Origin of the sequence: Staphylococcus sp. HMSC068C09 (assembly GCF_001813735.1) — a bacterium.
Classification (GTDB): Bacteria; Bacillota; Bacilli; order Staphylococcales; family Staphylococcaceae; genus Staphylococcus; species Staphylococcus hominis.
Genome location: NZ_KV813778.1, coordinates 157,402 through 201,095, shown reverse-complemented (window position 1 = coordinate 201,095; position 43,694 = coordinate 157,402). Strand labels below are relative to the sequence as shown.

36 protein-coding genes and 2 pseudogenes are annotated in these 43,694 nt (G+C 32.4%); 17 read left to right on the top strand and 21 right to left on the bottom strand.

The annotated features are described in order from the left end of the window. A pseudogene (locus HMPREF2930_RS10420) lies at positions 1-257 on the top strand (hypothetical protein); the annotation flags it as partial. A 52-nt stretch (positions 258-309) separates the two neighbouring features. Here the strand turns inward: HMPREF2930_RS10420 and HMPREF2930_RS10415 are convergent. Next, a complete protein-coding gene (locus HMPREF2930_RS10415; RefSeq protein ID WP_017174982.1) occupies positions 310-1,122 on the bottom strand; it encodes a metallophosphoesterase in 813 nt (270 codons plus the stop codon). Positions 1,123-1,428: 306 nt separating this feature from the next. On the opposite strand from HMPREF2930_RS10415, the gene HMPREF2930_RS10410 reads away from it, so the two are divergent. Both HMPREF2930_RS10410 and HMPREF2930_RS10405 read left to right on the top strand, forming a co-directional pair. Beyond that, complete coding sequence (locus HMPREF2930_RS10410) at positions 1,429-2,829, top strand: amino acid permease (protein WP_017174983.1); 1,401 nt, start codon at positions 1,429-1,431, stop codon at positions 2,827-2,829. A 133-nt stretch (positions 2,830-2,962) separates the two neighbouring features. Then, positions 2,963-5,059 carry a cation:proton antiporter gene (locus HMPREF2930_RS10405; protein WP_017174984.1) on the top strand — a complete coding sequence of 699 codons (2,097 nt, stop codon included), beginning with the start codon at positions 2,963-2,965 and terminating at the stop codon, positions 5,057-5,059. A 53-nt stretch (positions 5,060-5,112) separates the two neighbouring features. Here the strand turns inward: HMPREF2930_RS10405 and HMPREF2930_RS10400 are convergent. Continuing rightward, a pseudogene (locus HMPREF2930_RS10400) lies at positions 5,113-6,938 on the bottom strand (APC family permease). Between the two features lie 272 nt (positions 6,939-7,210). Here HMPREF2930_RS10400 and HMPREF2930_RS10395 point away from each other — a divergent pair. Then, a complete protein-coding gene (locus HMPREF2930_RS10395; RefSeq protein WP_256278355.1) occupies positions 7,211-8,251 on the top strand; it encodes a serine hydrolase domain-containing protein in 1,041 nt (346 codons plus the stop codon). A 549-nt stretch (positions 8,252-8,800) separates the two neighbouring features. Beyond that, on the top strand, positions 8,801-9,643 hold the full coding sequence (yidC, locus tag HMPREF2930_RS10390; protein ID WP_017174987.1) for a membrane protein insertase YidC: 843 nt from the start codon (positions 8,801-8,803) through the stop codon (positions 9,641-9,643). A 56-nt stretch (positions 9,644-9,699) separates the two neighbouring features. Here yidC and HMPREF2930_RS10385 read toward each other — a convergent pair whose 3' ends face one another. The 3 genes from HMPREF2930_RS10385 to HMPREF2930_RS10375 form a co-directional block, all read right to left on the bottom strand. Next, positions 9,700-10,173, bottom strand: a complete 474-nt coding sequence (locus HMPREF2930_RS10385; protein ID WP_017174988.1) for a DUF1440 domain-containing protein — start codon at positions 10,171-10,173, stop codon at positions 9,700-9,702. Between the two features lie 100 nt (positions 10,174-10,273). Continuing rightward, the gene (locus HMPREF2930_RS10380) at positions 10,274-11,206 is read right to left on the bottom strand and encodes a 2-dehydropantoate 2-reductase (protein ID WP_017174989.1); all 933 of its coding nucleotides are present in this window, start codon (positions 11,204-11,206) and stop codon (positions 10,274-10,276) included. 256 nt (positions 11,207-11,462) lie between these two features. Then, positions 11,463-12,863, bottom strand: a complete 1,401-nt coding sequence (locus HMPREF2930_RS10375; RefSeq protein ID WP_017174990.1) for an MFS transporter — start codon at positions 12,861-12,863, stop codon at positions 11,463-11,465. A 264-nt stretch (positions 12,864-13,127) separates the two neighbouring features. On the opposite strand from HMPREF2930_RS10375, the gene HMPREF2930_RS10370 reads away from it, so the two are divergent. The 4 genes from HMPREF2930_RS10370 to lrgB all read left to right on the top strand — a co-directional run bounded on the left by HMPREF2930_RS10370 (position 13,128) and on the right by lrgB (position 17,045). Further along, positions 13,128-14,882, top strand: coding sequence for a sensor histidine kinase (locus HMPREF2930_RS10370; protein WP_017174991.1), 1,755 nt, complete (start codon positions 13,128-13,130; stop codon positions 14,880-14,882). Further along, complete coding sequence (locus HMPREF2930_RS10365) at positions 14,883-15,653, top strand: response regulator transcription factor LytR (RefSeq protein ID WP_017174992.1); 771 nt, start codon at positions 14,883-14,885, stop codon at positions 15,651-15,653. A gap of 235 nt (positions 15,654-15,888) precedes the next feature. Continuing rightward, the gene (gene lrgA, locus HMPREF2930_RS10360) at positions 15,889-16,344 is read left to right on the top strand and encodes an antiholin-like murein hydrolase modulator LrgA (RefSeq protein WP_017174993.1); all 456 of its coding nucleotides are present in this window, start codon (positions 15,889-15,891) and stop codon (positions 16,342-16,344) included. After that, positions 16,344-17,045, top strand: coding sequence for an antiholin-like protein LrgB (gene lrgB / locus HMPREF2930_RS10355; RefSeq protein WP_002448343.1), 702 nt, complete (start codon positions 16,344-16,346; stop codon positions 17,043-17,045). The genes lrgA and lrgB overlap by 1 nt, the downstream gene beginning before the upstream one ends. Positions 17,046-17,108: 63 nt before the next feature. Here the strand turns inward: lrgB and HMPREF2930_RS10350 are convergent, their stop codons facing one another. Genes HMPREF2930_RS10350 through HMPREF2930_RS10335 form a run of 4 tightly spaced genes read right to left on the bottom strand, consistent with a single transcriptional unit; the run spans position 17,109 to position 20,685 of the window. Then, positions 17,109-17,786, bottom strand: a complete 678-nt coding sequence (locus HMPREF2930_RS10350; RefSeq protein ID WP_017174994.1) for an ABC transporter permease — start codon at positions 17,784-17,786, stop codon at positions 17,109-17,111. 2 nt (positions 17,787-17,788) lie between these two features. Beyond that, positions 17,789-18,727: an osmoprotectant ABC transporter substrate-binding protein gene (locus HMPREF2930_RS10345; protein ID WP_017174995.1), complete on the bottom strand. Its 939-nt coding sequence runs from the start codon at positions 18,725-18,727 to the stop codon at positions 17,789-17,791. Between the two features lie 24 nt (positions 18,728-18,751). After that, positions 18,752-19,387 carry an ABC transporter permease gene (locus HMPREF2930_RS10340; protein ID WP_017174996.1) on the bottom strand — a complete coding sequence of 212 codons (636 nt, stop codon included), beginning with the start codon at positions 19,385-19,387 and terminating at the stop codon, positions 18,752-18,754. Beyond that, positions 19,387-20,685, bottom strand: coding sequence for a betaine/proline/choline family ABC transporter ATP-binding protein (locus tag HMPREF2930_RS10335; protein WP_017174997.1), 1,299 nt, complete (start codon positions 20,683-20,685; stop codon positions 19,387-19,389). The genes HMPREF2930_RS10340 and HMPREF2930_RS10335 overlap by 1 nt, the downstream gene beginning before the upstream one ends. Before the next feature lie 447 nt (positions 20,686-21,132). On the opposite strand from HMPREF2930_RS10335, the gene HMPREF2930_RS10330 reads away from it, so the two are divergent. The 3 genes from HMPREF2930_RS10330 (at position 21,133) to HMPREF2930_RS10320 (ending at position 25,581) form a co-directional block, all read left to right on the top strand. Then, positions 21,133-22,188 carry a 2,3-butanediol dehydrogenase gene (locus tag HMPREF2930_RS10330; RefSeq protein WP_029376761.1) on the top strand — a complete coding sequence of 352 codons (1,056 nt, stop codon included), beginning with the start codon at positions 21,133-21,135 and terminating at the stop codon, positions 22,186-22,188. 298 nt (positions 22,189-22,486) lie between these two features. After that, on the top strand, positions 22,487-24,130 hold the full coding sequence (locus tag HMPREF2930_RS10325) for an APC family permease (protein WP_017174999.1): 1,644 nt from the start codon (positions 22,487-22,489) through the stop codon (positions 24,128-24,130). Between the two features lie 101 nt (positions 24,131-24,231). Continuing rightward, positions 24,232-25,581: a carboxylesterase family protein gene (locus HMPREF2930_RS10320; protein ID WP_017175000.1), complete on the top strand. Its 1,350-nt coding sequence runs from the start codon at positions 24,232-24,234 to the stop codon at positions 25,579-25,581. 48 nt (positions 25,582-25,629) lie between these two features. Here HMPREF2930_RS10320 and HMPREF2930_RS10315 read toward each other — a convergent pair whose 3' ends face one another. The 5 genes from HMPREF2930_RS10315 to lnsB form a co-directional block, all read right to left on the bottom strand. Then, on the bottom strand, positions 25,630-26,805 hold the full coding sequence (locus tag HMPREF2930_RS10315) for an MFS transporter (RefSeq protein WP_017175001.1): 1,176 nt from the start codon (positions 26,803-26,805) through the stop codon (positions 25,630-25,632). A 131-nt stretch (positions 26,806-26,936) separates the two neighbouring features. After that, complete coding sequence (gene fetB / locus HMPREF2930_RS10310; RefSeq protein ID WP_017175002.1) at positions 26,937-27,713, bottom strand: ABC transporter permease; 777 nt, start codon at positions 27,711-27,713, stop codon at positions 26,937-26,939. Then, complete coding sequence (locus HMPREF2930_RS10305) at positions 27,706-28,368, bottom strand: ABC transporter ATP-binding protein (protein ID WP_017175003.1); 663 nt, start codon at positions 28,366-28,368, stop codon at positions 27,706-27,708. Before HMPREF2930_RS10305 ends, fetB begins: the two co-directional genes overlap by 8 nt. 129 nt (positions 28,369-28,497) lie before the next feature. After that, the gene (locus tag HMPREF2930_RS10300) at positions 28,498-29,307 is read right to left on the bottom strand and encodes a CPBP family intramembrane glutamic endopeptidase (RefSeq protein WP_017175004.1); all 810 of its coding nucleotides are present in this window, start codon (positions 29,305-29,307) and stop codon (positions 28,498-28,500) included. Positions 29,308-29,329: 22 nt separating this feature from the next. Then, complete coding sequence (lnsB, locus tag HMPREF2930_RS10295) at positions 29,330-30,112, bottom strand: CPBP family lipoprotein N-acylation protein LnsB (protein WP_037541486.1); 783 nt, start codon at positions 30,110-30,112, stop codon at positions 29,330-29,332. Between the two features lie 184 nt (positions 30,113-30,296). Between lnsB and HMPREF2930_RS10290 the strand changes: the two genes are divergently transcribed. Then, positions 30,297-31,877 carry an FMN-binding glutamate synthase family protein gene (locus tag HMPREF2930_RS10290; protein WP_017175006.1) on the top strand — a complete coding sequence of 527 codons (1,581 nt, stop codon included), beginning with the start codon at positions 30,297-30,299 and terminating at the stop codon, positions 31,875-31,877. A gap of 53 nt (positions 31,878-31,930) precedes the next feature. On the opposite strand, the gene HMPREF2930_RS10285 is transcribed toward HMPREF2930_RS10290, so the two are convergent. Then, complete coding sequence (locus tag HMPREF2930_RS10285) at positions 31,931-32,389, bottom strand: DUF1307 domain-containing protein (RefSeq protein ID WP_029376762.1); 459 nt, start codon at positions 32,387-32,389, stop codon at positions 31,931-31,933. Between the two features lie 164 nt (positions 32,390-32,553). On the opposite strand from HMPREF2930_RS10285, the gene HMPREF2930_RS10280 reads away from it, so the two are divergent. After that, positions 32,554-33,630 carry a M42 family metallopeptidase gene (locus tag HMPREF2930_RS10280; RefSeq protein WP_017175008.1) on the top strand — a complete coding sequence of 359 codons (1,077 nt, stop codon included), beginning with the start codon at positions 32,554-32,556 and terminating at the stop codon, positions 33,628-33,630. A 387-nt stretch (positions 33,631-34,017) separates the two neighbouring features. Here the strand turns inward: HMPREF2930_RS10280 and HMPREF2930_RS10275 are convergent, their stop codons facing one another. Next, positions 34,018-34,836, bottom strand: coding sequence for an SDR family oxidoreductase (locus tag HMPREF2930_RS10275; RefSeq protein WP_017175010.1), 819 nt, complete (start codon positions 34,834-34,836; stop codon positions 34,018-34,020). Positions 34,837-35,051: 215 nt separating this feature from the next. On the opposite strand from HMPREF2930_RS10275, the gene ppx reads away from it, so the two are divergent. Further along, the gene (ppx, locus tag HMPREF2930_RS10270; protein ID WP_017175011.1) at positions 35,052-36,593 is read left to right on the top strand and encodes an exopolyphosphatase; all 1,542 of its coding nucleotides are present in this window, start codon (positions 35,052-35,054) and stop codon (positions 36,591-36,593) included. A gap of 102 nt (positions 36,594-36,695) precedes the next feature. Further along, positions 36,696-38,861, top strand: coding sequence for an RNA degradosome polyphosphate kinase (locus tag HMPREF2930_RS10265; protein WP_017175012.1), 2,166 nt, complete (start codon positions 36,696-36,698; stop codon positions 38,859-38,861). Positions 38,862-38,917: 56 nt separating this feature from the next. Here HMPREF2930_RS10265 and HMPREF2930_RS10260 read toward each other — a convergent pair whose 3' ends face one another. Together HMPREF2930_RS10260 and HMPREF2930_RS10255 are read right to left on the bottom strand one after the other, a co-directional pair. Then, positions 38,918-40,150 carry an acetylornithine deacetylase gene (locus tag HMPREF2930_RS10260; protein WP_017175013.1) on the bottom strand — a complete coding sequence of 411 codons (1,233 nt, stop codon included), beginning with the start codon at positions 40,148-40,150 and terminating at the stop codon, positions 38,918-38,920. A gap of 124 nt (positions 40,151-40,274) precedes the next feature. Next, on the bottom strand, positions 40,275-40,970 hold the full coding sequence (locus tag HMPREF2930_RS10255) for an SDR family oxidoreductase (protein WP_017175014.1): 696 nt from the start codon (positions 40,968-40,970) through the stop codon (positions 40,275-40,277). A 156-nt stretch (positions 40,971-41,126) separates the two neighbouring features. On the opposite strand from HMPREF2930_RS10255, the gene HMPREF2930_RS10250 reads away from it, so the two are divergent. After that, positions 41,127-41,408 carry a DUF1413 domain-containing protein gene (locus tag HMPREF2930_RS10250; protein WP_017175015.1) on the top strand — a complete coding sequence of 94 codons (282 nt, stop codon included), beginning with the start codon at positions 41,127-41,129 and terminating at the stop codon, positions 41,406-41,408. A 155-nt stretch (positions 41,409-41,563) separates the two neighbouring features. Here HMPREF2930_RS10250 and HMPREF2930_RS10245 read toward each other — a convergent pair whose 3' ends face one another. The 3 genes from HMPREF2930_RS10245 to dcm all read right to left on the bottom strand — a co-directional run. Then, a complete protein-coding gene (locus tag HMPREF2930_RS10245) occupies positions 41,564-41,755 on the bottom strand; it encodes a hypothetical protein (RefSeq protein WP_002448449.1) in 192 nt (63 codons plus the stop codon). Positions 41,756-42,116: 361 nt separating this feature from the next. Beyond that, positions 42,117-42,593: a hypothetical protein gene (locus HMPREF2930_RS10240; RefSeq protein WP_017175016.1), complete on the bottom strand. Its 477-nt coding sequence runs from the start codon at positions 42,591-42,593 to the stop codon at positions 42,117-42,119. A gap of 179 nt (positions 42,594-42,772) precedes the next feature. Further along, the coding region (dcm, locus tag HMPREF2930_RS10235; protein ID WP_070597400.1) for a DNA (cytosine-5-)-methyltransferase at positions 42,773-43,694 on the bottom strand (922 nt) is incomplete at its 5' end.

The following is a 43,694-nucleotide window of genomic DNA, read 5'->3' as shown; positions in this document are numbered from 1 at the left end:
GTCAAAAACCTTCACGTAAAACGTTTAAATTTGATAACCACACGCGTCAGCTTGTGTCTAACATTCACGTTACATTACTTATTGGATATGACGACACACATTACTATTATATTGATCCTTTATGGAGTCACTTTTTAAGAAAAATAATTGTGCCTGCATTAGTACCTAATCGCTTCCAGATTATAAAAATTAAAAAAGAATTCATGGAGCGTAGCTTTAACGCCCCTGGTAAAAAATGTATCTATGTAAAACCATAAATTAAAAGAGCAAAAAGCGACTGCCTTCTGAACGTCGTTTCTTGCTCTTTTTTTATTCTATTACAAAGTCTATTAATGCATGATTCATTTCTGAATATATATCTGCTGTTCGCCATTCTCTTTTATAACCTAAACAAGGACATAAAAAGGTTATATTATTTTCTACTAAAGATTTACGAAAATGAACATGCCCCATAATACTGTATTTAATCGGAAACTGTTGATATAATCGGTCGAAATCTGATGTACCTATAAATGCATTGAAAAAATCAAAAATACGATGAGGGGTAGGTACTACAAATTTAGAATGTGTCACAATATGTGTCATTAAAATAATTTGTTTATCTTGAAGTTGCTCCAATGCTTGTTTAACATGCTTAGCCGCCTTTTTGGATAAAATCGTATCATCTTCATCCCAATCGATTTTCACTTTATCTTGCCAAGTGGCCCCATAATATTTCCCTTTTTTTAATCGAGTTTCTTCAAACTTTTTATCAGCGTAACTGTAATCATACCAAGCAGTATGGCCTACAATAGCCCAATTATCATTAATTACATATGGATGATCCAACAAACACTCTGGCTTTGTTCTATAAAAATCATAAATATCTTGAGATGTCGTTCCATCCTCTGCTTTCCAATAATCATGATTTCCTGGAACAAATAATATGGGAATATGTAAAGCAGTTTTTAAATCTTTAATAAATTGATAGCTATCTCTAAAATAATTCGAAATATCTCCTGCAATTAATAGTAAGTCAATCTCTCTATGTTGAACTACTTTAATCAATGTTTCTAGATATACATTTGATTTTAGTTTAGGATGTCTGTCTATATGTAGATCAGAAATCGCTCCGATTCTCATTCCTCTACTCCTCTAATACATTTTTAAATTTTATCTATTATGCCATAGATTATTATAAATATAAATTATTCTGTTTTTCATAGTTGTATACACACATTTGTTTTTTTGAAAATTAAGAGTATAATAAAATTAACTTTTAACAAAGTTACATATTTAACAAAATTTAAAAAAGTAAACTTTTAAAAATCTGAATATTCTAATTAATTACAAATTGATCTTCACTCTTTTCCACTTTGTTAAACAAGTTTTTAAAATTTAAAGAAAGCGCTTACGTAATTATCGTGTGGCTTTCTGAGGGGGAAGTCTATGGCAAGACAGTTAGAAAGAGAATTAAGTAATAGACACATTCAATTAATTGCAATTGGTGGTGCTATTGGCACAGGATTATTTTTAGGTTCTGGACAAACGATTTCGTTAACAGGGCCATCCCTACTAATCACCTATCTAATTATTGGTATAGTGTTATTTGCTTTCATGAGAGCACTTGGAGAATTATTACTTAGTAATACACGTTTCAATTCATTTGTAGATATTGCCAACGAATATTTGGGACCATTCGGTGGTTTTGTCATTGGTTGGACATATTGGTTATCTTGGATTGTTTCAAGTATGTCTGATTTAACGGCAATGGGACAATATTTTAGTTTTTGGTTTCCAAACGTTCCTCACTGGCTAACTGTATTATTTATCGTACTCTTACTTATTTCATTTAATATGCTTGGTGCAAAATTATTTGGAGAGTTAGAATTTTGGTTCTCTATTATAAAAATTATTACTATTATTGCTATGATTATCGTTGGCTTAGTTATGATTTTCTTTTCATTTAAAACATCATATGGACATGCGTCTTTTAGTAATCTTGTAAATCATGGTGGTATTTTTCCAAATGGACCAGCTGGATTTTTAATGTCATTCCAAATTGCTGTCTACTCATTTATCGGTATTGAACTAATAGGTGTTACAGCTGGAGAAACTAAGGATCCTCGCACAGTGATTCCAAAAGCAATTAATAATGTACCTGTTAGAATTTTATTATTCTATGTGGGAGGCTTACTTGTGATCATGTCAGTGATTCCTTGGAATAAGATTAACCCTGATGCAAGTCCATTTGTAATGTTATTTAGTATGATTGGCTTACCTTTTGCAGCAGGACTTGTTAACTTTGTCGTATTAACAGCAGCCGCTTCTGCAACGAACAGTGGTATTTATTCAAATAGTCGTATTTTATTTGGATTATCTAAACAAGGACTAGGACCCAAAATGTTAAGTAAGACAAATCATCATAGTGTGCCTTACTTATCAATGCTTGTATCTTCTGGAACATTACTTTTAGCCGCATTATTAAATTTTATCTTTCCAGATGCAATTCAATTATTTATTTATGTCACTACACTCTCAACTGTATTATTTATAGTTGTTTGGGCAATGATTATTATTTCTTACATTATATATGTACGAAAAAATCCTGAAGAACATAAACACAATAAATTTAAACTTCTAGGCGGTAAAGCACTGGCTTATGTTATTCTTGCATTTTTCTTGTTTGTATTTGTGTTATTGTTCTTTAGTGCTGATACGAGAGTAGCCATATTTATTTCACCAGTTTGGTTTATATTCTTATTCTTGTTCTATAAAAAGTATAAGAAAAATGCTGAATATTTAGCTGAAAAAACACGTCAGCAACCTCGAGAATCAATCAATCATTAGATATTTTATTAAGCGGAACTGAATTCAGTTTCGCTTTTCTATGTCTTAAGAATGACATATACTAAAATTTCTTATTATTTTTTAATCATGGTAAAATATTAAGTATTTAAAAAAGAAAGGAGTCACAATACATATGGAATTGTTAGAAGCTTTTTTATTATTTATACTTGCCGTTATCATTAGTTCTATTATTTATCATCGCTTCCCCAACATTCCAACAGCTTTCATTCAAATTGCCTTAGGTGTAGCGCTATTCATCTTACCCATTCCACTACATTTTAAATTTGAACCAGAAGTTTTTATGATGGCTGTCATTGCCCCACTCTTATTTGTGGAAGGGACACATGTTTCTAGAGAAAAGCTTTTAGAATACCGAAAACCTGTCGTGCTTATGGCCATGGGATTAGTATTTACAACTGTGATTGGGGTTGGCTTTTTCATTCATTGGATTTGGCCTAATTTACCGATGCCAGCTGCTTTTGCTATTGCAGCTATTTTATGTCCGACAGATGCAGTTGCTGTATCAGCCATTACTAAAGGTAAAGTATTACCCAAGGGGTCTATGGCAATTTTAGAAGGAGAGTCTCTATTAAATGATGCTGCAGGTATTATTTCTTTTAAAATTGCAGTCACTGCTCTGGTAACAGGTAGTTTTTCAGCTATGAATGCAATTGGTCAGTTTTTACTCTCAACATTTCTTGGTATTTTAGTAGGTGCAATAATTGGTGCTTTAGTCGTCAGTTTACGTGTTTACCTCACGTCTAATAAAGGTTTAAAAGATAGTAATACATTGACTTTCATCCAATTGCTTACTCCTTTTGTCATTTATTTTATTGCAGAAGAAGTCCATGCTTCTGGGATTATTGCAGTTGTGGTAGCTGGGTTAATTCATGGTTTAGAACGAGATCGTCTCATTCGTGCCCAAACTGAATTACAAATGAACTACAATCAAATTTGGAATACATTAAGTTATGCATTAAATGGCTTTGTCTTCGTCGTTTTAGGATATATTGTGCCAGAAGTTATTTTAGAAATTGTACGTAATGAACCACAAAATTTAGTTTTTCTAATTGTGGTGGCATTCCTCATAGCATTTGCCATCTATATCTTTAGATTTATTTGGGTCTATGTTTGGTTCAAAGATTTTTACTATCCAAAAAATGTTGAAGCATATCTCGATGAAGAAGAAGAAACACAACCACCAAAACGGAGTCGTTATGCATTTATTATGACCTTGTGTGGCATTCATGGAACGATTTCATTGTCAATGGCGTTAACATTACCATTCATTATTAACGGCAATCAAAACTTTGATCATAGAAATGATTTACTCTTTATTGCTTCAATGATGGTACTTATCAGTTTAATTTTTGCACAAATGATCCTTCCATTCATTACGCCATCCGAACAACAATCACACTTCAAAGGTATGAGTTATCAATCAGCTAAAATTTTCATGATTCAACATGTTATTCGCACATTAAAAGAAAAAGCAGATACACACAAAGATATTGATTATCGACCTATTCTGAATCAATATTTTAATGAATTATCATTTTTAATCGACATGGAAAGTGATGATAAAAATACGAAAGAATTACATCGATTAAGAGACATTGCAGAAGATGTTGAAACTGAGACGCTTCAACAGTTAATTAAACAGGAGCGTATTACTAAAAAAGATTTAAGTGATTATCGCAAAGTAATGGAATTAACACAATCATTTAGAGAAATGTCTTTTATTGAGAAATTGAATCGTTTTAGTAAGTTAATCATACTTAGATTTAAAGCGCGAAAAGATTCACGTAAAAGTGTGAATCAATCATCATTTGAACAACAACGCTATACTGACAGAAAAGAATTAAGACATAACTTTAAAAAAGTACAACACATCATACGTATTGTTAATCGTCAGGTGACTTTAAGACTTCAAGAAGAACAAAATAGCACAAATGTTCTCGAAGTCAGTTTAATTATCAACCAATATTATGCATTATCACGTAAGTTAAGACAACATCATAATCGAAAACGTCAAAGTGAGGAAAATAAATTCATGTATGAATTAAATACTCAACAACAATATGATGCCAAATTAGATGCATTGTATACTCAACGTCAAATTTTAGATGAATTGATTTCTAGAAATAAAGTTACAAATGAAATTGCCGCACAATTACGTGAAAATATTAACTATAATGAAATTGTACTTGCCAAGGAATTAAATCATTAATATATAGAAAGAACTCAAGAGACCTGTATCTCTCGAGTTCTTTTTATTTTCTTCTACTTTTGTAATTTATAAGGAACCGTCGCTAAAATAACATTTTTTTGATAGAATAAATGCATTTTTAATCGCAAACTCGTTTGATTGTGTAAAAAGTTATGCCATGGTTTTTTAGGAATAAATTCAGTGACAACCACTGTGATGACATAGTTTTGATCATTCGCTTTTTTATTAATTTTATCGATAAATCGAGAAATCGGACGAATGACACTGCGATATTCTGAGTGTAACGTCACTAGTCTAATATCTGGATATTGTTTATTCCATTTTTCAATAAATAAATTATCAGTTTGATCTCCGAAAGATACATGTACAGCAATCACATCATCTGCAATCATATGTGCATAATAAATAGATTTATTTAATGCTGTAGTGATCGTATTAACGGGTACAATCGCTAGATTTTTATCGACCACTGGCATATCTTGAACAATTTTAGTTGTGCTAAGTTGCTCAGCAATATCCTTGTAATGTCTATTAATACGCGTAAATATATATACAACAATCGGTAAAAAAATTAAGATTGGCCATACTTGGTTAAATTTCGTAATTAAGAAAATCATAAATACGATAAAAGTAATAGTACCCCCTATAGCATTTGCAATAAGTTTAGTAGACCATCCTTTTTCACGACCACGAATCCATTTTAAAACCATTCCATATTGAGCTAGTGTAAATGGAATAAACACACCTACTGCATATAAAGGAATAAGATTTTCAGTTTTACCATGGAAAAAGATAATAAGCAACATTGCACAAATGCCTAATGTAATAATTGAATTTGAATAACCTAAACGGTCTCCTCTTACGTTAAACATACGTGGCATATATTTATCTTTTGACATACTTGCAGCTAACATTGGAAAAGCTGTGAATCCAGTATTAGCTGCAAGGACAAGAATCATGACAGTCGTTACTTGTACAAAATAATATCCTACATTATGCCCTAAAATATTCATTGCAAGTTGAGATAATACAGTTGTTTCAGTCTGTGGCATAATACCATACCAATATGCTAATCCCACAATACCTACAAGTAAGAAAGCTAATATCATTCCCATAGTAATTAACGTTTTAACTGCATTTTTAGATCCAGGATCTTTAAAGTTTGTTACTGCATTCGAAATGGCTTCTACACCTGTTAGAGATGATGCACCTGAAGAAAATGCTTTAAGTAATAAAAATAATGTGACACCTGGCACTGCGGTTCCTACTGTCGCCTGCATATGAGGTTCTGCTTGTCCGGTTGCCACTTGCCATGTTCCAATAACAATCATGACTATTAATCCAATTATAAATAAATAAACTGGATAAGAGAGCACAGTTGCTGACTCTGTTAAACCACGTAAATTCATTATTAGAATAAATAGTACCAATAAACATGCAATGAATACTTTATAGTGATATAACCCTGGAAATGCTGCAACAAAAGCATCCGCACCTGATGAAATGCTTACTGCGACGGTTAAAATATAGTCTACTAATAAAGAGCCACCTGCAAGCAATCCCCATTTTTCTCCTAAATTTGTTTTAGAAACCATATACGCTCCTCCGCCTTTAGGATAAGCATATATAATTTGACGATATGATAGAATCAATGCTGCAAGTAGCACTAAAACAGCAGCCGCAATAGGTAATGTATACCAAGATGCAATAGCGCCAACCATAGATAAAGTAATTAAAATCTGTTCTGGACCATAAGCTACTGAAGATAATGCGTCAGAAGATAAAATTGCTAAAGCCTTAAAGTTACTTATTTTTTCATTTTTTAAGTCTCTATTTTTTTTGGCTTACCAATAATAAGTCTTTTAAATTGAGTGAACATAATCCATCCTTACCTCTTTTTATATTCATTTTTAATGGATAAAATATACTCCTATTTAGTGAAAAAGTATACATTTACGTGGAAATAATATAGTATAAATTACATTTTAAGTAACTTTTTACAATTATATTTTTAGAGTATATCTTTTTTTAATAGTTATAAAGAGGTATCAACAGTATTTAATATTTGTATAGAGCGGTTTAAGTTTAAACTTGCTATACTATTTTTAGAGGTTTAATTTTAAGGAGTATTAAGTAAGGAAGTAAGGGAAAATGAGAAAAAATTTTATCATGCTTGGGATGATTTTATTAGTAGGAATCATTATTCTTTCCATAGCTATTAAATTAAAACCTAGTTATTCAATGTTTAGTCCATCGTCACAAAGTTATATCGATAACATGATTGTTAATAAAATGAAAGACGATCATATTCCAGGAATGTCCATTCTTATTGTAAAAAATAATAAGACGATTCTTAATAAAGGCTATGGTTTTTCAAATATTAAAAAGAAATCCAAAGTCACACCAAATACGCGTTTTGAAATTGCTTCAAATACCAAAGCATTTACGGGTTATGCAATAATGCAACTTGTTGAGGCACATAAAATCAATCTCAATGATAAAGTCAGTCATTATATTCCAAGTTTCTATATGAAATATAATCATAAAAAAGTAGATATCACAGTAGATCAATTGATTGCTCAAACAAGTGGTATTTCAGGAGACATCACAAATGATGACAAAATCACAAAAGACACAAACAGTCTAGAAGGCCTTGTTCATAGTATCAAAGGACGTAACTTAGATGCTAAACCTGGCAAGCAATTTGAATATTCCAATATGAATTATGATATTTTAGGTTTGATTGTTCAAAAGGCTTCACATCAATCATATGCGACTTACTTAAGCACACATCTTTTCACTCCATTACATATGACACAATCAACTGTAAAGGAAAGTAATATGAAAAAGAACAATGATGCTCAAGGGTATGTAATCAAAAAAGGAAAAGCTTATGCTGATAGTCCTGAATTTAATTTAGGAGATAATCCAGCTGCCTATATGATGACTAACACGAAAGATTTAGCCTCTTGGTTGAAGTTTCAACTTAATCCGCCAAAAAAGGTAGCATCATTAGTTCAACTAACACATCAACCTAAAGTTAAAGCAATAGATAATTCTCAAGACGTTCACTATGCAACAGGTTGGTTTATTGATGATAATCATTCAGAAACAATTGTATATCATCCTGGTACACTTGAAAACTATTCTTCATATATTATTTTAAATCCAAAAAAGATTATGGCATTGTAGTCCTTGCTAATAGCTATTCAAAAAATGTAGCCGAACTTGCACAGCATCTCAATACACAAATGAGTAATGGTCAACATATTAAAACGTTACAATATCTTATTAATCAGTGGAATATCCTATTTATCATCATCACTATTATTTTGCTAATAGCTGTAGCAAGTGTTTTTCTAATAATCTATCGTTTAATTTTTAAATTTAAGTCTATTCATTTTAAAACGTTGTCTCGTGGATTACTCATCAAAATAAGTATGATGCTGTTAACTTTTACACTTATTTTAGCGATTCTCCACTTACTTCCAACACTCTTATTATCAAATTCTGATTGGCGTTTTATGATGTCATGGTTACCATTACAAGCGAAAATAACATTATTTAGCTTCGTCTTATTACTGACAAGTCTATGGAGTTATTTTATCCTAAACATCATAACGCGATCCAAACGACCAATATAATCTATTAAAACATGTATTTCTTCTTTTCTTCATTATTATGTTAAGCTTATATCACTAAGACTAAGATTATTAAAGACCAGTGTATAGGAGTTTAAATATGAAAAAGAAATGGTTCTTATTACCGATGGCCTTAATAATGCTTGCAGGTTGTGACTATTCTCATAAAGAAGAACAACACGGCCTATTTTATACTATATTTGTAAAACCGATGGATGCTTTACTTCATTTCTTAGGACATACATTCAATGAAAACTATGGTTTAGCTATTATCGTCATTGTATTTATATTGCGTTTAATACTGATGCCACTCATGTGTATTCAAGTAAAAAATATTCATGTTATTCGTGGCAAAACAGATGTCGTAAAACCAGAAATTAATAAAATCCAAGAAAAAATTAAAGAAGCTCAATCGCCTGAAGAACGACGTGCAGCAAATAAATTATTAATGAAAAAATATAATGAGTATGGAATCAATCCTTTTAAAAATTTAATTGGCACATTTCCAATTTTAATTCAAATTCCAATTCTTCTCGGATTATACACATCAATTAAATATCCAACAAGTGGTGGTATTACTCAGCATCCTCATTTTTTATGGTTTAATTTAATGCATACTGACATAATCATGACCATCATTGCAGCTGTGATGTATTTTATACAACCTCTTGTCAACTCAATTCATTATCCTAAAAATGAACGTCGATCTTATTATGTCATGATGGTCTTATCCCCTTTATTTATTACTTATGCATCATTACATTCAGCATCAGCGTTAAGTGTATATTGGGCTATAAGTGCAACGTTTTTAATTATTCAAATGCATTTTGCTCATAGCCATTATGCGAAAGTGGGTAAAATTGAGGGAGAAAAATTAAGACAACGCATAGAAACAAAGCGTCAAACTACTTCAGAAACATCCTCAAGCACTTCTAACCATTGATAAGATCAATTATATCAAAAAGGAAGCGCGTGACTATCACGCGCTTCCTTTTTTATTTATCGATGACTATTTCGTATTAAATCAATCGTATTCATCCAAACAATATGACCTAATAATTCTGAAATGCGTTCTTCTTTAGGTAAATCTTTAACTTGTGGTGTTAGATTTAATTTAGGCAGTATATATTCATGAAAAGCAATATGAATCAAAATACCGAAGAATGTACCTCTTAATGTCGCCACTTTTGGACACTTTTCAGCAAGTAATCCATATACCATAGCATTTGCAATTGAAAAGCCATAATGAATACCCATGACAGTTATAGGTATATCGTTCTCGTTATAACGGTACGTAGCATGTTTAACATTGTCAGGTAAATTCAATTTATGCAGTAATGTCATTGGTGGTGGTTCTTCTTCACGTTGTGGCGTTCTAGGAGGGATGAGTGCTTCCCATCCCATTTTAACTGCACCACTTAATAATCCGCCAATAACGCCCGTCATGATAACTCTTTTCGTTGATTGTTTCATTAATTTCACAACTCCTTATCTCACTATATATTATATTTACCCTTAATGATTACAAATTAAAAAGTGAGTTAATCACTTTTAACTCACTTTTGCATTCTATTTACTTAGCTTGACGTTGCTCTTCTTTGGCATGTACCATATTCGCTACAAATTGATTAATTGGCGCATCGATATGATGTTCTGAACCTAAGCGAGCCACTGCTCCGTTAATATAATCAATTTCAGTACGTCGATTATTATTAATCAAATCTTGATACATTGATGGGAAATGTGGACCTACTTTATCATTTAAATCGATAAGATAATGATAGACTTCATCTGCATTTAAATGTACACCATCAACAGTAGCAACTTCTACTATCTCTTTAGTAATGTCATATACAAGTTTTCTTGCATATTCACTTTCATTTAATGTTGATAAACGACATTCTAAAATTGTACATAGCGCATTTGCTGTCCCATTTACACAAATCTTCTTCCAAATAGATTGTTGCAAGTCTTCACTTTTATGTGGATTGAGCTTCGCTTGTTCTAATAGATTATATATCACTTCAACATTATTCTGTCCCTCTGGCACAAGAGAACCTATCTCTACTGGACCACTACCCATTAAATGAGTATGTCCAGGTGATTCTAAGCCGGCCGTCCACGTAGTTACACCACGAACAATACGTGATTTATCTACATAATTTACAATACGTTCTTCATGTTTTAGACCATTCATTGTACAAACCATAATTGTTGTATCATGAATATGTGGCTGGATATGTGTTAGCATGCTCTCAAGTTGCATAGCTTTTGTAAATAAAAATACAATATCAAATTGAAGATCACTTGGTATTTTTGTATCTTGATACATAGGAATATTTAAATGATAGTCTTCTCCATTTATATCAATATGTAAACCTTCATGTTTTACAGCTGTTGCTTGTGGCTCCCAACCATCAATGAGTGTCACATCATTACCTTGGCGATATAACATTGCACCGAAACCACTTCCCAACGCTCCTGAACCAGCAATTGCTATTTTCATAATATTCGACTCCTTCTTTTAATATTATTTTTAAAATACTACTTTAATAAAGTATCGTCAATAATATAAACAGAATATTCTAAATAATTTGATAAATTTAGAACTTTTTTTATTTTTCAATAATTGACGTAGAAGTCATTATCCCCCTGTATAAGTACTCATTATTATGTTTACATTTATTCTTTTATTCAATATAAAAAATCTGAGGTACTCTATTCGCACCTCAGATTTAAATTTTATTAATATCCAGTTTTAATTAAGCACGTTTAGCTTTATTTGGAATTAAGAAGAAAATGACAAAGAAAGCAGTTAAAACGATGATGGCATTAAAGAGTACGCCCGCTAAACCACCAAGTTCTAAATTCATTTTCGCTGCACAAACACCATAAATCGTACTTGATAAAGCTACACCAAATGCATTTCCTAGTGATGAAGCCATTTTATACAATCCAGAGGCAACACCCACTTTATCATCTGGCGCTTGATCAACTGCTGTATCTGTAGATGGTGTGGCATACATACCAAGCCCAATACCAAATAGTAGGTAACCAATAATACTTGAAATAATATAAAACAAATTAGGTAAGAAGGTGAGGGATAAAAGTAGTAACCCTAAAAATGTAAATCCACTACCTATAAGCAATGGCTTTTTAGCACCTAATTTTTGTAATAGTTTTTCACCTACACGAATCATTACAAGCACTGCTACTAAATAAGTGATAGAGATTAAACCTGCTTGTAATGAAGTGAAACCTAAATGACTTTGGTAATATGTATTTACTACGATAAGCGTACCACCTGCTACTCCATTTAGCATGAAGTTTGAAAGTGTAGCACCACTATATCCTTTATTCTTAAATAAACTAAAATCAACAAGTGGGTTCTCAGTTTTAAATTCACGAAGAACAAAGAATATACCAGCAATTAAAAATATTCCAAATAACGATAGAATGACAGGTGATAATAATCCACGATCAGAAGCTTGTGTTACCATCACATTGACACTTAATAATGTAATAACTAATAAAATCAAACCTATAAAATCAAATTTTGAACCGCTATTGTCTGTATCCGTATCTGGTTCATTTTTTGTTTCTGGCGTGTGTTTAATTAAGAAAAATGAAAGTATTGACAAAGCAATAGAAATAATAAAAATCCATTGCCATCCTATTGTTGAAGCGATAAATCCACCGAACAATGAACATATTCCACTTCCGCCCCATGAGCCAATAGACCAAAAACTTAATGCACGTTGTCTTTCTTTTCCTATGTAATATTCATTAATTATCGCAAGAGTTGATGGCATAATGAATGCACCTGATAAACCTTGCAAAGCACGTCCAATCAGTAATAACCATGGAACTGGTGTAATAATCAATAATAATGAACCAATGATATTTAAGCCTAGTCCCAAATAAGTCATTTTGACGCGACCAAATTTATCAGCAACATCTCCAGCACCTACAATAAACAAACCAGAAAATAAGGCAGATAAGCTCACTGCAATATTAATGGTACCCAAATCGGTATTAAATGATGATTGTAGTGTTGGCACAATATTAAGTAACGATTGCGCAAACAACCAAAATGTTAATACACTAATAATAATTCCAACGAGTAACCGATTATCTCCCTTAAATTCTTTTGAAGACTCCATTATAAAAAAATTCCTCCTACCTTGCCCAAAAACTATATAATTTTAAACTACATTAAAATTTTATCATAGCTTACTATAATGGGATATAAAAATCTTTTTTTCTTTTTAAATATTATTTTCCAAAATAAATTATCATTTAATATAAATTAAGTGCTAAGTATTTATAAGTGAACATTTTAAACTATCAACTTTAAATTTTCCATACTATAATAAAAAGTGTAGTAAAAATTTTGAATTTTATTAATATACTTAATAGGTGCAAAAATGTTTAATTTATTTATTTTATTACTTGAACGTGTAGGCTTAATTATTATTATTGCTTACATTTTAATGAATATTAATCACTTCAAGACGATTATGAGTGCACGTGAAAAATTACGTGCTCAAATAGAACTCACCATCTTATTTTCATTATTCGCAATTATTTCTAACTTTACTGGAATTGAAATTGAGCATGGCAAAATTATTTCTAGTAATATTTACTATCATCTAAATAATGAAACGTCACTTGCGAATACACGGGTATTAACGATTGGAATGTCTGGTTTAATTGGTGGTCCTTTTGTAGCGATTATCGTTGGTATTATCTCGGGCTTATCACGAATCCTCATTGGTGGCGCAAATGCTTATATTTACCTATTTTCATCAGTCATCATTGCATTAATTTCTGGATTTTATGGATATCGCACCATGAGACATAATCGCTATCCAACTGTTTTAATAGGTGCCATGATTGGATTAATAAACGAAAGTATTCAGATGGCTTGTATTTTAATTTTTGCTGATGATGTTTCTAATGCTTGGGCATTGGTAAAATTTATTGCTTTACCGATGATATTAATTAATAGTATTGGAACTGCGTTATTTTTATCTATTATTCTATCTACTTTAAAACAAGAAGAGCAAACACGTGCAATTCAAACTCATGACGTCCTTGAATTAGCAAACAAAACACTACCTTATTTTCGTTCAGGATTAAATGAAAAATCTGCTCGTCCTGTAGCTGAAATTATACTGAGGCTAATGAAAGTATCTGCTGTGGCAATTACTAATAAAACCGATATTTTAACACACGTAGGCGCGGGTAGTGATCATCATGTCGCTAAAAAAGAAATCATTACTAATTTATCTAAAGAAGTCATACGTACAGGCCAATTAAAAGAAGCCAATTCAAAAGAGGACATTGGATGTAATAATCCGAATTGTCCACTTCGAGAAGCTATCGTTGTGCCCTTAATGACGAATGGAAACGTCGCAGGTACTTTAAAATTTTATTTTACAGACTATAATCATATTACGACATCAACTAAACAACTTGCTCGGGGTTTAGCAGATATTTTTTCAAGTCAATTAGAACTGGGACTGGCCGAAACGCAAAGTAAATTATTACGAGATGCTGAAATTAAGTCTCTACAAGCTCAAGTTAATCCACACTTTTTCTTTAATGCGATTAACACCATTTCAGCACTTGTACGTATTGACAGTGAAAAAGCACGCAAGTTACTTTTGCAATTGAGTCAATTTTTCAGATCAAACTTACAAGGTGCGCGTAATAGCACGATTACTTTAGAAAAAGAATTACAACAAGTCAAAGCATATTTATCATTAGAGCAAGCACGTTTTCCAGATCGATTTACAATTAAATATCATATTGATGATGCCTATAAACAAGTATTAATTCCACCATTCATCATTCAAATTTTGGTGGAAAATGCAATTAAACACGCATTCAAACATCGACGAAAAGATAACATTATTTGTGTAGACGTTCAATACAAAGAAGCCTCATTAAAACTATCAGTTAGTGATAATGGACATGGTATAGCGCCTGAAAAATTACCCTCACTTGGACAAATCAGTGTGGCTTCAGAAACTGGAACTGGTAGTGCACTAGAAAACTTAAATCGCCGTCTCACTGGTTTATATGGTTCTAATGCAAAATTACACTTTGATACATCTAAGCACGGAACAACAGTATCCTGTATGATTCCATATCATTTAATCAAGGAGGAACGTTAAATGAGGACACTTATTGTTGACGATGAGCCATTAGCACGTAATGAATTACATTACTTATTAAATGAAATATCTGATTTCGAAATAATCGATGAAGCTGAAAATATTGAAGACACTTTAGAAAAACTGCTCTGTCACACCTATGATTTAGTGTTTTTAGATATTAATTTAATGGATGAAAATGGGATTGATTTAGCTCATAAAATTCGAAAAATGAAACAACCCCCTTATATCATTTTTGCTACGGCACATGATACGTTTGCAGTAAAAGCATTTGAATTAGATGCAGTTGATTATATATTAAAACCTTTTGAATTAGAACGAATTGAACAAGCAGTTCAAAAAGTAAAACGATTATTAAACGCTAAACAACAGATTCAAACATTGTCAGACCCTATCCACTCTCCACAATCACAAACGAATACTTCTTCTTATACTAATCATCAAAGTGTACTTCCTATCGAAGTGGATGAGCGTATTTATGTCATCAATTTAGACGATATTGTTGCAATTTCTGTGAACAATGGAATTTCGACTATTACGACTTTAAAAAAAACATATGAAACGACAGAACCGCTCAATTATTATGAGAAGAAATTACCTAAGCAGTTGTTTATAAAAATTCATAGAGCTACGATTATTAACAAGCAGTATATCGAAAGTGTCGAACACTGGTTTAATTATACGTATCAAGTGACAATGACAACGAATGTTAAATTTCAAGTTAGTCGTTCATTTATGAAATCATTTAAACAAGAAATTGGTCTTGCTTAATATATATTCTAAGTTAGCTTTTAACCTAACACTTCATATGATCAAGTGTTAGATTAAGAGCTTTTTTAATGCCATCATAGTTCATTTATTGTTCTATAAACACTTTCTGATTTTCAACTGGAAAATACTGCAACTCACCTATTAATTTTCGTAACTCACTTCTAAATCTAACTCAAGAAAGCGGTTTCATTTTATACTAACATAAAGAGAAAAGAAAAAGAGGGAGAGTATCAATATGGCGAAAAACAATTCAACTACCGCTAATACTCAAGGAAATAAGAAAGCAGGTAAAACTTACAATTTCTTTATCCAAGTATTAACTATTGTTGCTGTATTATTTGTTTCAAAAATTATTGAATCATTTATTCCGTTTCCAATGCCTGCATCGGTAATCGGACTCGTATTATTATTTATTTTATTAAGTTCAGGAGTCGTAAAATTACGTCAAGTAGAGGGTGTGGGAACCGCTCTAACAAATAATATCGGCTTCTTATTCGTACCAGCCGGTGTATCAGTTATTAATTCGTTACCACTTTTAAGTCAACATCCAATTTTAATTATTCTATTAATTATTATTTCAACATTATTATTATTAGTCAGTGTGGGCTATGTATCACAATTATTTGTAACAAAAACATTATTCCCTACTGAAGAACAAAATGAAAAAACACGACTTAAGGAGGAAAACTAATGGCTGATCACTTAGGTATTACAACACCTTATTTTGGTATTTTAGTCTCATTAATTCCATATATTATTGCACAATATTTCTATAAAAAAACAAATGGCTTTTTCCTACTGGCACCTTTATTTGTAGCGATGGTGGCAGGAATTGTCTTTTTAAAAGTAACAGGTATTAGTTATGATAACTATAAAATTGGTGGAGATATTATCAACTTCTTCTTAGAAGCTGCAACAATTAGTTTCGCGATTCCACTTTATAAAAAACGTCAAGTACTTAGAAAGTATTGGTTACAAATTTTTGGTGGTATTGCTGTGGGTACACTAGTAGCTTTAATCTTAATCTATTTAGTTGCAACATTATTCCACTTAGGTGATCAAATTAGTGCGTCTATGTTACCTCAAGCTGCAACAACTGCGATTGCCTTACCAGTATCTGACGGTATCGGTGGTGTAAAAGAATTAACATCATTAGCAGTTATCCTTAACGCTGTCGTTATTTCAGCATTAGGTGGAAAAATTGTAAAAATGTTTAAAATTTCAAATCCAATTGCACGTGGTTTAGCTCTTGGTACAAGTGGACACACACTTGGTGTTGCCGCTGCTAAAGAACTAGGAGAAACAGAAGAATCAATGGGAAGTATTGCAGTAGTAATTGTAGGTGTGATTATTGTTGTAATCGTACCACCACTTGCTTCACTATTATTCTAATAAAAAAAGCGTTGCTGACGAACTAAGTAACAACTTAGTCATCGTCTAAGCAACGCTTTTAATTTATCTTAAACTTTGTACTTGTTTACTAGAACGATGTGTGGGATCTAATTTTTTCTCTAATAAACGTAGACCAATATCAATTAAAATCGCAATTAATGCAATTGGAATCGCACCTGCAAGAATAAAGACTGTACCATCAGTAGAATTCGTTCCACGAATAATAATGTCTCCTAGCGTCGGTGCACCAATAAATGAACCAATAGCAACAATTCCTATTGCTACAACAAGTGCAATACGAATACCACCGATGATTACAGATAGCGATAGTGGAAGCTCAATCATACGCATAACTTGGTTATTAGTCATTCCCATACCTTTACCTGCGTCTTTAATATTGTAGTCAACCTCTGTCATACCTGTGTAGGTGTTTTTAATAATCGGTAGCAAGGAATATAAAAACACTGCAAATACAACTGTTGATGGACCGAGCCCTAACGCCAACATCAGTATAGCAAGCATTGCAATGGCTGGCACGGTTTGAATAACATTAGCAATAGTAATCACTGGCCATGCTATTTTTGAATAACGTGCAATTAAAATACCAATTGGAATGCCAATAATACATGCAAACAATACTCCATATATAGACATTAATAAATGTTTAAAAAAGAGTTCCATCAGATAGCCAAAATTCAAAGTGTAATATTCATAAAGCGAACTTAACACATTCCCTTTCACTGTTATTGACCACCTTTCTTATCTTCAAAATAGTTATGTTTTTTAATAAATTCTTCTGCAATGACGGCTGGTTCTTTTCCTTTTCCATCTGCTTCATAATTCAGTTTTTGCATTTCTTTTGTACTTATTGTATTTTCTAATTTTGTTAAAGCTTTATCAATCTCTGGATGGTCTTTAATTAATTCTTCTGTGGCTAATGGACTGCCATCATATGGAGGGAAAAAGTTACGGTCATCTTTTAAGATTTTCAAATTATATGCCGCAATACGTCCGTCTGTGGAGTAACCAACGGCAATATCTAATTTTTTGTTTTTAAGTGCATCATACACTAAACCAATTTGCATTGGACGTGCACTTTTGAACTTAAAGCCATACTCTTTTTGGAAAGCTGGGTATCCATCTCCAGCACGATTCATCCATTGAGTATCCATACCCAAGCGTAACTGATCTTTATATTTTTCTAAGTCTGATACTTTTTCTAAGTGATATTTATCAGCAGTTTCTTTTGTTACCATAAACGCATACGTGTTTTCAAAGCCAAGTGAATGATAATATTTTTGATCATATTTCTTTTTAAATAATCGCTGTGACTCATCCATGGCTTTATTCGCATCTCTAGTTGGGGGTGCATCGAGTACACTGGTTAACTCTGTTCCTGTAAAACGCACCGCTGACATATTAGCATCTCCACGCATAAGTGCATTATGTTGAACAATACTTGAACCTAAATTTCCAATAATGATTGGTTTGATATCTCCATTTGTATAATGTTCAATCATTAATTTCTCAATATTTGCTACTATTTTGGTTTCACTACTTTCAGTCGCTGTAATTTTCACACTGTCTTTCGAATTACTGTCACCTAAACCGGGTAAGCCGCATCCAGATAATACTACGAGAGACAATGCAAGAACGATAAATATATATTTAATATCTTTCATAGCTGTTCATTCCTCCCTTTTAAACTATCTAGATACTTTAAGACCTTTAGGTACAGCCCATTTTTCAACTAAAGATAATAAGAAATCCACAATCAGTGCCAAGCAAGTCACTAAAATTGTAGCACTAATAATCATTGGTGGTTCATAGAGAGTTAAGCCATTAAATACTAAATCACCTAAACCACCTGCACCAATATAACTCGCAAGTGTAGCCCAGCTAATGACATATACACTTGCAAGACGTATACCACTAATAATTAATGGTAAGGCAAGGGGTAATTCCACATCTTTCATTAATTGAAGTTTTGTCATCCCCATACTTGTTCCAGCTTCAATAATGTTTTTATCAATATTTTGAACTCCTAATACTGTATTATTTAAGATAGGTAATAATACATAGATAAATAAAGCTACAATTGCTGGTGTCTTACCTACACCAAAAATTGGAATCATAAGCGCTAAAATGGCAAGTGTTGGTACCGTTTGAAGTACACCTGCAATAGTCAATACAACATTCGCCGTACGTTTTGTTTTTGATAATAAAATACCAAGTGGTACAGCTACGACAATAGCAATAAGTAACGAAATAATAGAAATATAGAAATGTTCTATCGTTTTCGATACGAGTTCTTCTCCGTATTGTGCAAAAAAGTCTCTCATTAACGATCCACTCCCGTATCATCCGTATTATGGGTATGTTCTCTATCTGTTCCGTTCATAATATCTTCATGATAACGTTGTGTACCTTGTGTTGTTAAACGTTGTTGTGTTTCATTTTGACGTTCATTCTCTCGCTCAACTTCATTTGAATAGGTTTTAGAAGAGTGACTCGTTTCATTCTCTTCACCCCAAATGGAGTCATACACAATATCTACTAAGTTTGCTCGTGTAATCAGTCCAATTAATGTATCATGATCATCTACTACAGGCACATTACGTACATTACGCTTTAAAATAGTTCGCACTGAATCTTGTAGTTTTGAATCGATATGTACTTTATAAACATCACGCTGCATCGTATCAATTAATTCTTTACCTTGACGTAATCCTTGATTTATATCTTCAATATCTAAAAACCCTAAAAGACGATGTTTATTATTCACTACAAAAATAGTGTCTATACGATGGGTTCTCATAATATTGACTGCATCATTAAGAGAATCGTCAGCTTGAATAGTAATTGGTTTGATCATTGCATCTTCAACCGTTCTCATGTTTGGTCGATCTTGAATCAGTCTATTTTGTCCAATAAATTCTCTAACAAAATCATTTGCTGGATATCTTAAAACATTGTCCGGTGTATCATATTGAACGATCTGGCCTTTCGACATAATACAAATTTTGTCTGCTAGCTTAATCGCTTCATCCATATCATGAGTTACAAAAATAAACGTTTTTCCTAACTTTTTTTGTAAATCTTTAACTAAATCTTGTAACGTATCTCTAGTTATAGGATCTAATGCACCGAACGGTTCGTCCATCAAAATAATGTCTTGTTCTGCTGCAAGCGCTCTAACTACACCAATACGTTGTTGTTGTCCACCCGACAGTTCAGACGGATAACGATCTAAGTAATCCTCAGGTAAATCGACTAATTTAATCAACTCTTTTGCTTTAGCATCTTTCTTTTCTTTAGACCATTTTAAAAGTTTTGGAACGAGCACAATATTTTCTCTGATAGTCATATGTGGCATTAATCCAATTTGTTGAATCACGTATCCAATACTACGACGTAATTCTACTGGATTCATGTTACGTACATCTTTACCATTCATTTCAATTGAACCCTCTGTAGGTTCAATCATGCGATTAATCATTCTTAATGCTGTTGTTTTACCACTACCACTTGTTCCAATAAATGCAACAAATTCTCCAGCTTCAATATTTAAAGAAATATTATCGACTGCTTTCTTATTTCCAGAATAAATTTTAGTAAGGTTCTTTATACTAAGCGTCATAGGATGTCCCCTTCTATCGTATTAATGATGGAAAATTTTAAATACAAAAAAGCCAAAGTATTCTATTTTTGATTGTCTCAATCAAGAACCATATGGCCATTGCGTAATAAAGTTTTAAAAAATTGCATTTTAATAGAAATCGTTAAAATTCCACCACCTATACTTATATACCCTTTATAATTTTTTGAAACATTATTTATATGTAATAATTAATTTTTTTACCTAATTATTTTTTTAAGTTTTTAAATTTAACATTACTTATATACAACTATTCTTTGTAAATAGTACATTCCAACTTTTTTATATTGTCTACAATTAAAGTTCGAAAAATTGTCAAATTTTTCTAAAGTGTTTAACAATTCATTTATATATATTTGAATTTCTGAGTTCCTCGTATTAATCTATAATTACAAAGTGTTTTTTATTATGAAAGGGATGTTATATATCATGAAAGCAGCAGTATGGTATGGTCAAAAAGATGTTCGCGTTGAAGATCGTGAACCAAAAGAATTAAAAGATAACGAAGTAAAAGTTAAAGTATCTTGGGCTGGTATTTGTGGTACTGACTTACACGAATATTTAGAAGGTCCAGTATTTATTTCCACTGACAAACCTGATCCATTCTTAGGTCAAAAAGCACCTGTAACTTTAGGACATGAATTCTCAGGTATCGTTGAAGAAGTGGGGAAAGACGTTACAAAATATAAAAAAGGTGACCGTGTCGTTGTAAACCCAACTGTTTCTGCACGTGAAAAAGAAGAAAATTTAGATTTATATGATGGGTATACATTCATCGGATTGGGTTCAGATGGTGGTTTCGCTGAATTTACTAATGCACCTGAAGACAATGTGTATCACTTACCTGAAAATGTGTCTGCTCAAGAAGGTGCATTAGTTGAACCAACAGCAGTAGCAGTGCAAGCTGTTAAAGAAGGTAACTTATTATTTGGTGATACAGTGGCTATCTTTGGTGCAGGTCCAATTGGTTTATTAACAGTCGTTGCAGCTAAAGCAGCTGGTGCTAGTAAAATCTTTGTATTTGATTTATCAGAAGAACGTTTAGCTAAAGCTAAAGAAGTGGGCGCAACTCACGTTGTAAACTCTGGTAATACTGACCCATTAGAATTCGTAAACGAACATACTGAAAACGGTGTAGATGTAACCTTTGAAGTAGCTGGTGTTGGCGTAACATTAGCACAATCTGTAAAAGTAACACGCCCAAGAGGTAGTGTTGTCATTGTTTCAATCTTTGCACACGAAGTTAACTTTGATCCAATGTTATTGACAAACTCTGGTGTTAAATTAACGTCTACTATTGCTTATACACCAACAACATTCCAACAAACAATTGATTTAATCGCAAATGGCAGCTTAGATGTTAAGAGCGTTGTCACAGATAAAATTGAATTAGCTGACATCGTTGAATCAGGATTCAATCAATTAGTTAATGATAAATCACAAGCTAAAATCCTAGTTAAATTAAATGGTGACCAAAAATATTAATTAAATGTTTTAACCCTGTAAAGAAAACTTCTTTACAGGGTTTTTTGTATTATTTCAAATCATACGATTCTATGCCTATCATCTCTATTTTTATTTATCATTTATTCCCTTTCTACATCGGTTTCACTACATACTTTTTCATAACATTATCATCATTATATTATAGAAAAAATTTAATAAACTCCTTTTAATAATATTTTGAAATCTCTTAAATATTTAATTTGACTAATTAAATGATAAGCGTATAATTATATCGTGTTTTTTTTATAAAAAATAAAATAAATTAAAAGGAGTATTTATGGGAAAGAATAAAAACGATAATAAAATTAGCTTGACGCAACTCGTGTTACTCGGTTTAGGTTCGTTAATTGGTTCTGGTTGGCTCTTTGGCGCATGGGAAGCATCTTCAGTAGCTGGACCAGCAGCCATTATCTCATGGGTCATAGGCTTCATAGTTATTGGAACGATTTCTTATAACTATATTGAAATAGGAACAATGTTTCCACAATCTGGTGGCATGAGTAACTATGCTCAATATACACATGGTTCATTACTTGGCTTCATTGCTGCATGGGCAAATTGGGTCTCACTCGTAACGATTATTCCAATTGAAGCAGTATCTGCAGTCCAATATATCAGCTCTTGGCCTTGGGACTGGGCTAAGCCAACTCAGGCATTGATGCATAATGGTTCAATAAGTACAGTTGGTTTATTTGTTGTTTACATAATCATTATTGTCTTTTCATTATTAAATTATTGGTCTGTAAAATTATTAACGTCATTTACAAGTTTAATTTCTGTATTTAAATTAGGGGTGCCACTCTTAACAATTATTATGTTAACAATCTCAGGGTTTGATTCAGGAAACTATGGTCATTCCTTGAATACATTTATGCCATATGGTAGTGCTCCTATCTTTGCAGCAACAACAACATCAGGTATTATCTTCTCATTTAATGCATTCCAAACGATCATTAATATGGGCTCAGAAATTAAAAATCCTGAGAAAAACATTGCACGTGGTATCGGCATTTCACTAATATTAAGTGCAATTTTATATATTATCTTACAAAGTACATTTATCACTTCAATGCCACAATCAATGATTCATTCACATGGTTGGCACGGTATTAACTTTAATTCACCATTTGCAGACATGGCAATTTTATTAAGTATTAATTGGTTAGCCATTTTACTTTATATTGAAGCCGTAGTATCTCCATTTGGTACTGGTGTATCATTTGTAGCCATTACTGGTCGCGTATTAAGCGCTATGGAAAAAAATGGTCATATTCCTAAATTCTTAGGAAAAATTAATTCAAAATATAATATTCCACGTGTTGCGATTGCATTTAATGCTGTCATGAGTATGATCATGGTAACGTTATTCCGCGATTGGGGGGTACTTGCAGCTGTTATTTCAACTGCAACATTAGTAGCCTATCTTACAGGCCCTACTACAGTTATTGCGTTACGTAAAATGGGGCCTAAATTGCATCGTCCCTTCCGTGGTAAATTATTAAAAATCATGGCACCTTTATCATTCGTATTAGCATCATTGGCCATTTATTGGGCAATGTGGCCTACTACAGCAGAAGTTATTTTAATTATTATTTTAGGTTTACCAATTTACTTCTTCTATGAATATAAAATGAATTGGAAAAATACTAAAAAGCAAATTGGCGGTAGCTTATGGATTATTGTCTATCTTATTTTATTAGCTGCTATGTCATTTATAGGTAGTAAAGAATTTAAAGGTATGAACTGGATTCACTACCCATATGACTTTATTGCTATTATTGTGTTGTCCCTCATTTTTTATAAAATTGGTTCTTCAAGTCACTTCAATAGTATTTACTTCAAACGTGCTAAGAAAATCAATAAAAAAATGAAAGATGGTTCGCCAGAAGAAGCGGAAGCAGCTGCTAAAGGTAACGAATAATCATTCAAACGTCTGAAACAAGTTAGAGAATAGTCTCATCTTGCTTCAGACGTTTTTTTTAATGTTATATTAGATATAAGATAAGTATGGAGATGATACTGTTGACCTTAATTAAAACACATGGCGGAGATATTAAAGGCTATACTAAAAAGAAAATTAATTACTTTCTCGGGATTCCTTATGCTAATCAACCTATCAATGAACATCGATTTAAACACTCGAAATGCTTAAAAACTTGGAATAAGACCATTGAAGCAACATCGTTTAAATCTATACCACCACAACCCTACAACAAACTCGAAACCTTCTTCTCATCACATGCTCAATTATTTAATCAAAGTGAAGACTGTTTATATTTAAATATTTGGTGTCAAAATAATCAATATAAAAATAAGCCTGTCATTATCTATTTTTATGGTGGTGGCTTTGTGAACGGACATGGTTCTCAGGAACTTTATACACCTGAACATATTGTTGAACAACATGATGTCATTGTCATTACGTTTAATTATCGTTTAGGTGCTTTAGGATTTTTAGACTGGTCTTACTTCAATAGCGATTATAATAAAAACAATGGTTTGTCTGATCAAATTAATGCACTCAAATGGATACATACGTTTATTAAATATTTCGGTGGAAATTCAAACAATATAACATTAATGGGACAGTCTGCTGGTAGTATGAGTATTATGGCATTAATGCAACGACCAGAATTAGATAAATACTATCATCAAGTGATGTTATTAAGTGGAACGCTACGTCTTGATTCTCATTTATTAGGACAAAAGAAAGCAGCCCATTTTGCCTATCTGAAAGATACCTATTTTCCTAAAAAAAGAATGACTCATTTAACAACTTTAGAGATATTATCATTAATGGCTTATGATGAAGCATCACGCGGAAAATCAAAAGGTCTTGAATTGATTTATGCACCTATTCAAGAGTCAAACATGTCTCGTCCCCTTTCTCAATTTACTAAACCGGTTGTTATAGGTACTACGAAAGAGGAAGGCAATATTTATATTCGCAATGAATCTAGAAAATTATCACCTGAGCGCTTTGTGGAAGTCATGACATTAAATGATATACACCTTCACATTTCTCAAGCTCAAACTGGTAAAGACCAAGCCCGTATGGTGACAACGCATTATTTTGAAACACCTGCAATTTCATTTTTAAATCAACTTGACAACAATCCCCATTGTTGGAAATTACGTTTTGACTGGTGCCTTTCTAATGCATCACCGTTTCAATCTGCTTATCATATTTTAGATTTAGTGTTTTGGTTTGGAAAATTAGAGGTTTTAAAAGCGCATGGTGTGAACTCATTAGAACATGAACGTCATCTCAGTAAACATATGATAGATGATTTAATCTATTTTGCGACATACCACACTATGCCGTGGCCATCTTATTCTCCTCAAACACCTTATTGTTATATATATAAATAAAAAGAAGCGGAACAATGAATTCAAAATGAATTCTGTTCCACTTCCTACTTAATTTTTTATATAAGACATATTTTTTAAACTTATGACAATAATAAGACCCATAGCTCCAACCATTGCGCTCACAATCGTGACTGCTTGAACAGAGATATTTGAAACAACGAGTCCTCCAATAATGCCCCCAAATCCTATTCCCGCATTCAGACTCGACATATTCCAACTCATCACTTGACTCGTATCACCTTCAACATGTTCAATTATACCACTTTGAATTGCTGGGTTGGTACTCCACTGTACAATATTCCATATAAACAATCCAATTAATAATAGGGTAACAGTATGCAAAATAAGATTCATTATCAACATCATAACTATAAAAATAGAAAAGGCAATGATTAGCCAACGTTTACTGCTAAGTTTATCTGCTAATATGCCACCTAACGACGTACCAATCACTCCTGCAATCCCATTCACTAATAACGCCAATGATACAAATCCCATTTGATGACCATGATTCAAAATAAGAGGATTAATATAAACAAATGTCACAGAATTTGCTACTAAAATTAAAAAAGTAATTGCTAAATATTTGACTACCTCCACTGGTCTTAAAATTTTAGATGTATTTGGCTGTTTATTTGAAGTTGAACCCCATTGACGTTGAACTTGATTTAATTCTGATGTTGATGGTAAATATACCATCATCAGTACACCAGCTATCACACTCACAATAATAATAAATAAGAACGTAAATCTCCAACCTATTGCATCCCCAATCATCGTACCGATTGGGACGCCAAATACATTAGCCCCACTAAATCCAGTATAAACGACACCAATCATTTTCCCTCTATTTTTAGGTATCGTTAACATCGCTGTTAAAGCTAAGACTTTAACGATAATGAGTGAAGCGGCTGCTGAAGATAAGATACGTCCAATCACTAAAATAGTAAAGTTAGGCGCCATCGCAATCATTGCATTTCCAATGATAAATGCAACGAGTGTCCATAATAAGACCGGTCGTACTGCAAAGCGATTCGTAAGCTTAACAAGTATGGGGCCACAAATAGCAAATGTTAATGCATATAAAGTCACAAGCTGACCAATAATCGCTTCAGAGACACCGAGATCTCCACTCATTAAATTCATAATTCCTGCAACCATCATCTCAACCATACCGACGATAAACACACTAATAATGAAGGTTGCCACTCGCATGACAGACATGCATAGAACTCCTTTCTTTATATATTTTGGTATAAAAAAACAGTTACGCAATGGTAACCTTTATCATTCGTAACTGTTTCATTATATAATAATTTTTTAAATTTTTGTGCGAAAAAATATGTCATTGAGATTTAGTTATTGTCTTTTATATTCGTTGTACGTGCTACGAGTTGATGACGTGCATTAAAGAATTGACCATAACTTAAATACGTTGCAATCAATGCAGACATAATCGTTGCAGTAGTATGAATAAACACAACAAGTAATTGGAATTTGATGGCTTGTAATGGTGCCATACCTCCAATAATTAATCCTGTCATCATACCCGGAATAGACACTAACCCATATGTTTTTACAGAATCAATTGTTGGAACAATCGCTAAACGAATACTTTCACGAATCGCCCCTTTAGACGCAAGCTTTGGCGTTGCTGCTAATGTTAACTTAGATTCAATATCATCTACATCTCGAACGAACGCACGATCTAAATTTTGATATGCCAAATTAATGGCAATTAAACCATTATTTGCAAGCATACCACCGATAGGAATGACATCATTTGCTTTAAAATCGATAGCACCAGCAAGCACTGCACATACTAACGGAATTGCTGTTGATATAAATATAGAAACAAAAGAAATCCAAAACACATGATGCATAACAGGCGATGCACGATGAATTGTATTCCAAGAAGCGTTAATAATAATGACTAATACTGCAATCAATAATATCCATACTTGATCAATTTTAAAAATATATTCTAATATCAATCCTAAAATTAATAATTGAACCACCGCTCTAATCGAAGCGACGACTAAATCTTTGATAATATGTAAGCCTTCTTTATATGAAATAATAATAGGAATTAATAATAATAATGCTGTTAAACAAAGCGCTGTATTACTCATTATGACTTAACACCTCCTCATTTGTAATCTGACCATCTTTAATAGTAATTCTTCTTTGGAAATTTCTCATACTTTGATCATTACTATGCGTAATCCATAATATAGCGACGCCTTCATCTGCTAATTTAAAGATAATATCTTCAATTTTTTCTTTATTTTGCGTATCAAGTGCACTCGTTGATTCATCTAGAAGTAATATTTCTGGTTGATACATTAACTGGCGTGCAATAGCAATACGTTGACGTTCTCCACCAGACATATGTTTTACTTTTGAATCTAGACTATAGTTTGACAAGCCGACTTTATTAAGTAAATCATTCGCTTTATCTTCATCAAATTGATCATGATGCGTTAATGCTGGGAAAGCCATATTATCTTCTACTGTCGTTCCAAATAATTCACTTTGTTGCATCATGTAACTAATTTTAGAACGTAATTCTTCAGGACTGTACTCATCATATGGTTTTCCTTTAAATAACAATTCTCCTTCAGTCGGACTAATTAAATTGTTGAGTTGCTTTAAGAATGTACTTTTTCCGCTTCCAGAAGGACCAACCACTGCAACGGTTTCACCTTGATCTAATTTAAAATTAATATTATTGAGTATCGTTCGTTGATCTGCTTTGTAGGTCAGATGTTTTACTTCTAATAACACAAGCGTTTCCTCCTTATCTTTACTCTTTAATGAGATGACATATTCTTTTTTATCATAACAAAAAAAGAGGCAAAGTAATGAAATTCAATGTTACTATTTTTTGAATTTCAATGACTCTACCTCTTACTCTTAACCCCAAATGATACTCATAATAATCGCTATAAAAGAAATAAAATTATTTATCATATGAAGGGTAATCGTCATCGCTAAATTTCGACCACTTAAGTGATATGCCACAACAAATCCTGTAGCCATAATTAAATAAGGACCAACTTCAAATGGTGATGATGCACTTGTCATATGTAATCCTGCAAATCCGAGCACTGACACGACATACATCACACCATACGTTAATTTTTTACCTAACTCATGAATTAACAAATGTCTAAATAATAATTCTTCTACAAAAGGTGTAATAATCACAATATCTAAAAATAAAACAGGCCAAAGCCAATTGATTTCAAACATTTTAATAATCATTTTGTTATTTTCTGTATCATCAAACTGATATTGTTTCGGTAAAAATTCCATTAAATAACCATATGCGCCTTGCAACACATAAAGGGCCACCATCACAATGATAATGAGTGGAATATGTTTTTTTAAAGCTTTGAATCGTGAGATGGCAATAGGAATAATGGTTTTGCGATGCATTAAATAAAAGACTACTAATACAAGACATTGACCAATTAACGTAAAGACTTGGGCATATCCTAAATAATATTTTGTAAACTTACTTTCCGATATATGACCTCCTGTGATGCCTGAAATTATTCCCATCACAATAAATGTAAGAATCAACGGAAAAACAATATTCATGACTAAATATGTAGGTATGAGCCAAAAATCACGTTTAACAATACGTTTTGAATCAAATTCATTTCTTATCGGTCGCTGCTCTGAGGTTTGGTAGTATGTATCATTATGTTCCGAAGTCATATAACTCTCCTATTCTTTCTATTTAAACAAGCTTATCAATCATTGTAATAATAAATATGATGAGTTGTACAGTACTATGATAAAGATAGGACGCTGCTAAATTTTTCCCACTTTTCATATATACAATCACTGCACCTATTGAAATAATCATGTAAGGTATGGCTTCCAATATTGAAATTAAATCATATACTTGGACAATGGTTTCTATTAAAACACTAACAATCATCATTACTAAAAGATTAAATTTTTTGCCTAATTCATGAATCAATAGATGACGAAATAGTAACTCATCAATTAAGGGTCGTAATAATACTACTGAAATAAAAGTGAATATCAGTGCACTTGGATGAATAAACAATCCTTCTAAACGACGTTGTGCTTGTGTGTCTACGTAGCCAAAAGGATGCGGTAACATGTGTGCCAATGCATTAAAACCATAATATAACATCACACTAACGATTACGGTGATTATAATCAATTTCAAATACTGATGAATCGCAATACGATATTGTCGTCGTACAACACTCGTAATATAAAACTTATGTAATGTGAAAAATAATCCTAACACAATAAATTGAGCAATCACAAAACTTAAACTTAGCATCACATTATATAAATAAGATGGCGGTGGTTGTTGGGTAACCATAGCCGTCACACCTAATACACCAAAAACAATAATAATAGGCGTTAAAATTTGGAAAAAGATAAACAAAGGAATGAGTAGAAAATCTTTTTTTATTATTTCAGGATTACCCCATCGATTTTTTGATACCACTTGTGTGATCACATCTTTTTCTTTTTTCATATATCACCTCAACGATCTACGTATATAGTACTTTATCATTTAAAAACATTATTGTCATAAGAGATTCTAACTTTTTCATTATTTGATATTTAAAGATAAATATTAAATCTATTTATTTTTATTTGTAAATACAATTTTTTGATGTAAGATTTACAGTATAAAGGGGATTAAGGGGGGGATGGGCATGACAACATTACTTACTGTCATGCAATTTATAGTTAATATTCTTATTATTATGGTGTTACTGTCTCTATTAATTGTTGGGTTATATCTTTTATTCAAAGATAAAAGACAAGAACAACATAGTGTGTTACGTAACTTTCCTGTATTAGGCAGAGTACGTTACTTTTCAGAGAAAATAGGACCAGAATTACGTCAATATTTATTTGCAAATGATACCGAAGGAAAACCATTTTCAAGAAATCAATATACTGATATCGTTTTAGCAGGTAAATATCATTCAAGAATGACTAGTTTTGGTACAGAAAAAAACTATGAAGAAGGCTTTTATATTCGAAACGCTATGTTTCCATTACAAAAGTCAGAACTTCAAATTGATAACCATTCAATGATTTCAACATTTATTTATTCAATCGATAATGAACGATTGTTTAAGCGTGAAGAACATCGTGAGAATAAACACATCGATCCTTATTATTTATCAGATGATCATGCAGTTATTATAGGCGAAGAATTAGCACATCCCTTTAAAGTCAAACGTTTAGTAGGCCAATCTGGTATGAGTTATGGCTCATTAGGTGGGCGCGCGATTACTGCATTATCTCAAGGACTTGCACGTGCTGGCACATGGATGAATACAGGGGAAGGTGGATTATCTGAATATCATCTTAAAGGTGGCTGCGATATTATTTATCAAATTGGACCAGGTTTATTCGGCGTGAGAGATAAAGACGGTGGTTTTAGTGAAGAAGCTTTCTTAAATGTGGCAAACCATAAAGAAGTTAAAGCATTTGAAATTAAGCTTGCACAAGGTGCTAAGACACGTGGTGGTCATATGGAGGGCAATAAAGTTACAGAAGAAATTGCTAAAATTCGTAATATCGAACCCTATAAGACAATCAACTCACCTAACCGCTTCGATTTCATTAATAATCCAAAAGAGTTATTAGAATTTGTAGCTAAGTTGCAAAAACTCGGTCAGAAACCTGTGGGATTTAAAATTGTGGTAAGCAGAGTTGATGAAATTGAGGCCCTTGTTCAAGAAATGATTAACCTAGATATTTATCCAAACTTTATTACTGTTGATGGTGGTGAAGGTGGAACAGGGGCAACATTCCAAGAATTACAAGATGGTGTTGGCCTCCCACTTTTTACTGCCCTTCCAATCGTTACTGGTGTTTTAGAACGTTATGATGCACGCAAATATATGAAGATATTCGCATCTGGAAAACTTATTACACCAGATAAAATAGCCATTGCACTTGGACTTGGTGCTGATTTATGTAATATTGCAAGAGGTATGATGATCAGTATTGGTTGCATTATGAGCCAACAATGTCATTTAAATACTTGCCCAGTTGGCGTCGCAACAACTGATGCTAAAAAAGAAAAAGCTTTAATTGTTGAAGAAAAGCAATATCGTGTCACAAACTATGTGACGAGTTTACATGAGGGATTATTTAATGTTGCAGCTGCAGTAGGTGTTAAAAGTCCAAATGAAATTACAGAAGATCATATTGTGATTAAAAGAAAAAATGGATATATTGAAGATATCGCAAGTTATAAATTAAAACTTATTCAATAGTCAACAAAAAAGTGAGACAATCTATATCATCGAAAGGTTGTCTCACTTTTTTATTATTCTTCATTCATATTGCTTTTTTTCTTGAATCCAATTTTTTTAAGTTCTTTGACCGTACCATCCATTGTCACTTTTTTATAGTTTTTAGAATAATGTGCTAATGCAAAGTAACGACTAACATCTTTTAAGTTTGCTTTGTTATAATCAATATCTATGTTTTCAACTATTTTTTGATGCCTACTACTTAGCGTATATGTTACGCCCTTTTCCCCTTTTAATGGACGATAGTCTTTAAAAGATTTTTCACCTTCTTGTTTAGACATTCCCAGATCATCATATTTTAAAGTACTGACAGTTGATTGTTTAATCACTTTATTTTTTTTATAAGTTAATGTTGTAAGAACATGCTTACCATCAATATCACCTTCGTATGTTTTTGAACGTGATTGACTACAAGCCCCTAATATACAAACACTTAACACTGACAACACAAATAATGTTAAGACTTTTTTCATTATGCTCATCTACTTCCCCATCTTTAATTTTAAACAAATTATATCACTTACCAACTATGAATGGGATACATTTAATTTGCATAGATATGATAAACTATTGTTCATAAAATTCATTTTATCCATGCTACAATACACTTAACGAATTTTTTAGGAGGACTCAATGTATGAAAGAATCTATCGAATTACTAAAAACATTAACAGATGTTAATGGTATCGCTGGTTATGAGTACCAAGTTAAAGAAAAAATGCGAGACTATTTAACACCTATTAGTGATGAGATTATCGAAGATGGTTTGGGTGGTATCTTCGGTAAAAAGGAAAGTAAAACGGGATCTAAATCATTAATGTTAGCTGGTCATTTAGATGAAATTGGATTCATCGTCACTAAAATTGATAATAATGGATTTATTAAATTCCAACCTATTGGCGGTTGGTGGAGCCAAGTGATGTTATCTCAAAAAGTAACCATCACGACTGACGATGGTAAAGAAATACGAGGTATTATTGGTTCTAAACCTCCACATGTACTTGAACCAGAAGCACGTAAAAAGTCTATCGATATCAAAGATATGTTTATTGATATTGGTGTTAGAAGTAAAGCAGATGCTGAACAATACGGTATTGAAATTGGAAATATGATTACACCTTATAGTGAGTTTGAACAACTTGCAAATGGTAAATATTTAACTGCCAAAGCATTTGATAATCGATACGGTTGTGCACTTGCTATTGACGTACTTAACAATCTTAAAGATGAATCGATCGGTATTAATTTATATGCAGGTGGCACTGTACAAGAAGAAGTTGGTTTACGTGGCGCTAAAGTCGCAGCAAATAAAATCAACCCCGATTTAGCTATCGCAGTCGACGTTGCGGTCGCATATGATACACCTGGAATGGCACAATATGGTAGTGATACAGCCATTGGTGACGGCCCAGTAATTATTTTAATGGATGCTTCAAATGTGGCACATCAAGGCTTACGTCAACATATTAAAGAAGTGGCAAAAAAACATTATATTACGGTTCAATGGGATACCACACCACGCGGTGGTACAGATGCTGGTAGTATCCATGTTGCTAACGATGGTATTCCAACAATTGCTATTGGTGTGGCATTACGCTATATGCACTCAAATGTATCTGTTCTCCATACAGATGATTATGAAAATTCAGTACGATTAATCACTGAAATTGTACGTTCTTTAAATGACCAAACGTATAATCAAATCAAATGGTAATTTGAATATTGAAATGTTACATCTACTTATGTTAATATCACATTAACGAGTATTAACGTCATAACGATGCGAACCCCTAGTCTATTGCCCTAGACTAGGGGTTCTTTGTGTATTGGATTATCTGCCGTCTTTTTTATTCTTATATTGTTCAAACCAATAATCAAACAATATATTGAGCCACCTATTTAATATAGGTGCAATAACGAGTACAAATATTAACGTCATAACTTCACCTCCTTTAAACGTACTACCGTCTAAAGGAAAGACGACGACAATATTATACCATTTTTATAAAATAGAATAATTTATCTAAATATATAAAAAGTGAGAGACAGCCTCATACTGAAACCATCTCTCACACTTAAACGCTAATATATCCACTATGATTTATTCTACAGAATGTTTCCATTTATCTTCACTTAACATTTCACCAGGCCAAGTGTATGCCATCACACCACCATCAATACGAATCGTTTCACCTGTAATAAATGAACTATCATCTGATGCTAGGAAAGCAACCAATTTACCTACTTCTTCAGGTTGTCCTAAACGACCAAGTGGAGTGACCCATTTCTGATTATCGCGGAATGTTTTACCCGCTTCATCTTCAGATGTACCAGCTAAATGATCTACAAGCGGTGTTTCAATGGTACCTGGTGCAATCGCGTTCGCACGAATATTTTCACGTCCATATTCAATCGCAATCGATTTAGTGAAATTAATGACGCCACCTTTAGCGGCATTATAACCAGAACGATACAAGTCTGCTGCTTGTCCTGAGAATGAAGCTGTATTAATGATTGAACCTCCATTATCCAACATTAATGGTAATAAGAATTTCGTTACTAAGAATGTACCTCTCATATCGACAGACATAATTTTATCAAATACTTCAACTGGATATTCATGAATACGTCCTGCCCCATTATCTACACCTGCATTGTTGAAGATAATGTCAATGTGACCATAGTCTTGTTTAACTTTCTCAGCAAAATCTTTCACTTGTTGATCTTGAGAGATATCAACTTTATAAGCTGTCGCTTTACCGCCCTCTTGATTAATGTCATCTACAGTTTTTTCTAATTCATCTGAAATATCAAGTGCTAAGACATGTGCTCCTTCTTGCGCTAACACTTTTGCCGATGCTTGTCCAATACCTGTACTCGCACCTGTGATGACTGCAATTTTATTTTCTAAACGTCTCATCTTATCACACTCCTAGTGAACTTGTTTTCTAATACAACCTTATTCTTCCACTAAACAGTTTAGATTAAACGTGATACTAAAAATGAAATCGTTTTACAATTGAATTCTTTTCTATATCCAAAGAAATGTAAATATGATTCGTATCTTTTTCTATTAATAAAATTCATGTAAAATAAAACTATAATAGGAAGTATTGAAAGACTTAGGAGGCCATGATGGAAGAACGTATAGGATTAATAGATATTGGCTCGAATACGATTAGATTAGTTATCTTTAGATTTAGCAAAGATGCAGGATTAAATGAATTGCTCAACATTAAAACGCCTGCTCGCTTGAGTCAATATTTGACAAAAGAAAATAAAATGAGTCAAGAAGGTATTAAAGTACTCATTGAAGCATTACGCAGTTTTAAATCTGTATCTGAAAAATTTGAAGTAAAAGAATTGCATCCTATCGCAACAGCAGCAATTCGTCAATCTGAGAATAAGGATGACATTGTTAAAAAAGTAAAAGATGAACTTGATATTGAAATTTCAATTATCCCTGAAAAAGACGAAGCATATTATGGTTATTATGCTATTACTCATACTACGGAAATTGAAAATGGCGTATCTGTAGACATCGGTGGCGGTTCAACTGAAGTTACTTTATTTAAGGATAAAGAATTATTTGAATCACACAGTTTTCCTTTCGGTGTAGTAACATTAAAACATAAATTCTTTGATGGCAAAGATCACAATGATAAAGGCGCGATCAAAGATATGGAGAAATTTCTATCTCAACAATTTAGTACATTAGATTGGCTTAAAGATCAAGATGTTGCATTAGTCGGCGTCGGTGGTTCTGCACGTAACGTAGCACGTATTCATCAATCCGAACACGCTTATCCTATAAGTGGTGTACACAATTATACAATGTCAGATAAAGATATTGATGAAGTGTACAACGTTATACGTAAAAGTTCACGTGATGAGTTAAATAACCTAGATGGATTAAGTCGCGATCGTGCAGATATTATTCTTCCAGCGGTGTCAGTATTTAAGACACTTTATAAAAAAATAGATGCGAAGCAATTCACATTTTCAAGAAATGGCTTACGTGAAGGTTATATTATTAAACAAATTCGCTCACGCTATCCAGATGTATTTGACAAAAATAATGTGCGTAAAGAATCGATTTATTTCTTAGCCCATGATTATCACATCGAAGAACATAGCTCACAAGGTCGTCTAAAATTAGCACAATCTTTATTAAAACAATTACTTGATTTAGGTGATTTAAAGATTAATGACACAGAGCAACGTCTCTTTGAAGAAGCGACCTATATTTATTATTTAGGTAGATTTATTGATTCAGATTCAAGTTCTCCACATACGTATTATATTATCGCGAACTCAATGATTAATGGTTATACACATAAAGATCGCGTTAAACTCGCCCTTTTAGCAAGTTTTAAAAATAAATCTTTACTTAAGTTCTATTGTAAAGAAACAGATTGGTTCAGTAATAAGGAAATTGAAACAATTCAAGCACTAGGTGGCATTATTAAATTTGTGAATGCTTTAAATATTTCACAAACTAGCTTTGTTGAAGACGTGACTTTAAAAGAAACGAAAAAAGGCAATGACGATTATGAACTGACCGTACATTATACTGAAGGTGAACCGATTGCTGAGAAATATCAAGCATTAAGACAGAAAAAGCATATCGAAAAGATTCTTAAAGGATCAGTATCCATTGTCTTTACAAAATCTTAAAATTTGTATGCTATATTATAGATAGATAGTTCTGTCATAGACTATATATTTTTACAAATAGAAAGATTGATAATCGAAGAAATGACGAGGTGTATTTTGAATATGCAAACTCAATTGGGAGACTACGATATTAGCTTGCCGAAGTACTATAATAATCGCGAACTCAGTTGGTTAGATTTCAACTATCGCGTATTACAAGAAGCTTATGATAACAACAATCCACTATTAGAAAAATTAAATTTCGTATCTATCTTTAGTTCGAACTTAGATGAATTCTTCATGGTGCGTGTGGCTGGTTTAAAAGACCAAGTAAAAATGGGATTCGATAAACCTGAAAATAAAACACAAATGACACCACAAGAACAAGTAGATGCGATTCAAGAAAAAGCTAAAAAATATGTCAATATGCAATATGAACGCTATAACGAACTTATCGAAGAATTACGCAATTATGATATTGTTATGTGTAAACCAGAAAACTTATCTGACTCTATTTTAAGTAAGTTAGAAAGAGATTTTAAACTAACTATTTTACCAACGTTAACACCACTTGGTATAGATGCATACCATCCTTTCCCAAAACTAAATAATAAAAGTCTAAATATCTTCGTAGATATCGATACAGATGATGCCATTAACTCAGCGATTGTTCAAATTCCATCTCTTATCCCTAGATTTTTAACTTATAATGAAGGTTCAAAACAATATGTAGTCATGGTAGAAGATGTCATTACACACTTCATCAATCACTTATTTACAGGCTATGAAGTATTAAATACCTTTACATTTAGAATTACTCGAAATGCTGATTTAACGATTCATGAAGATGGCGCTGAAGACTTACTTATCGAAATTGAACGCTTCTTAAAAGAACGTAAAAGTGGTTCTGCTGTACGCTTAGAAGTCGACAATCGTACAGCGTCTATCGAAGATTTAGGATGGTTAACAGACACTTTAGAAGTAGATGAACAAGACGTTTACTTACTTAATGGACCTTTAGATTTAACATTTATCTTTGGCTTAGTTGACCATCTATCCCATAAATTGAAATATTTAACATATGATAAATATACACCACAAATTCCACGTTCATTAGGTAACAATAATGTGTATGATCTTGCATTAAAACGTGATGTCTTTTTCCATCACCCGTACGAATCATTTGAGCCTATCGTAGACTTTATTCGTGAAGCAGCTGAAGATCCTAACACGATTGCGATTAAACAAACGCTTTATCGTGTAAGTAAAGATTCACCCATTATTAAAAGCTTAAAAGAAGCGGCTGAAAATGGTAAACAAGTGACTGTACTTGTAGAATTAAAAGCACGTTTCGACGAAGAAAATAACGTTCATTGGGCACGTATGTTAGAAGATGCAGGTTGTCACGTTATTTATGGTATGACCCATTTAAAAACGCATAGTAAAATTGCTCTTGTCGTTAAACGTATCGGTGGCGAATTAACTTCATTCGTACACTTAGGTACAGGTAACTATAACGATAAAACTGCAAAACTATACACAGATATGGGTGTCATTACGACAGATACATTAATTGCTGAAGATGCCATTAATTTCTTTAACTATTTAAGTGGTTACTCAGTTAAACCTGAATATAATAAATTAATTGTCGCACCATTCGATATTCGTGACGTCTTTATTGATCGCATTGATAAAGAAATTGCAAGTCATCGTCAACATGGTAACGGTAAAATTATGATGAAAATGAACTCCTTAACTGATAAGGCCATCATTGAAAAATTATTTGAAGCATCTCAAGCGGGTGTTAAAATTCAACTCATTATTCGCGGTATCTGTTGCCTAAAACCAGGCATTCCAGGGGTCAGCGAAAATATTGAAGTTGTCAGTATTGTAGGTCGTCTATTAGAACACTCTCGTATTTACTACTTCTACAATAATGGTGACGAACGTATTTATTTATCATCTGCAGACGTCATGACACGTAACATGATTAAACGTGTTGAAATCTTATTCCCTGTAGAAGATAAAGAAATCGGTAAACGTCTTGTAGACTTTATGAATTTACAATTATCTGATAATCAAAAAGGACGTTATCAAGATCAATATGGTGATTATCATTACGTTCAAAATGATTTATCACCATTAAATTCACAAGCTTACTTGATGAAAGAAGCAGTTAAATATGGTAAAAAGCTAAAAAAGGAGACAACCCAGCCTTCAGGAATGCCCGTCGTTTCCAAAAGAAGAGCTAGCTGGGTCAATCGTCTTCGAAAAACATTAAAAAAATAATATGACTATAAAATAGCCAAGTCGTGTCATTCATAAGCACGACTTGGCTTTTTAATTTATTTCTCAGGATGTTCATACCAGTGTTTTAAGAATGTATATAACACATCACTATAAGTTTGAAGTTCTTGTGCTTCTATCTTTTCATCTACACTATGGGCTTCTTCTAAACTACCTGGACCATATAAAATGGTTGGAATATCAAAATGAGCTGTCCAACCTCCATCTGTCACTGTGGTACTCATACCATGTTTCATTTCGCTGTGATGAACGTGATAATGCGCATCTTGTAATTGTTTAAAGCCGGGATGTTCTAATGGAATAGTAAAACTTGGGAAAATTTCTCCCTTATCTTCTATCATTGATTCACCGCCCCATTCGAACTGTAATGGGTTCTCTCTCAACCAAATGTCTGCATCTGCAACACGATTTAAATACGCTTCTATCTCTTTTGTAACGTCGTCATAACTTTCATTAGGTAAATAATGAACCGTAATCCATAAACGACATTCATCAGCAATAAAAGCAGGATGACGTCCCCCTTCAATAACTGCTGGATTAATCGTATTCGCACCTGGTGGCATCCCAGGACTATGTTTCATTACTGCCCAGTGTTGTTCAAGTTCATTCAGTGCTTGAATGATTTTAGTCATTTTTTCAATTGCACTTGCACCAAATAAACCTCCGCCAGCATGAATCGTTTGACTACGTGCACCATCATGAATGGTATTCTTACTTTTAACCGTAATCCACCCTGTAATGACCCCGCCTTGTCCAAGTGCCATATTTTCACTTGTATCTAATACTAATGCTAAATCTGCTTGAGGACCGATTTCACATGCGCGTTTTGTTCCCGCTTCACCCACTTCTTCTCCTACTACAGATTGCACGACAATATCTCCTTTAGGTCGTCGTCCTTCTTGATGTAGTTTTTCAAGCACATAAAACAGCGAGGCCATACCGCCTTTCATATCACTCACACCACGACCATATAGCCACCCCTCTTTTTCAGTTAATTGAAACGGTGGATAGTGCCAATTAGAATCATCGTCCACATTCGCCACATCTACATGACCATTGAGAATTAATTTAGGTGCATCCTCATCTTCCCCTTTTAATGTTGCGACGATAACACTATCATTTTCATATAAATGTTCACGTTGAATATCAAAATTTAGTGTTTTTAATAATTGTTCAATGTCATCTTGTAAAGGATCCGTATTACGTCCAGGAGGACTTTCCGTATTATATTTAACTAATCCATCTAACAATTCAAATAAACGTTGTTCCATCACTTTATCACCCTTTTAAGTTATATGATCTTTCAATATAAGTGTAACATTTCAACACTAATATTGAAGGGTAAAAAGGAGCGTTTCCTACCATAGGCACGAAACGCTCTTATTCTCATTAGATTTAAATTGGACGAACGACGACTTCATTAACGTTTACATGTGCAGGTTGCGTCACTGCATAAATCACCGCATCCGCTATATTCTCAGGATCTAATTTCTTTCTATCACCAAAGTCATATACTTCTGTCATAGGCGTATCTACCATTCCTGGTAAAATACTTGTTGATTTAATACCCGTTCGCGCAAGCTCTTTTTCTAAAGCTTCTACGATACGTAATACAGCAGATTTCGTTGCACTGTATAATGCACTTGTCTTATTAACTTCAAAGCCCGAAATAGATGCCATATTGACAATATGACCACTAGATTGTTCTTCAAAATGAGGAAGTACGGCATTCAGACCATATAATAATCCTTTAATATTCGTATCAACCATTTTATCCCAATCGTCTACTTTGTAATCTGTGATTTTAGAAGATAAGTTAATGCCTGCACAATTAACAAAGATATCGACTTTTCCAAATTTAGCAATCGCATTTTCTACGAGCGCATCAACGTCATCACGATACATCACATTGGTTGGCGTAATAAGGTAGTCGCCTTCATTCAAATGTTCTGCAACACGTTGTAACTTCTCATCACTACGACCAGCTAGTACAACTTTAGCGCCTTCTTCAGCAAGTCGTTTGACTGTTGCTTCACCAATTCCACTACTCGCACCTGTAATAATCGCAACTTTATCTGTTAATTTAGCCATATTCATCATCCTTTATTGTTGTTTATTCATTCAATTTCCATAATTCTCTATAAATAAACGTCTGTATCAATTTAAAGTCTCAATTATAGATTGTAATTTAAAAGTAAACGTAATAAAGTGAAGATATATATTACTATAAATAAAGGGGAATAGAATATGTCTGTGATTGCGAAAGATTTTAGTCCATTAGTTCAAGCATTACGTCAAAAAGTAGGCCGCACAAGTTTTTCATTTCGTTTCGAAGATTTATTTACTAAAGAAGAATGGTTAAACATGAGTGTCAAAGAACGCACACGTCAAGAAAGAGAATTTATTGCACGAATGGATCACATTCCAAATATTCGAATGCCTTTTTCTAGTGAAGAGGGCTATAAGTTCAAATTGTATAATCAAGAGTATCAATATAACGAAGTGAAGAACAACTTTAAATCTTTATAATAAAAAACCCACATCAAGGGAAGTGAGATGTGGGTTTTAACACATTATCCAAAAATGATTGGGGGTATATTTAGGGTATGCCCTCGATTGCTCACCAACGAGGGCATGACATTATACGTTCATGAATGTTATAGGAGGTCATTCAATTCTGTATTTTAATTTGTAACTAGTGTTTTACGTTCGAGACCATAGAAGTATAAACGTTCAGCATCTAAATACGACATTGAATCAATTGTCATATATCCATCTTTTATATCACTAATTAATCCTTGGTTTACGCCTGTTTTTAAATAAATATCGTAGCTACCTTCTTCAGAAAAAATAACGCCTTCTATTACCTTTCTCATTAGTATCACTCCAATTACTTATTCCTTACAATTCTTATCATACACGCTTTTTTTTATTTTAAAAGGGGTATGTGATGATTTTCACAAATAGTTCAATAATTTAAAAATTTGTTTGTTCATTTTTTCACATGTAAGTTGAATTTAAATGATAAGTATGTTAGGAGATTAAAAAATGCGTGCTATTTTGCTCCTTATCTTGTTCCTTCAGGAATGTCACAAATATAGAATAAGAGATCTAGGTCTTCTATTTAATTTGTTTTACTTCTTCTTTTGTTACTACAAACCAACTTTGACATATTTCTTTTAACATATTTTTTTTATAAATCATTAGAAAGGGTCTCTCTTTAACATTACCAATTTTTCAGTAAGCCTCATTTTTCTTATCTTTAACATATTCTTTACTATCTTTATTTTTAGAATTTTTTAATATACTATTCATTTTATCTAAACAAATATTATAATAATTCTCTTTATTAATATTAAATCTTTTTTCAATATCTTGTCTTAAAACAGATTTTTTTATAGAGCATAATTCAAGTTTAGTGATGTTATCAGCAAAAATCTCTTTTCCATTGTTCTCTCCCCATATAAATAAGTAACTATCTGTTGAATCATATTTATCTCCAAATAGCCATCCCTCTTTTAATTCATTATTCTTATTGTAAAAAAATATTTCTAATGCGAAGATTGGTATCTCTTTATTAAAATATGTTACTGCCGCTTTCTCATCAATATTAACTTTTTTTTCATGACCATATTCAATAGTTAAATCTATTCCACGATGTTGTTTTTTAGAATCAACGGTTCTTTTAATATCTTTAATTTCACAATTACTCAAAATACTATTTAAATTTTTATAAAAATATTCATCTAAAAATTGCCTATTTCTATTTCCTTTTTTAAATCATAGTCTATATTACTTTTATTCATTATATACACCAACTTTATATGTAGTTTACAATTATATTATTAAATTAGTGATAATAAACAAAAAACAACACTAAAAATAGTGTTGTTTTAAAAAAGTTTTAATTGACTAAATTTATCTTTAGTCAGTTTTTCTATTTTTTCAATTTGATTGCCAATCCTTGTAACGATAGGAACTACTAGAGCATTTCCCATACAAAAGTATCTCATACGATCAGGCATTGTATCCGTCCAATTATCAGGAAAACCATTTAACCTTTCTGCTTCTATAGGAGTTAGAGTTCTATATTTCTCATTAATTTTTAAAAAATGCGAGCTTCTATTAACTGACGCTTCACTAGTTAACATGGTTCTAGCAGGTAAGTCCAAATCATCGAATTCTGACATTCCACCTTCTGAAAAATAGTATTCATGACCATCTTTAGAAGTTCTTTTTATTTTTTTGGGACCTCTCAAGTATTTAAATTTCTCAATTTTTTCTTCCGATAAAGTATAATTATCATCTACTTCATTTAAGACTATTTCACCTAACGTTATTGATTTTTCATATTTAGGAATAGTGTCAATTGTTAAGATGTTGCCATTTTTCATGATGCCACTATTATAAAACTGAAAACTAAATTCATCTGATATTTCTACAATATCCTTTGATATGGCAATAGAATTAATTCTATTTTTGTTTGGTTCGCTTTGTATCGGAAAAGCTTCCGCAAACATTCCATATTTATATATCAATTCTTCAAGTGAGTGTTTATCTATTAAATTAGCATAATCTAAATCTTGTTTGTAGCCAAAAATAAAAACTCTTCTTCTTCTTTGAGCATTTCCGTAGTCAGCTGCATTAATTACTCTCCATTCTACATTATAGCCAAGTTCATTTAATGTTGATAACATGACACCAAAGTCTCTTCCCCTTTGACTTGACGGTGATTTTAATAAGCGGTCTACATTTTCTAGTAAAATATACTTAGGGTAAGTGTTTTGAATAAATCTAATAATTTGCCAAAATAAA

Excerpts from the sequence above, each read along its gene's own strand:
- HMPREF2930_RS10415 (WP_017174982.1), bottom strand. The coding sequence starts at position 1,122 with ATGAGAATCGGAGCGATTTCTGATCTACATATAGACAGACATCCTAAA.
- HMPREF2930_RS10410 (WP_017174983.1), top strand. The coding sequence starts at position 1,429 with ATGGCAAGACAGTTAGAAAGAGAATTAAGTAATAGACACATTCAATTA.
- HMPREF2930_RS10405 (WP_017174984.1), top strand. The coding sequence starts at position 2,963 with ATGGAATTGTTAGAAGCTTTTTTATTATTTATACTTGCCGTTATCATT.
- HMPREF2930_RS10395 (WP_256278355.1), top strand. The coding sequence starts at position 7,211 with ATGAGAAAAAATTTTATCATGCTTGGGATGATTTTATTAGTAGGAATC.
- yidC (WP_017174987.1), top strand. The coding sequence starts at position 8,801 with ATGAAAAAGAAATGGTTCTTATTACCGATGGCCTTAATAATGCTTGCA.
- HMPREF2930_RS10385 (WP_017174988.1), bottom strand. The coding sequence starts at position 10,173 with ATGAAACAATCAACGAAAAGAGTTATCATGACGGGCGTTATTGGCGGA.
- HMPREF2930_RS10380 (WP_017174989.1), bottom strand. The coding sequence starts at position 11,206 with ATGAAAATAGCAATTGCTGGTTCAGGAGCGTTGGGAAGTGGTTTCGGT.
- HMPREF2930_RS10375 (WP_017174990.1), bottom strand. The coding sequence starts at position 12,863 with ATGGAGTCTTCAAAAGAATTTAAGGGAGATAATCGGTTACTCGTTGGA.
- HMPREF2930_RS10370 (WP_017174991.1), top strand. The coding sequence starts at position 13,128 with ATGTTTAATTTATTTATTTTATTACTTGAACGTGTAGGCTTAATTATT.
- HMPREF2930_RS10365 (WP_017174992.1), top strand. The coding sequence starts at position 14,883 with ATGAGGACACTTATTGTTGACGATGAGCCATTAGCACGTAATGAATTA.
- lrgA (WP_017174993.1), top strand. The coding sequence starts at position 15,889 with ATGGCGAAAAACAATTCAACTACCGCTAATACTCAAGGAAATAAGAAA.
- lrgB (WP_002448343.1), top strand. The coding sequence starts at position 16,344 with ATGGCTGATCACTTAGGTATTACAACACCTTATTTTGGTATTTTAGTC.
- HMPREF2930_RS10345 (WP_017174995.1), bottom strand. The coding sequence starts at position 18,727 with ATGAAAGATATTAAATATATATTTATCGTTCTTGCATTGTCTCTCGTA.
- HMPREF2930_RS10340 (WP_017174996.1), bottom strand. The coding sequence starts at position 19,387 with ATGAGAGACTTTTTTGCACAATACGGAGAAGAACTCGTATCGAAAACG.
- HMPREF2930_RS10335 (WP_017174997.1), bottom strand. The coding sequence starts at position 20,685 with ATGACGCTTAGTATAAAGAACCTTACTAAAATTTATTCTGGAAATAAG.
- HMPREF2930_RS10330 (WP_029376761.1), top strand. The coding sequence starts at position 21,133 with ATGAAAGCAGCAGTATGGTATGGTCAAAAAGATGTTCGCGTTGAAGAT.
- HMPREF2930_RS10325 (WP_017174999.1), top strand. The coding sequence starts at position 22,487 with ATGGGAAAGAATAAAAACGATAATAAAATTAGCTTGACGCAACTCGTG.
- HMPREF2930_RS10315 (WP_017175001.1), bottom strand. The coding sequence starts at position 26,805 with ATGTCTGTCATGCGAGTGGCAACCTTCATTATTAGTGTGTTTATCGTC.
- fetB (WP_017175002.1), bottom strand. The coding sequence starts at position 27,713 with ATGAGTAATACAGCGCTTTGTTTAACAGCATTATTATTATTAATTCCT.
- HMPREF2930_RS10300 (WP_017175004.1), bottom strand. The coding sequence starts at position 29,307 with ATGACTTCGGAACATAATGATACATACTACCAAACCTCAGAGCAGCGA.
- lnsB (WP_037541486.1), bottom strand. The coding sequence starts at position 30,112 with ATGAAAAAAGAAAAAGATGTGATCACACAAGTGGTATCAAAAAATCGA.
- HMPREF2930_RS10290 (WP_017175006.1), top strand. The coding sequence starts at position 30,297 with ATGACAACATTACTTACTGTCATGCAATTTATAGTTAATATTCTTATT.
- HMPREF2930_RS10285 (WP_029376762.1), bottom strand. The coding sequence starts at position 32,389 with ATGAAAAAAGTCTTAACATTATTTGTGTTGTCAGTGTTAAGTGTTTGT.
- HMPREF2930_RS10280 (WP_017175008.1), top strand. The coding sequence starts at position 32,554 with ATGAAAGAATCTATCGAATTACTAAAAACATTAACAGATGTTAATGGT.
- HMPREF2930_RS10275 (WP_017175010.1), bottom strand. The coding sequence starts at position 34,836 with ATGAGACGTTTAGAAAATAAAATTGCAGTCATCACAGGTGCGAGTACA.
- ppx (WP_017175011.1), top strand. The coding sequence starts at position 35,052 with ATGGAAGAACGTATAGGATTAATAGATATTGGCTCGAATACGATTAGA.
- HMPREF2930_RS10265 (WP_017175012.1), top strand. The coding sequence starts at position 36,696 with ATGCAAACTCAATTGGGAGACTACGATATTAGCTTGCCGAAGTACTAT.
- HMPREF2930_RS10260 (WP_017175013.1), bottom strand. The coding sequence starts at position 40,150 with ATGGAACAACGTTTATTTGAATTGTTAGATGGATTAGTTAAATATAAT.
- HMPREF2930_RS10255 (WP_017175014.1), bottom strand. The coding sequence starts at position 40,970 with ATGGCTAAATTAACAGATAAAGTTGCGATTATTACAGGTGCGAGTAGT.
- HMPREF2930_RS10250 (WP_017175015.1), top strand. The coding sequence starts at position 41,127 with ATGTCTGTGATTGCGAAAGATTTTAGTCCATTAGTTCAAGCATTACGT.
- HMPREF2930_RS10245 (WP_002448449.1), bottom strand. The coding sequence starts at position 41,755 with ATGAGAAAGGTAATAGAAGGCGTTATTTTTTCTGAAGAAGGTAGCTAC.